The 57671-nt window shown below is 48.6% G+C and carries 48 protein-coding genes, 1 pseudogene and 1 riboswitch (1 of these 50 running past the window's edge); of the genes and pseudogenes, 25 read left to right on the top strand and 24 right to left on the bottom strand.

Annotated features, from left to right (window positions below; genetic code table 11):
• Positions 1–291: 291 nt before the first annotated feature.
• The 4 genes from L6H65_RS22075 (at position 292) to L6H65_RS22090 (ending at position 2053) form a co-directional block, all read left to right on the top strand.
• Positions 292–522, top strand: coding sequence for a spore coat associated protein CotJA (locus L6H65_RS22075; RefSeq protein ID WP_236344973.1), 231 nt, complete (start codon positions 292–294; stop codon positions 520–522).
• Positions 515–778, top strand: coding sequence for a spore coat protein CotJB (locus L6H65_RS22080; protein WP_236344974.1), 264 nt, complete (start codon positions 515–517; stop codon positions 776–778). The genes L6H65_RS22075 and L6H65_RS22080 overlap by 8 nt, the downstream gene beginning before the upstream one ends.
• Before the next feature lie 52 nt (positions 779–830).
• On the top strand, positions 831–1400 hold the full coding sequence (locus tag L6H65_RS22085; protein WP_219874323.1) for a manganese catalase family protein: 570 nt from the start codon (positions 831–833) through the stop codon (positions 1398–1400).
• A 209-nt stretch (positions 1401–1609) separates the two neighbouring features.
• Positions 1610–2053 carry an OsmC family protein gene (locus L6H65_RS22090; protein ID WP_236344975.1) on the top strand — a complete coding sequence of 148 codons (444 nt, stop codon included), beginning with the start codon at positions 1610–1612 and terminating at the stop codon, positions 2051–2053.
• Between the two features lie 97 nt (positions 2054–2150).
• On the opposite strand, the gene L6H65_RS22095 is transcribed toward L6H65_RS22090, so the two are convergent.
• The 3 genes from L6H65_RS22095 to L6H65_RS22105 form a co-directional block, all read right to left on the bottom strand.
• Positions 2151–2666 carry a hypothetical protein gene (locus L6H65_RS22095; protein WP_236344977.1) on the bottom strand — a complete coding sequence of 172 codons (516 nt, stop codon included), beginning with the start codon at positions 2664–2666 and terminating at the stop codon, positions 2151–2153.
• 26 nt (positions 2667–2692) lie between these two features.
• On the bottom strand, positions 2693–2977 hold the full coding sequence (locus L6H65_RS22100; RefSeq protein ID WP_236344979.1) for a hypothetical protein: 285 nt from the start codon (positions 2975–2977) through the stop codon (positions 2693–2695).
• 176 nt (positions 2978–3153) lie between these two features.
• A complete protein-coding gene (locus L6H65_RS22105; protein WP_236344980.1) occupies positions 3154–7428 on the bottom strand; it encodes a sulfite reductase subunit alpha in 4275 nt (1424 codons plus the stop codon).
• 322 nt (positions 7429–7750) lie between these two features.
• Here L6H65_RS22105 and L6H65_RS22110 point away from each other — a divergent pair, with 322 nt between their 5' ends.
• Positions 7751–8140, top strand: coding sequence for a MarR family winged helix-turn-helix transcriptional regulator (locus tag L6H65_RS22110; RefSeq protein WP_236344981.1), 390 nt, complete (start codon positions 7751–7753; stop codon positions 8138–8140).
• 357 nt (positions 8141–8497) lie between these two features.
• Here L6H65_RS22110 and L6H65_RS22115 read toward each other — a convergent pair whose 3' ends face one another.
• Positions 8498–9454 (bottom strand): helix-turn-helix transcriptional regulator, encoded by a 957-nt coding sequence (locus tag L6H65_RS22115; protein WP_236344982.1) that lies wholly within the window; start codon positions 9452–9454, stop codon positions 8498–8500.
• Between the two features lie 96 nt (positions 9455–9550).
• On the opposite strand from L6H65_RS22115, the gene modA reads away from it, so the two are divergent.
• Entirely contained in the window at positions 9551–10405 is an 855-nt protein-coding gene (modA, locus tag L6H65_RS22120) for a molybdate ABC transporter substrate-binding protein (protein ID WP_371877756.1), read from the top strand.
• Between the two features lie 8 nt (positions 10406–10413).
• A pseudogene (locus tag L6H65_RS22125) lies at positions 10414–10808 on the top strand (molybdate ABC transporter permease subunit).
• Between the two features lie 102 nt (positions 10809–10910).
• Here L6H65_RS22125 and L6H65_RS22130 read toward each other — a convergent pair.
• Complete coding sequence (locus L6H65_RS22130) at positions 10911–11258, bottom strand: PH domain-containing protein (protein ID WP_236344983.1); 348 nt, start codon at positions 11256–11258, stop codon at positions 10911–10913.
• Between the two features lie 344 nt (positions 11259–11602).
• Here L6H65_RS22130 and L6H65_RS26640 point away from each other — a divergent pair, with 344 nt between their 5' ends.
• The 7 genes from L6H65_RS26640 to L6H65_RS22160 all read left to right on the top strand — a co-directional run bounded on the left by L6H65_RS26640 (position 11603) and on the right by L6H65_RS22160 (position 17914).
• Positions 11603–11737, top strand: a complete 135-nt coding sequence (locus tag L6H65_RS26640) for a hypothetical protein (protein ID WP_290370464.1) — start codon at positions 11603–11605, stop codon at positions 11735–11737.
• Positions 11734–13269 carry a spore germination protein gene (locus tag L6H65_RS22135; RefSeq protein WP_236344984.1) on the top strand — a complete coding sequence of 512 codons (1536 nt, stop codon included), beginning with the start codon at positions 11734–11736 and terminating at the stop codon, positions 13267–13269. The genes L6H65_RS26640 and L6H65_RS22135 overlap by 4 nt, the downstream gene beginning before the upstream one ends.
• Before the next feature lie 14 nt (positions 13270–13283).
• The gene (locus tag L6H65_RS22140) at positions 13284–14384 is read left to right on the top strand and encodes a spore germination protein (RefSeq protein ID WP_236344985.1); all 1101 of its coding nucleotides are present in this window, start codon (positions 13284–13286) and stop codon (positions 14382–14384) included.
• Entirely contained in the window at positions 14368–15561 is a 1194-nt protein-coding gene (locus tag L6H65_RS22145) for a Ger(x)C family spore germination protein (protein ID WP_236344986.1), read from the top strand. The genes L6H65_RS22140 and L6H65_RS22145 overlap by 17 nt, the downstream gene beginning before the upstream one ends.
• An 87-nt stretch (positions 15562–15648) precedes the next feature.
• Positions 15649–15924, top strand: coding sequence for a hypothetical protein (locus L6H65_RS22150; protein ID WP_236344987.1), 276 nt, complete (start codon positions 15649–15651; stop codon positions 15922–15924).
• Positions 15911–17344 (top strand): FMN-binding glutamate synthase family protein, encoded by a 1434-nt coding sequence (locus L6H65_RS22155; RefSeq protein ID WP_236344989.1) that lies wholly within the window; start codon positions 15911–15913, stop codon positions 17342–17344. The genes L6H65_RS22150 and L6H65_RS22155 overlap by 14 nt, the downstream gene beginning before the upstream one ends.
• Positions 17345–17749: 405 nt before the next feature.
• A complete protein-coding gene (locus L6H65_RS22160) occupies positions 17750–17914 on the top strand; it encodes a hypothetical protein (protein ID WP_236344990.1) in 165 nt (54 codons plus the stop codon).
• A 109-nt stretch (positions 17915–18023) separates the two neighbouring features.
• Here L6H65_RS22160 and L6H65_RS22165 read toward each other — a convergent pair whose 3' ends face one another.
• Positions 18024–19643, bottom strand: coding sequence for a sensor domain-containing diguanylate cyclase (locus L6H65_RS22165; protein ID WP_236344991.1), 1620 nt, complete (start codon positions 19641–19643; stop codon positions 18024–18026).
• Between the two features lie 191 nt (positions 19644–19834).
• Positions 19835–19978, top strand: a riboswitch (cyclic di-AMP (ydaO/yuaA leader).
• Positions 19979–20128: 150 nt separating this feature from the next.
• On the opposite strand from L6H65_RS22165, the gene L6H65_RS22170 reads away from it, so the two are divergent.
• Entirely contained in the window at positions 20129–21325 is a 1197-nt protein-coding gene (locus L6H65_RS22170; RefSeq protein ID WP_236344992.1) for a KamA family radical SAM protein, read from the top strand.
• A 125-nt stretch (positions 21326–21450) separates the two neighbouring features.
• Here L6H65_RS22170 and L6H65_RS22175 read toward each other — a convergent pair whose 3' ends face one another.
• The 4 genes from L6H65_RS22175 to L6H65_RS22190 are packed head-to-tail and all read right to left on the bottom strand — an operon-like array spanning position 21451 to position 25597.
• Complete coding sequence (locus L6H65_RS22175) at positions 21451–21675, bottom strand: hypothetical protein (RefSeq protein WP_236344993.1); 225 nt, start codon at positions 21673–21675, stop codon at positions 21451–21453.
• Between the two features lie 22 nt (positions 21676–21697).
• Positions 21698–22915: a Ger(x)C family spore germination protein gene (locus L6H65_RS22180; protein ID WP_236344994.1), complete on the bottom strand. Its 1218-nt coding sequence runs from the start codon at positions 22913–22915 to the stop codon at positions 21698–21700.
• Complete coding sequence (locus tag L6H65_RS22185) at positions 22912–24024, bottom strand: GerAB/ArcD/ProY family transporter (protein WP_236344995.1); 1113 nt, start codon at positions 24022–24024, stop codon at positions 22912–22914. Before L6H65_RS22185 ends, L6H65_RS22180 begins: the two co-directional genes overlap by 4 nt.
• Before the next feature lie 16 nt (positions 24025–24040).
• Complete coding sequence (locus L6H65_RS22190; RefSeq protein ID WP_236344998.1) at positions 24041–25597, bottom strand: spore germination protein; 1557 nt, start codon at positions 25595–25597, stop codon at positions 24041–24043.
• Between the two features lie 251 nt (positions 25598–25848).
• On the opposite strand from L6H65_RS22190, the gene L6H65_RS22195 reads away from it, so the two are divergent.
• Positions 25849–26694, top strand: coding sequence for a hypothetical protein (locus L6H65_RS22195; protein ID WP_236345000.1), 846 nt, complete (start codon positions 25849–25851; stop codon positions 26692–26694).
• 107 nt (positions 26695–26801) lie between these two features.
• Here L6H65_RS22195 and L6H65_RS22200 read toward each other — a convergent pair whose 3' ends face one another.
• A complete protein-coding gene (locus L6H65_RS22200) occupies positions 26802–27461 on the bottom strand; it encodes a PspA/IM30 family protein (protein ID WP_236345002.1) in 660 nt (219 codons plus the stop codon).
• Position 27462: 1 nt separating this feature from the next.
• Entirely contained in the window at positions 27463–27963 is a 501-nt protein-coding gene (locus L6H65_RS22205) for a hypothetical protein (protein WP_236345003.1), read from the bottom strand.
• A 389-nt stretch (positions 27964–28352) separates the two neighbouring features.
• Here L6H65_RS22205 and L6H65_RS22210 point away from each other — a divergent pair, with 389 nt between their 5' ends.
• From L6H65_RS22210 to L6H65_RS22250, 9 genes are all read left to right on the top strand, one after another.
• Complete coding sequence (locus L6H65_RS22210; protein WP_236345004.1) at positions 28353–29795, top strand: hypothetical protein; 1443 nt, start codon at positions 28353–28355, stop codon at positions 29793–29795.
• Between the two features lie 99 nt (positions 29796–29894).
• Complete coding sequence (locus tag L6H65_RS22215; protein ID WP_236345005.1) at positions 29895–33575, top strand: hypothetical protein; 3681 nt, start codon at positions 29895–29897, stop codon at positions 33573–33575.
• 336 nt (positions 33576–33911) lie between these two features.
• Positions 33912–34751, top strand: coding sequence for an STM4015 family protein (locus L6H65_RS22220; protein ID WP_236345006.1), 840 nt, complete (start codon positions 33912–33914; stop codon positions 34749–34751).
• Position 34752: 1 nt separating this feature from the next.
• A complete protein-coding gene (locus L6H65_RS22225) occupies positions 34753–35973 on the top strand; it encodes an STM4014 family protein (RefSeq protein ID WP_236345007.1) in 1221 nt (406 codons plus the stop codon).
• Between the two features lie 15 nt (positions 35974–35988).
• Positions 35989–36771 carry an STM4013/SEN3800 family hydrolase gene (locus tag L6H65_RS22230; protein WP_236345008.1) on the top strand — a complete coding sequence of 261 codons (783 nt, stop codon included), beginning with the start codon at positions 35989–35991 and terminating at the stop codon, positions 36769–36771.
• 113 nt (positions 36772–36884) lie between these two features.
• Positions 36885–38261: an STM4012 family radical SAM protein gene (locus L6H65_RS22235; RefSeq protein WP_236345034.1), complete on the top strand. Its 1377-nt coding sequence runs from the start codon at positions 36885–36887 to the stop codon at positions 38259–38261.
• Positions 38258–39109: an STM4011 family radical SAM protein gene (locus L6H65_RS22240; protein ID WP_236345009.1), complete on the top strand. Its 852-nt coding sequence runs from the start codon at positions 38258–38260 to the stop codon at positions 39107–39109. Before L6H65_RS22235 ends, L6H65_RS22240 begins: the two co-directional genes overlap by 4 nt.
• Before the next feature lie 99 nt (positions 39110–39208).
• Complete coding sequence (locus L6H65_RS22245; RefSeq protein ID WP_371877757.1) at positions 39209–40360, top strand: phosphodiester glycosidase family protein; 1152 nt, start codon at positions 39209–39211, stop codon at positions 40358–40360.
• A gap of 64 nt (positions 40361–40424) precedes the next feature.
• On the top strand, positions 40425–41099 hold the full coding sequence (locus tag L6H65_RS22250) for an HAD family hydrolase (RefSeq protein ID WP_236345011.1): 675 nt from the start codon (positions 40425–40427) through the stop codon (positions 41097–41099).
• A gap of 92 nt (positions 41100–41191) precedes the next feature.
• Here L6H65_RS22250 and L6H65_RS22255 read toward each other — a convergent pair whose 3' ends face one another.
• The 12 genes from L6H65_RS22255 to L6H65_RS22310 all read right to left on the bottom strand — a co-directional run.
• Positions 41192–42868, bottom strand: coding sequence for an ABC transporter ATP-binding protein (locus L6H65_RS22255; RefSeq protein WP_236345013.1), 1677 nt, complete (start codon positions 42866–42868; stop codon positions 41192–41194).
• Complete coding sequence (locus tag L6H65_RS22260) at positions 42865–44628, bottom strand: ABC transporter ATP-binding protein (protein ID WP_236345015.1); 1764 nt, start codon at positions 44626–44628, stop codon at positions 42865–42867. The genes L6H65_RS22255 and L6H65_RS22260 overlap by 4 nt, the downstream gene beginning before the upstream one ends.
• A gap of 302 nt (positions 44629–44930) precedes the next feature.
• The gene (locus tag L6H65_RS22265; RefSeq protein ID WP_236345016.1) at positions 44931–46100 is read right to left on the bottom strand and encodes a YheC/YheD family endospore coat-associated protein; all 1170 of its coding nucleotides are present in this window, start codon (positions 46098–46100) and stop codon (positions 44931–44933) included.
• 105 nt (positions 46101–46205) lie between these two features.
• Positions 46206–46694 carry a GNAT family N-acetyltransferase gene (locus tag L6H65_RS22270; protein WP_236345017.1) on the bottom strand — a complete coding sequence of 163 codons (489 nt, stop codon included), beginning with the start codon at positions 46692–46694 and terminating at the stop codon, positions 46206–46208.
• A 15-nt stretch (positions 46695–46709) separates the two neighbouring features.
• A complete protein-coding gene (locus L6H65_RS22275; protein WP_236345018.1) occupies positions 46710–47849 on the bottom strand; it encodes a YheC/YheD family endospore coat-associated protein in 1140 nt (379 codons plus the stop codon).
• Positions 47850–49223 (bottom strand): YheC/YheD family endospore coat-associated protein, encoded by a 1374-nt coding sequence (locus tag L6H65_RS22280; RefSeq protein WP_236345019.1) that lies wholly within the window; start codon positions 49221–49223, stop codon positions 47850–47852. It abuts the gene before it with no gap.
• Entirely contained in the window at positions 49220–50470 is a 1251-nt protein-coding gene (locus L6H65_RS22285; protein ID WP_236345020.1) for a YheC/YheD family endospore coat-associated protein, read from the bottom strand. Before L6H65_RS22285 ends, L6H65_RS22280 begins: the two co-directional genes overlap by 4 nt.
• A gap of 64 nt (positions 50471–50534) precedes the next feature.
• Entirely contained in the window at positions 50535–51902 is a 1368-nt protein-coding gene (locus L6H65_RS22290; protein WP_236345021.1) for a YheC/YheD family endospore coat-associated protein, read from the bottom strand.
• Between the two features lie 388 nt (positions 51903–52290).
• Positions 52291–53652: a sensor histidine kinase gene (locus L6H65_RS22295; protein WP_236345023.1), complete on the bottom strand. Its 1362-nt coding sequence runs from the start codon at positions 53650–53652 to the stop codon at positions 52291–52293.
• A gap of 181 nt (positions 53653–53833) precedes the next feature.
• Positions 53834–55198 (bottom strand): sensor histidine kinase, encoded by a 1365-nt coding sequence (locus L6H65_RS22300; RefSeq protein ID WP_236345024.1) that lies wholly within the window; start codon positions 55196–55198, stop codon positions 53834–53836.
• A gap of 237 nt (positions 55199–55435) precedes the next feature.
• Positions 55436–56797, bottom strand: a complete 1362-nt coding sequence (locus tag L6H65_RS22305) for a sensor histidine kinase (RefSeq protein WP_236345025.1) — start codon at positions 56795–56797, stop codon at positions 55436–55438.
• Between the two features lie 202 nt (positions 56798–56999).
• Positions 57000–57671: the final stretch of a sensor histidine kinase gene (locus L6H65_RS22310; protein WP_236345026.1), read on the bottom strand. The gene runs 693 nt beyond the window's last position; the window shows 672 of its 1365 coding nt (coding positions 694–1365); its start codon lies beyond the right edge, outside the window; it ends in the stop codon at positions 57000–57002.

The raw sequence follows: 57671 nt of genomic DNA on the forward strand, positions 1-57671 counted from the left end.
ATAACCGGAAGCGAATCCACGGTTCATTGGGTTACCTATCTCCTGACCGATTTGAAGCTGAGTACTATAAAAGCATTTGTAAGCAACGTTAGTTGGTGTCTACTTTCTTGACAGAGGTCCAGTCCCAATGATTGACGGGGAGGGCACTTGAGGACAGCCTGATTTTTTTGAAAGCGGCCCATCAGTCTTCTACTTCCACCTTGATGAGAATACACATTATAGAACCAAAACTGGGCGATTGTCATAGGATGAGGAATTGAGAAATCCGATTGAACAAGGAGGGAACCGCAGGTGAATGTTGTTAAGCAAACTCGCGATTGGTACCCGTTTATCGGCCCGTTTGACCCATGTCCGCCTATATATGTGAAAACTTATTATGTTCCGCCAAACCAGTATATTCCGTTTCAGCCAATGGGACTGCAGCAATTTTCGCTTCAAGACGCGCTCAGGTTCGGCACGTTATGGCCGGCTCTGTTCAGCCCTTATGAATCGAAATGCGGCAAGGGGGCAGGCAATGAATAAGAAGCTGGATGCGAATTATTATAGCAAGCTCCTTGAGCTGCAGCAGCTTGATTTTGCATTGGTTGAGCTGACCCTTTATTTGGATACGCATCCCAATGATCTGCAGGCGATTCAGCAGTTTAATCAGCTGGCAAAGCAGCGGCAGCAGTGCGCACATGAATTTGAGATGCTGTATGGGCCGCTTATGCAATTTGGACATAGCTACTCCAAATATCCGTGGCAATGGATTGAGACTCCATGGCCTTGGCAGGTGTAGTGGAAGAGCGTGATGCAGAACATAGAAGTGCGTTTGGGAGGGATGGGCAAGGATGTGGATCTATGAGAAGAAGCTGCAGTATCCCGTTCGGGTAAGCAAGTGCTGTCCGCGTACGGCAAAATATTTGGTGGAGCAATACGGCGGAGCGGATGGAGAGCTGTCTGCGGCGCTGCGGTACTTGAATCAACGGTATACGATCCCGGACAAAGTGGTCGGACTGTTGACTGATATAGGCACAGAGGAATTCGCGCACCTCGAAATGATCGCCACGATGATCTATAAGCTGACGAAGGATGCGACGCCTCAGCAGCTTCAAGAGGCCGGATTGGGAGAGCATTATGCCAATCATGACAGCGCGCTTTACTATAATAATGCTGCTGGCGTCCCGTGGACTGCCGCATACATCGCATCCAAAGGCGATCCGCTGGCTGATCTCTATGAGGATATCGCCGCCGAGGAGAAGGCGCGGGCGACCTATCAATGGATTATCGATATGACGGATGATGTGGACTTGCAGGATAGCTTGAAGTTTCTACGCGAGCGGGAGATCGTTCATGCCATGCGCTTCAAGGAAGCGGTCGAGATTATTAAAGCGGATCGGGATACGAAGAAGATTTATTGATGCGCTGTCTGCGTTGCACAAAAGAAGAGTACGCTTTCTGGTCACCCCTGTAGGTGGCTGTCAATCTTATAAAGGGAATTCGCCACTTGCCGATTATAGGCAGGTGGTTTTATTAGTTGCTGTCACTAATAAAAACATATTAAAACAATCGGAATTATATGTTATTATAATTGAAGAACACAAAATTTGCATAAGGAGAGACATTCACAATGCCAATTACTACTTTTAAAGCGTCAGCACATTTGCAGGAGGGTGTAGTTGTAAAGGTACGCTCCAGAAATTTCGAATTCACAATCGATGAGCCCAGAAGCTTGGGCGGAACAGATACAGGTCCGAATCCTGTGGAGGCGCTGCTCGGCTCATTGGGCGCGTGCCAAGCCATTGTAGCGAGAGTATACGCTAAGAAGTTTGATATTCAGCTTGATGATTTCTGGGTAGAGCTTGAGGGTGACCTTGATCTGGACGGGTTCTTCAAGAGATCAGATGTCCGTCCCGGCTATTCTGATATTCGTTATACGTTCCATATTAAAACGGAATCGCCCAAGGAACGTGTTGAGCAGTTCATCGAATTTCTGGAGCAGACATGCCCCGTAGGAGACACGATTGCGAATACAGTTAAACTTCAATTAAGCGGTATTGTCATTGAATCCTGATGATTAATTCGGCTCTCACGCGATATCAACAATAAGAATTGTATGCGAAAAAACCTCAGTCCGATGGAACATCAGACTGAGGCCGCTTTGGGTTTCGTTATAGCGTTATTGTTTTTTTGCCCGACTTGCCCCACTTTACAATGGCTATGCTGTCTTTTATTAATTTTTTTGGATCAGTATTTGCATTCTGGTCGGATATCTTGACTAAAAGATGCAAACTAACCAATCCACGACTTCGGTGTTCAATGTTCCTCATTACTGGCTCATCCGAGAAAACAACGATATCGTTCTTTATCTTTTCAGATGGTTCAAAATCAAATCTAACATTATCCATTGACCAGAAATTCCGATTGTCAATTTCGAATGTAACCATGATTAATTTATACTCTCCATCTTTCTCCAGCAATTTTGGATTGACATCGTGAATTTCAAGCATCTTACTTCGATCATGAGCCGTGTTTCGAATGCTCTCGATCCAGTTATCATTGCTGCTTAACGTTTTCTCATCGATGGCAGATACATGAATCTCATGATTGAATCTGACAAAGTAAGTAACGAATATGAACGAGACCAAAAGTACTGAAACTAGACCAAAGATAAGTTTTTTAGACACGAATTCTCCTCAATCACCATAATGATTTATTCAAACCTGAAATATTTCAAGTAATTAGAATCTTTTGCAATCTCCTGATCTTCTTCCCAAGGAATATTATGAACAAATACATAATATTCCACCGAATTAATATCCGCTCTCTTAAATTTCCTATTTTCATATTTTGACTTTACGAACTTTTCAGCAGTTGGTGCTTCGTATACCTGCTCCTCCTGTACTGCAGTCTGATTACCTTGCGCAAGAGCGAATGGTGTTGCTGTTAATATACCAAAATCAGTGCAGTAACTGTAACGGTGATTCTCTTCATACATAATCTTCATATCACATATTTTTTGTCAGCTTTCAGTGAATAATAATACATCAGCACATTAAAGTTGTAAATAAAAATATAAAATGTTTACAAATGTAAAATTAGTAATGCTTGAGAGCCGCATCCACTCTAATAATGATTCCTCCAAGCTTGCTAGATTGCTGCTGCCATATCTGACTAATATACATCACGGGCATATCGTTTGGCCTGAGTCATATCTTTCACATATTGCTCCGCTTCCAGCTTGCTTTTACCGCCGTGCTGCTGGATGATTTGCTTCAGCGCGGCATCGACATCCTTGGCCATTCTGCTGGCGTCCCCGCATACATAGAAGTGAGCGCCTGCCTGTAGCCATGACCATAACTCTGCTCCATGCTCTTCCATTCGATGTTGAACATAAATTTTCTCGCCCTGATCACGTGAGAACGCCGTATCGAGGCGATGAAGAATGCCGTCCCGCTGCATATTCTCCAGCTCCTCTTGGAAATAGAAATCATCTTCCGCTCTTTGTTCACCGAAAAAAAGCCAATTTCCCCCTGTAGCACGGGTAGCTTGACGTTCCTGAAGGAAGCCGCGAAAAGGCCCGACACCAGTTCCAGGTCCAACCATAATGATTGGCGTATCTGGATTGGGAGGAAGCTTGAAATGAGAGGTCTTCTGAATAAAGATAGGCACCTCGGACGCTTTCTCAGCACGATCAGCCAGAAAGACGGAGCAAACGCCATTTCTGGCGTTGCCGTTGAACGCATAGCGCACCGTAGAGACGATAATATGCACTTCGTCAGGATTCCTTGTCGGACTGGAGGAAATCGAATACATTCGAGGCTGCATTGGTTTGAGCAATCCAACAAAATCATTTGAGCTGATGGATAAAGGAAACTCCTGCAAGAGATCGACGATCTGGCGCCCCCACAGCCATTGCTTCAGCTCTGCGCTGTTCTCGCTCTTCAGAAGAGTCCCTAGCCTATCGCTATTAATCCGTTCTTGGACAGCTTTCAGGATACCGGTCGTTATTCGAGAAATATCGCAATATCGAGCAAGAGCCTTGGCTAGCGGAAGTGTCCCTTGTTCCTTGACCGTCACAAGCTCGGAGGAATCTAGATTGACCGCACGCAGGATCTCCTCGACGAGCGTTGGACAATTTGTCGGCCAGACACCTAAAGCATCGCCAACCTCATAGTCCAGCCCACTGTTTGTCAGGTTGAAAATATAATGGCGCGTTTCTTTCTCCGAGCCCTCTTTGCTAAGACGCTGGTTGGCAATAATCGTTGCCGGGAATGGTTGCTTGCGGCTATAGCTGCGTAGTAAAGCAGACTCCTCGGCAGCAGCGGGTTGTGCGGTTTGGTTCACTGTGCTGAGGGCTATTGGGAGCGAGGCTGAAGCTTCATCGGCATGGGCGGCGCTATCAAGCTCTTTGGCAAGTGAGGCCATCCACGCGTCGGCTTGCTCCTGAAAGTCAGTATCGCAATCGATGCGCGGGATAAGGCGCTGTGCGCCCAGCTGTGCAAAACGAGCGTCAAGGCTGCGTCCAAATCCGCAAAACAGATCATAATTGGAGTCGCCGAAGGCCAGCACGGCATAACGCAGCCCGGGCATCCGTGGAGCGCTGTCAGCTTGGAGCGATTGCCAGAAGCCAGCGCCATTATCCGGCGGATCACCGGCTCCGAACGTGCTTGCCATACATATAACAAGCTTCTCGGAAGCAAGGCTCTCCATGGAACAGCTGTCCATATTCATGAGTTGGACATGATGTCCTGCTGCTTTTAATTTATTAGCGCAATTCTGGGCTGCTTCCTCGGCATTACCGGTTTGTGAAGCCCACAGCACCATTATGCGCAAGGAGTGGGATGTGTCCGTTTGAGCCGAAGGAGCTGCATCTGGTTGTAATGAAGGAGCCGGCGGAGCAAGTGTTGCTTGCATGGAATGAGTTGTCGCCAGTGGCGGGGCGTGCTCTGGTTCTGGCAAATAGGTTCGAGAGAACATGCCTGCAAGCATGCCATCGAGCCAGAATCTCTTGGACGTCTCAAGCGGCGCAGTAGGAGGCAGGACGGGAACGCCCGCCACAGGCCGCAGCTCATCGGTCCGCAAGCTTGTAATAAAACCAGTAAGATACATTTTCTCATGGCTGTCCAGTGTCATGGCGGACGCGGCTTCAATGCCAAGCATGCTGGCAAGTGTGTCAACTTTGGCCATATAAATTTCCTCCTTTTGGATGCTGCTCTCGGCGCTGGATGCCGAATAAGAGACTGCGGCTCCTGGTTGAGATGAATCGGCAAGCTTTTCTTTTGCAGGGCTGACAGCACGGACTAGCGATACTGCGCAAAATTTGAACTCCGGCTGAAAGGATATCGGATCAATGGCATCATTGGTGACAGCATTGATTGCGAGATTATTGCCGAATACATCATTCCAGTGAAACGGGGCGAAGCAATTGCCTGGACGAACTCTATCGGTAATGACAGCGGGCAATATTGCAAGTCCGCGTCTTGAGCGAATCTCGACCTGATCTTCATTATTTATGCCAAGGAGTGCTCCATCCTCAGGGTGAATTTCAATAAACGGGCGGGGGTTCAGTTTATTCAGCTTCGCAATCTTCCCTGTCTTGGTCATGGTGTGCCACTGATGCTGCAAACGGCCTGTATTCAAGATGAGTGGATAATCCATATCCGGCAGCTCGGCAGGCGGCGCATAGGGACGAGCTAGAAAGATGCCCTTGCCACTTTCAGTCGGAAATACAAGACGTGGACGGCTGCCATCCTCGCGCACCTTCAAGGTTTGACTTATGCCATCATTCAAATAGCGGATTGGGCTGCGGTCAGATTGGCTTGCCGTAGCACATGGCCATTGCAGGGGAGTTTCACGCAGCAACTCGTAGGAAGCGCCCCGAATATCATAACCAGTCTTGGGATTCCAAGCTTGTTGAATCTCACGATAGACATCTTCTGAGGACGTGTATGTGAATGCCTCGGAATAACCCATTTCACAAGCAACGCGGGCAATGATAAGCCAATCCGGCAGCGCTTCGCCCGGCGGCTGTACCGCTTGCTGCATCAATGTCAAATTTCGCTCGGAGTTGATCATAACACCCTCGGCCTCGGACCATAATGCGCCTGGAAGCATAATATCCGCATATCGATTGGTCTCTGTATCGAGAAAAGCATCCTGCGTAATAATGAGCTCAGCAGCCTCTAAGCCTGCGATAACGTTGTTGCGATTGGGAACCGTGGCTACGGGATTCGTGCATATAATCCAGCAAGCCTTGATGTCCCCAGACTTCATGCTTTCGAACATGGAGACCGTGCCTGTTCCGAACGTCGTTCTGAGCGTGCCCCGCGGCAGCTTCCACATGTCTTCCATAAAATAGCGTTCCGATTCTACCAGAACAGAACGTTGTCCCGGCAGGCCGGGGCCCATGTACCCCATCTCGCGACCGCCCATCGCATTGGGCTGACCCGTAAGCGAGAACGGACCGCTGCCGGGGCGGCAGATTTTTCCGGTTGCCAGATGCAGGTTGCAGATTGCATTCGTATGCCAGGTGCCATGCGTGCTTTGGTTCAAGCCCATCGTCCAGCAGCTCATCCACTCGGGCGACGAGCCAATCCAGGCGGCTGCTTGGCGAATATCAGCCTCTGGAATGCCGGTAATTTCAGAAACTTTATCGGGCGGGTAATCCTCTAAAAAGCCGGGCATATCCTCCCATCCAGAAGTGAACTCAGCAATAAAAGAAGGATCGATATCGTTATTCTTCACAAGCAGATGCAAGAGGCCATTAAGAAGAGCGAGGTCAGTGCCAGGTTTGATTTGCATATATAGCGAAGCTTTATCTGCTGTAGCATTTCGGCGAGGGTCAACTACAATGAGCTTGGCGCCCGCTTTAACTCGGTCCATAACACGCAAGAACAAAATCGGATGGCAATCAGCCATATTGGCTCCAATAACGAAAAATAAATCGCTGCTGTCCATGTCCTGATAAGAGCCGGGCGGGCCATCCGCTCCGAGTGACAGCTTATAGCCGCTGCCGGCGCTGGCCATGCATAGACGGGAATTCGACTCGATATGGTTCGTGCCTACATAGCCTTTCGCTAATTTATTAATCAGATATTGCGACTCCAATGACATCTGACCGGATACATAAAAGGATAGGGCGTCAGGGCCATGTTCATCGAGAATGGCGCGAAGCTGCTTGGCAGTTTTGCGGATAGCCTCGTCAATGCCGACTTTTCTCGGCTCGCCCCTGCGGACGGGACGCTCGTAGGCATATTCCATTCGGCCCGATTCTGTAATGGCTTGTGCGCAGGTATTGCCCTTGGTGCAGAGCCTTCCGAAATTGGTAGGATGCTCTTTGTCACCGGTCACTTTGACGACACGGTTGGCTTCTACTTCGAGCACGATTCCGCATCCAACGCCGCAATAGGGGCATACACTTTTTACTGATTTGGTTGTTGTCATCATGGTTCACCACCAACATGGAGCGTAATATAAGCAAAATAGAGGCCTGTGTCTCAGTGATTTAGAAACTAAACATAACTATTTATAACTAGATATGTTCAAATATATATCGCACTACGATTCAAGTCAATAAGCAAATGTTAAGTTGTCTAACATGAATTTAGAATTTTTTTTGGACATCTATCTAAATCCTTTATATTGAGTTAGATAATCTCACATAAGATTCTGCTTGCTGTGGATAGGTGACGCTTCCTTGTTTTTAATTGTCTGCGCAATTGGATTGATATAGACTGGAGGTAATCCTTCTTAATGTTAGGAGCTGGACATGACCAGGAATCGGTTGCCCAAAAATGTATATGAAGAGCTCGCATCGTTTCGATATCGGATCCGAAAGTTTATTCGTTTTAGCGAGGAAGCTGCAAGAAGCAAGGGCCTTACCCCGCAGTATCACCAGCTCATGTTGTCTATTATGGGGTTTCCCGGAAGGGAACAGGCTACACCTAAGGAATTGGCAGAGCGGCTGCAAATCACTCCGCATGCTTGTGTGGAGCTTATAAAGCGCTGTGAGGAGCTTGAGCTCGTGCAGCGATTGCCGAATCCGCAGGATGGACGCAGTATTTTTATACGTGTGACAGAATCCGGAATGGACATTTTGGAGGAGCTATCCGAAATTCATGTCGAAGAATTAAAAAGAGCGGGCTTGCTTGCGTTTTAAGTTGCAAAAAAAAGAGGGTGTCACTAGCAGCAACCTGCTGAGAGACACTCTCTTTTTGTTGTTGTGTTGCTATATCAACTCCAATGCTTGTTGATTATGTTAGGAAAACTGACATAAGGCATAAAAATTATTGCTTTATGTCGTAAAACGATATATATTGATGAAGGATGATATGGTTTAGATATATTTGATGTGGTTTAGATTTGAGTGGGGAAGGATGGGGTGGCAAGAGAAATGCAGAGACAACGCAAGAAGAACAGTTGTTCAGAAGATCGGGTCATGAGCTTCTGCTCTCTGTTCTTATTTAGAAAAGAAGTTTTGTTCGAACGAGGATGCCGCCAATAAGGATGACCGTATTTACGTTTCCAGCAATATTTCGCCAGTTCGTGTCAAGTCATAGCCTGTAATGTTCTGCAGCTCCTTCTTGAAATCATCTGATCCGAGAATGTGGAGGAGAGATTGAATCCACGATTGGTTGTTTGCGGTTTTGAGCATGACGAGATCATAACGCTCCTGAATTAACGGAATAAAGTCGATGTTCCCTACAATGGCAGCTGCTTTCTCTATTCCAACGCCAACGTCTGCTTCACCTGATGCCACTTTTGAAGCTACACCGAGATGATTGTTTTGTTCCTGTTCATAACCATGAAGCTGCTGCGGCTTGATACTATGCAGACGGAGCTGTTCATCCAGCAGTACACGGGCGCCGGAGCCCTTCTCCCGATTCGCAATTCGCAAGCCTGGAGCGGCTAGATCGGACCAGCCCTTAATCGACAGCGGATTGCCCTGCTTGACATACAGACCCGCATTTCTGGAAAGCAGATTGACGACGATATAGGAGGAGCCGACGAGCAGCTTTCTAATATAGGGAAGGTTGTATTCGCCTGTATCGCCATCGAGCAGATGAGTGCTGACGATGTCGGATTCGCCGCGATACATCGAGATCAGACTGTCAAGGCTTCCGACATAAGCGCGCAGCGGTCGAATGCCGTCTATATTTTTTTCTATATGCTTTGCTAGAATATCTAGACTAAGGTCCTGACCCGTAATAACGAGGGGCCGGAGCCCTGTATGGAAGGCTTGCGTATGCGTATATGATCGCGCGGGCTGGTCTGCTGCTGCTGGGCGCTCATTAATAGGTACGCCTTTGGCTCGCTGCTTGTAGGCTTCAAGGTCGGCGGAGTCCACACGCATCTGTTTGCCTACCCGGTACGAAGGCAGCTCGCCCTTTTTTATAAGGTCATACACGGTCAGCTTGGATATTTTCAATAGCTTGGCAAGTTCTTCGGTCGTATACGAGACATCGCTGGACATGGCGCTCCTCCTTATTCGCTTTGTTGGCTGTTCGTTATCATTATTATTGTACCATATTAAGAAGCGGACGTTTTGTCCTTAGGAGGTTATCGTGTGTTGAAAAAAACGATTAATGGTTGCCTGTTTCTCTCTATTATTGTTGCAATGGCTCTGGTAGTTGCTAGCTGCGGCACAGCACCAAATACGAATAGCAATGCGGGCAAGAACGGTTCGGCGGAAGGTGCAGTCTCGTCCAACCAGCAGCCAGCCGAAACGGTAGAGCTGACGATCTCGGCAGCAGCGAGCATGACTGATGCTTTGACGGAAATTCAGAAAGCATATGAGGCCGCTAATCAGCATATTAAGCTTAGCTTCAACTTTGGCGCATCCGGTGCGCTGCAGCAGCAAATCGAGCAGGGGGCGCCAGCCGATTTATTCCTGTCTGCGGCAGTTAAGAACATGAAGGCGCTCGTTGACAGCCAGCTGATTGATGCGAATCAACAAACGAATTTGCTGAAAAATGAGCTTGTTGTTGTAGTGCCGGCAGACAGCACAACGCCGATTGACAATGTAGCCGATCTAACGAAAGCGGAAGTGAAAACATTGGCCATTGGCATTCCGGAAAGCGTGCCTGCCGGCAACTATGCCAAGGAAGCGCTGACGAATGCAAAGCTGTGGGACGCTCTGCAATCCAAGTCCGTACAGGCGAAGGACGTCAGACAGGTGCTGCAATATGTAGAAACCGGAAATGCAGATGCTGGCTTCGTTTACAAAACAGATGCGCTAACATCCGATAAAGTAAAAGTCGCTTTCGCGGTTGATGCAGCAACTTATAAGACGATTCAATATCCGATCGGTATCGTAAAAGCGACTAAGCATGCCAAGGAAGCCGAGGATTTCTATACGTATTTGCAATCACAAGAAGCGCTTGACGTATTTGTTAAATATGGCTTTTCTGTTTCGAACCAGTAGAGGCACTTATGAATGGGCATGAATTTTGGCAGCCGATCCGGCTATCCATACAAATTGCATTGCTATCGAGCGTAGTTGTCGTTCTGATCGGTATGATCATTGCATGGTGGATGTCCCGCCGCTCGTTTAAAGGCAAGATCATAATTGAAACGCTATTCATGCTGCCGTTGGTGCTTCCGCCAACGGTAGTAGGCTTTTTGCTGCTTGTTATGCTGGGACGACGAAGCTGGAATTCGGAGCTACACTGATGATTGCGGGGAATATTCCTGGCAAGACACAGACGATTCCAACCGCTATTTACGTTGCGGTCGATTCGGGCAATACGACTATGGCATGGGCATGGACAGGCGCTATTATTGCACTATCTTTCATACTGCTATTTACTGTTCGGAGGAGCTCTTAATATGTGGCAGTAGGAGGAAGGGCTCCGACATACTCGTTTTTCAGAAAATAAATAAAACCGCTTCGAGGTATAATCGAGCGGTTTGCCGTATGATAGCAGGATTCAGCCTTCGTTCACTTCTGTTACCTCTACTGCCCGGTGCTTGATGCGTGAATTTTCCGCCGCCATGCCCAGAGCATCAGCGACCTCTGTAGATTTTCGAACATTGCGCAATATATACTCCGGTTGGCTAGTATCTGTCGAGATAACGGTAATATCACCAATGCCTAGCATACGCTCGAATAGATTCCGTTTCGTGGCAATGTCACGTACCCGATACAGACGGATTTCTTCGCGCTTCTTGGTCAGCAGCCCTTTCTCAACAATAATTCTCGTATCCGTTATTACATATTTCGTAAAGCTGGGAAACCCAAAGTTGAATGGCTTTCCTTCCCAAATAATGTTCTCCATTCGCGTTGTCCCCCCTCGTATCTATGAATCCTTAAAGTGATTTTAAGCCATTTTGCGACATAATAACAGGAGATTTTTCAGTTTTCTTCAATAATGATAATGCACCAAGTTTTGTAATTGTTTTCCTGCCGTAATTGCCACTCGTATTATCGTAGCCATCGACTAATCTGCCACCCATGATATATGAATATGAAGTAGTATGAAGAGCATTCATCGAGGGGCAAGTTTGATCTCCTGTTGTCTGGGTGAAGCTTTCTCCTGAATAAATAATGGGTATGATGGGAAAATTCTAACTGTCGCACCTATGTTTCGGGGTGGCTAAGAAATGGCTGACAGGAGGATCAATGATGATGTGGAGGACACTGGCTGCGTACCTTCCAGGCTGGGAAGTGCTTGTACAGGCTGTCATCGTATTTCTAGTTCCGTTTGTATTGTCAATTTTCTACGGCCGGATTAGTAAGCAGGAGACAGAAAGATGACAGCAGGACACTCCGGCGGATCGGAGGAATCGGAACAACGGTTGCAGGAATCGAACTTCACAGGAGATTTAGTGAGTGATCTTAAGCTGCTTCAAAAATGTTGCGAGCGCCATTCTGATACACGCATTCGCGAGCTTCATATCGGTCATACAGATGTTCGTGCAGCGATTGTCTTCATAGAAGGTCTGTCGAACAATAGCGAGATTCAGAACAATATCATCCGGCCATTGATGTCCAATTTTGCCGAAAGATATGAAGGGGACGCCTCCTATGCGGAGGGGACGGTATCGGGCTCATTCCTCATCAATAACGTTCTGTCGGTCAGTGAATGGGCGGCACAGTCGCGTGTTCAGGAGGTTATGACCGCAGTATTGGCAGGCAGCACCGCACTTCTAATCGCCGGATCAAAGGAAGCCCTCATTCTCGGTACAACCAAAGGAAAGGCCAGATCGCTGGAAGAGCCGGTATCCGAAGCGGTTGTAAGAGGGGCTAGAATCGGATTCACCGAATTATTGAGCGATAATATCGCTATTTTGCGGCAGCAGGGCAAATGTGATGAGCTATGCATCGAGCGGTTCGTGGTCGGCAAGCGAGTGAAGAAGGACCTTGTCATTGCTTATATGGAGGAGATCGCTAACCCGCAATTGGTTGAGGAGGTTAAGCGGAGAATAGCCGGAATCGACATGGATATGGTTCATGAATCCGGTTATGTGGAACAACTGATCGAGGATAGTTATCTTAGCCCCTTTCCACAGCTTCAAAGCACAGAGAGACCGGATCGAGTCATGGCGGCATTGGTGGAAGGCAGGGTTGGCATTCTGCTTGATGGAACACCCTTCGCGCTTATTGCTCCCGTCACGTTCAGCATGCTTCTGCAATCCCCGGAGGATTACGCTGAACGCTGGATTTCGGGCACGCTCTTTCGTCTTCTCCGGCTGCTGGCTGCATTGAATTCACTGCTTGTACCTGCGCTGTATATTTCGTTCATCTCGTTTCATCCGGGATTAATTCCGACGAAGCTGGCAATGTCGATTCTTGGAACGAGAGAAGGAGTCCCCTTCTCCTCACTGGTGGAAGCGTTGATTATGGAGGTTTCCATTGAAATATTGAGGGAAGCGGGACTGCGTTTGCCTAAGCCGATCGGGCCTGCTATGGGAATTGTTGGAGGACTGGTCATCGGTGAAGCCGCTGTACAAGCGGGCATCGTCAGTCCGATTCTGGTCATCGTGGTGGCAGTGACGGCTATTTCCTCCTTTGCGATACCTCAATACAATGCCGGCATCACGCTGCGGATGCTTCGCTTCATCGCTATGTTCTGTTCGGCTGTGCTTGGATTATATGGCGTTGTGCTGTTTTTCCTGTTGCTTTGCAGCCATATGGTCAAGCTCAAGAGCTTCGGCGTTCCTTATGCCAGTCCTGCTTCATCCATTCGGATAAGCGATTGGAAGGATTTCTTCATTCGTGCTCCCATTCCGTTTATGAAAAGCAGGCCTAAGCTGCTCCATACCAAGAACACGAAACGGAAGGGCTAGGGGGTTGCTGTCTCATGGATGAGAATGATTATATAACGCCGGCCCAAGTTGCAGTCGTCATTATCAATGCGATGCTCGGAGCAGGGATTCTCACCCTTCCCCGTACTACTGTGAACGCGGCGCACACGCCCGATGTATGGCTCAGTATTATGGTAGGTGGATTCGTCATCATTCTGTTTGGAATGGTGTTGGTGAGATTAGGGCTGAGATACAGAGGCCAGACATTCTATCAATACGTCAGCAGAATTACCGGGAGATGGATTGGAGCATTTCTGAGTTTGGTTGTTATTGTTTATTTTATGCTGGTGGCCTCCTTCGAGGTTAGAGCTTTGTCTGAGGTGACAGGGCTCTATCTGTTAGAGGGGACCCCGTCATGGGCCATCATCATGCCCTTTCTGTGGGTGGGAGGCTATTTGATTCGCGGGGGAGTGAGTGCATTAGCCCGTCTGTGCGAGGTCATACTTCCGATCACGGGCATTATTTTTTTTCTGACGATGTTTCTTAGCTTCGGCATCTTCGATATTCACAATATGCGTCCGGTGCTGGGATTAGGCATGACACCGGTGCTTAAAGGAATTGAACCGGCCCTGCTCTCTTTTATCGGCTTCGAGACCATTATCGTTCTGCAGGCATTTATGAAAAAGCCCGAGAAAGCTGCCAAATCTGTCATCGCGGGGATATTGATTCCGACTGCGTTCTATGTCACGACTGTCGTTATGGTTATTGGAGCACTGACTGTAGATGGTGTTGTAACGAAAACATGGCCGACAATGGATTTGATACGAAGCTTCGAATTGTCGGGACTCATCTTCGAGCGCTTCGAATCCTTCCTGCTGGTCATCTGGATTATGCAGATATATTCTACTTTCACCATAACCTGTTATGCCTCAGCTCTGGGTATTGCACAGCTGACCGGAAGGAATCTGAAATCCGTCATTACCGTGCTGCTGCCTGTTATCTATATTTTATCAATGGCACCGCACAGTCTCAAAGATTTAAACAAGCTCGGAGATATGTTGGGCCTTACTGCTCTCTGCTTGTTTGGTCTGCTTCCGCTGCTGCTGCTCATTCTGTCCAAATGGAAGGCGGGAAAGAAGGATGGGACTGTATCCTAATCTCAAACGGGCTTTTGTCATGCTGTGGCTGTTGTTATTAACCGGCTGCTGGAGCAGCAATGAGATCGAGGATTTAAGCGTATATGTGGGAATCGCGCTGGATAAAGGCGAGGTGACCGCTGAAGAGCAGCAATTGAGGGAGCAAGGCTCGGCAGAAAAAAATATCGACAAGGTCACCGCAACGCTCCAAATCATTTCATCGAAATCTTCCAGCAGTAGCGACCAGTCCACGAAAACTGACCAGAAGCCGTTTATTAATACGGCAGGAACGGGTGATTCTGTATTCGAGATTTTTCGCGAGTTCGCCTCAAGAAGGGATCAGCCTGTTATCGGTCATCATATGAAGATCGTTGTCATTAGCGGAGGACTGGCGCGGGCTAATCGGCTCGACGATATGCTGGATTTCTTTTATCGGGATAATGATATCAGACCAAGCTGTTTTGTGGTGGTGAGCAGAGGGGAGGCGAGGAAGACGCTTGAAACAAAGGTCCCCGGCGGTATCCCTGCTTTCCGGTTGGTTGGCATGTTGGATAATCGGAATCGGACACTTGAGGTCATCCCCTCGGTATCGCTTTCCAAGCTGCAGGGTTATTTGCAATCCGGGACAAGCTTTATTCTGCAAAATGTTTTGTCCGCCCAGGGAGAAATTAAATTCTCAGGCGCTGCTGTAATAAAAGGGGAAACGAAGAAGCTTATCGGCTATCTCAGTGAAGAGGAGCTAAAGGGACTCGTCTGGCTGACAGGCAGCGGCAAGGGCGGACTGGTCAAAGCCTATGATCACAACGATTCCGGCAGATCAATGGCCTATGAGATGAAGTCGATGAAAAGCACAATCAAATCTCGTGCAGACGGCAAGAAGTTATCGTTTGATGTGAATATTGAGTCCGAGGGCCGGCTAATCGAATTATGGAACCATGCTTCTATTTTTAACCGGCCTGCGACGAAGGAGCTTGAAGCTATTTTTGAACAGAAGGTCCGTAGGCTGATCGATCAAGCGATTAAGAAGATGCAGCAGCAGTATCGGGTGGATGTCGCTGGCTTTGGCAGCCATGTTCGAATCGAGCATCCCCGATTGTGGCAGTCAGTGAAGAAGGACTGGGATTCGGTATTCAGCCAATCTCTGATCCATTACAAGGTAAAGCTGAAAATAACGGAGTTTGGAAGTTTGATCGATTAGGGTCACAGGGCAGGCAGGCTCCCAATGAATGGCCTTCAAGGAAACAGGCCACATTATAAGGGAACAAAACCGAAGGGGGACCATGAAATGCTTGAAACGAATGATATGAAGCAGGTGCTTCATTATTTGCATGCGGAGATAGTCCGGATCGAAACGATTAGCGGTACGTTAGCAAGCGTCGAACACGAGCATTACCAGAAGCTGACCAACTTTGATCAGAAGGAGCTGGTTGATATTGCGGTAGAGGAGCAAAGCGCCGCCCGGCAGCTTGGTGCTGTAAAGCAGATGTGCCTGAACATGTCCCAGCAAATCGATGGGATGATACGCAATATGGATCGGGGAGCCGGAGATGAAATTCATTAAGAATATGGTTCGCAATGTCATGAATGAGGCTATGGATGAAGCGTTATCCCGCTTAATCAAGGATCAATATACGGAGAATATGGCGGCAATGATTCCGGTTGGGCGAAAAGTCGGATTTCCGAATTTCACGGAAATTCTTATGCGCTCCTCGCAAGGAACGCCGATTCCCCGGCCGCTCGGAAGCTATATCCACTTCTCCCCTTGGGAGAGCCTGCTGTTCAGTCCTGTTCATTTGTTCCGCATGCCGACACCGGAGCAGGTGCGTATTGAAACCTCTGTCACAATTGGACCGCTCGCCAGAAAGCCGCTGACGATCGCGATTCCGATTATGATCGCTGCGATGTCGTTCGGAGGCGCTCTGAGCAAGAGCGCCAAGCTCGCTCTTGCCAAAGCAGCGACTGCGGCCGGAACGGCCACGAACTCCGGCGAAGCGGGACTGATGAGGGAAGAGCGGGAAGCGGCTCAATTGTTTATTGGTCAATATAACCGGGGCGGATGGATGAATACGCCCGATAAATATAAACAGCTGGATGCGATTGAAATTCAGCTCGGCCAAGGAGCGCAGGGCTCTGCCTCGCAACGTACCTCGGTCAAGAACATTGGGGAGGATTACCGGGAAGTATTCGAGCTGAAGGAAGGGGAGCCAGCCATTATTCATTCCAGGCTTCCCGGTGTGAATACGGCAGATGATTTCATCCAGCTTGTAAGGCGGCTCAGACATGAAACCGGTGTGCCTGTTGGGTTGAAAATCGCTGCTACACATCATTTGGAGAAGGAATTGCAGATCGCGCTTGAAGCGGGAGTCGATTTCTTGACGCTGGATGGAGCAGAGGGCGGAACGCATGGAGGCGCTCCAACGCTGCAGGACGATGTCGGTCTGCCAACGCTGTTTGCGATTACCCGCGCTTCGCATTATTTGGCGCGCAAAGGAGCAACCGGCAAGGTTAGCCTGATCGCGACAGGCGGGCTGGTTACCCCTGGCAGCATGCTGAAAGCGATGGCGCTAGGGGCTGATGCCGTTTACATTGGAACAGCCGCGATTCTGGCTCTAATCGGGGAACAGCTCGTTAAAACCGCGCCATTCGAAGCAGCGACAAGCCTTGTCGTCTACACGGGGAAGATGACATCTGAGCTGGACGTCGACGCTGGGGCCCGCAGCTTGCTGCGTTACTTGAACGCCAGTGTCATGGAAATGGAGCAGGTTGCCCAGTCGCTCGGCAGAACCTCGCTTTCCGACATCTCGAAGAGCGACTTGTGCACACTCGATGCCGACGTCGCCCGTACGACCGGTATACAATGGGGATGGACAGCGGCGGATCAGCAGGCGGAAGCGTTAAGCGCGATCCCATTCACTATGCCGCATCCCGATCATATTGGCGCCAAGGACTCCAGCGAGCAATTTGACTCCAGCCTCCACTAGAAATATCCTCACGAGTTGAATTTGGGGCAGGATTCGCCGAGTTTTCTGATTTGCAACTGTACTCTCAGGCTTGACACGTAGCATCTGTAAGAGGATTATTCCGTCTTACGGCGCCGGGCGCGCCGTTATTCCGTACTGTAACACGGAAATTCCTGCTTACAGCAATAGCGGAAGTAGTAACTGCGCCTCGTTGCGATCTATAAGAGGATTATTCCGTCTTACAGCGCACGGCGCACCATTTTTCCATGCTGTAACACGGAAATACCCGCTTATAGCGAAAGCGGTGGAATTTTTCGCCTGCTAGCGTTTGGTCAATGGTCAGTACAAGGAGCCGGATAGGACGGCCTTCCGCTCGAAGTGCTGAAGGGCGCTCCGGAGGGATTTCCGATTGAGGAAGCGCCTTCGATGGAGGAAGAGTTTGCGCCGGGAATTTCGGCGGACGAGTTCAAGCAGATAGCCAAACGGCTGAAGCAGGCAGGCAATATCAACGACCAGCAGCATCCTTTAAAGAGAAGCGGCCTCCAAACCCGTTTAATACAGGATAGGAGGCTGCTTTTGCACATAAAATAGGGTCCGAAACAGAGCAGAGGGAATGATTTTGGGGAAGCGTAAGCGCTCGCGATCGGAAGAACATCCCCCTTGCCAGGTGACTCTGTTCGTTAGCCCGGCATCCTGTTCGCTATCGATTCAGCGAATGCTGCTTCATCGCAGCCCCCGCGACGACGGTCTTGTTTCTTCCCGATTCCTTGGCTTGATAGAGCGCCTGATCCGCCAGATGGAACAGTTCATCCGGGGAATCGGCATGCGCCGGATATTGGGCGATGCCGAGCGAGATTGTAATCGGCTTGCCAATAGGGCTTCGTGTTTTTTCAAGCGATTGGCGAATTTTTTCGGCTGCCTCATAGGCGTCGTTGTCTGTCATATGTTGAAGCAGCATGACAAATTCCTCACCGCCATATCGACAGCACACATCAGTGGAGCGGGCAGCTGCTGTCATTGCAGCCGCTAGAAACTTCAATACCTCATCTCCGGCTTGGTGTCCGTAGGTGTCATTCACCAATTTGAATCTGTCGATGTCCAATACGACGATTGCGAACGGCGTTTGCTCTAATGTCCATTGATTCATGATGGCATCTAGCGTTCTGCGGTTCATTAAGCCTGTCAACGGATCAGTGATGGCATCATGTGTCAGCTGATCCCTTTCTTTTTTATAATCAGCCAATGCCAGAATGATCGCTTCCGTCAACAGGTCAGCCTCTCGGTTCCAATGCCGTTTTCTCTCTGGGAGGTTGAATTTCTCAGTGCCTACTGTGCTGATGAGATTGGCGAGAGCAACGAAGGGCTTGGCCAATCTGCGTGCGAGCAGGACAACTGCCAGCATCAAGATAGCGAATGGCGGCAATGTATAAAGCACAATCGTTGTAATATGCCGCATTAACTGTTCATAGATCATACTGGTCGGTGAGACTACTACAACACCCCAGCCGTTAGCCGGAACATTGGAATATCCCGCGAGCAGGTTCACTCCTTTCAAATTAACTACCTGTTCATGTCCGCTGTGGCCCTGCATCAGCTTGTGAACGACCTTATTGGCGCTGACATCCTCACCTAACCGCTCCTTGTCAGGATGATACAGCAAATGGCCGTCAGACCCGACGATGTAGAAATAGGAGCCCGTATCGTCTCTGCTGGTGCTTCCGAAGATCATATTCAATATGTTGTTTTCCTGAAGATAGAGCGTCCCGCCGATAAACCCGCGATAAACGCCCTCGTGGTCATACAAGGGCTCGCTCATAAATACGATAAGTCGGCCTGTAGTGGTCGTCGTGTATGGCTTGGAGACATAAGGCTTTCTTGAAGCCAATGCATCCTTTGCTGCGGCTCCGGCAATCATTTTACCGCGAGAACCGATTGATTGGGGGGAGACACTTTGAACAAGCCCCGTCTCATCCACAATAATAATGGAATTGAAATAGTTGCTGCTGTGCCGCATTAGCTCAAGATGGCGGTTGATATCCTTATCGTCCATAGCGGTAATATCAGCAAAAATGCCAGCGTTATATTGCAAGCTGCCCCTCATCGAAATAAACAAAGAGTCCACGGTCTGACTCATCTTCTCCGCGTTGGACAGATTCAAGTTAAGTGTCGTTTCAAACAAGGACTGCTTTTTGGACTGATAGGAAGAAATAAGCAGGATCGTCAAGGTCATAATAACGGATAGAGAAACCAACCCGGTTAGAAGCGTGGTCAAACTAACACGATTTCGTTTCATAAATTTGTTCTGGTAAAGCTGCTGCATGTCTGGAATCCCCTCGTTAGTTGCAGTTTCATTCGTATTTCATGCTCTCTTACTAATTCGACATCATGCGCCAAAAACCTGTCAAAGCCGGAACTGACGCCGCCTCATGTAACTTTACATGGTTTTCGAAATAGATGAAAGCAGGTTTAGAATGATGAAAATATATTGACAATTCATTATATTGCCTTTACCATAGACACACGCTTAGTTTCCGGGTGTCATTCCGGAAAGCGGGGGAACCAGTTCTTTTGGGGCGAATCACTTTTTTTATGAGTGTAGGGTACCATCTTACCCGAGTCCGTCAGCTAACCTCGTCAGCAGTGGATGGGTCTGTTTCATATTTTAATTGAGACGCTAAGGCCCTTGTTAAGGGTCTTTTTCTGTTTATTTCTAGACCCCTGCTGGCGGAGCTGTGCCAAGACCCCGGACTGGAGGTCTTTTTGCTGTTCCATTCGTTGCACAAATCGCGTAGAGGGGGAAAAATATTGGCCAAAGCAAAATATATAATGAATGTTGACAAGTTGACCATGCTGTCCGAAGCCGAGAGAGAGCGACTCAAGCCAATAACTGAAAAGTTTGTTTTTCGCGTCAATGATTACTATTTGAACCTCATTGATTGGAATGATCCGCAGGACCCGATTCGCAAGCTTATCATCCCCGGCGAAGGAGAGCTGCTGGAATACGGGCGCTGGGACGCGTCGGATGAGGATACGAATTATGTCGTGCCCGGCTGTCAGCACAAATATGGGAGCACCGCGCTTCTTATCGTGTCCGAGGTTTGCGGCGCTTACTGCCGGTATTGTTTCCGCAAGCGGCTGTTCCGCAACGATGTCAAGGAAGCGATGTCCGATGTCCAGCAAGGCATCGACTATATTAAGGAGCATCCCGAGATTAGCAATGTGCTGCTTACCGGAGGCGACAGTCTTATTCTGGATACGGGGAAAATAGAAATGATTCTCCGCCAGCTGCGCGAGATTGAGCATGTCAAAATTATTAGATTCGGCTCCAAAATCCCTGTATTCAACCCCATGCGGATCTATGAGGATCCGAGATTGCTGGAAGTGATTCGCACTTACTCCACACCCGAGAAGCGAATCTACGTCATGGCGCATATCAATCATCCCCGTGAAATTACATCCGAAGCCAAACAAGGCTTTCAGGCACTGCATGATGCCGGTGCTATCGTAGTCAACCAGACGCCTGTGCTGAAAGGCATTAATGATGATCCCGCAGTTCTGGGCGAGCTGCTGGACAAACTATCGTGGGCTGGCGTTACTCCCTATTATTTCTTCGTCAACCGGCCTGTAGCAGGCAACCGTGAATTCGTCCTTTCCCTGGAACAGGTCTATCGACTCGTTGAGGAAGCGAAGGGCCGCACTTCCGGCTTGGGCAAGCGTGTTCGACTTGTCATGAGCCATACATCAGGAAAGATTGAAATATTGGCAATCGAGAATGGCAAAGCTTATTTGAAGTATCATCAATCCCGCGAGGGGCAATATGGAAATTTCATGATACTGGATTGCCCGCAGGAGGCCTCCTGGTTTGACGATCTGCCGGGAAATGAGGCTTACTGGAGCAAGCCCGAGAAGAAAACGGAGCAGATTGTTTCTGTCAACCAGCTTCCGGATTTTCCCGAGAAGAGAGGCAAAATAAAGAAACAGCTGATCGATCAAGTGCCTTGACAGACGAATCCAAACAACACGGACCGAATACATAATGAAGCGGTTCGTCGCATCATCTGAGAGCACTATTATAGAGAGCTGCCGCATGCTGGATTGAATTGTACTGCGGGCAGCTCTTTTTTGCGTTATTGGAGTCCGAACCGCTTGGATAGCCCGTCAAACATAAGGTTCATAAATTCAGTAGGTCCCGGCAGCTCGGGATTGATGAGCAGAGTGACAGCCAGCACGAATGCGCTCGCTGTAATGACAAGAATGGCGAGCCTGGATCTCTGTTCCTTTGCGGCCTTGTACTCTCCCCATATAATCAAGCCCGCGATCAGGCAAAGACCAGCAGCAGCCATCCATTTCATATAAAATCGCTCCTATCGCCCGTTATTTGTGAATGATGGTTTCGTCCGGCACGCCCTGCGGGCTTTCAGATTTTCCCGACCGCATAATGAGCACGTCCACCTGTAGTCCAGTCTCGATATTGGGATAGATGCTCTCCCATTTGGAGAGATTGGCATTCCATTGCTTGGGGTAATGGCGGCGGAATTCAGCAGCATAGCCGAAAAAATCAGTCTTGAGCTCCTTCTGTGCAAGATTGATGGCCGATTGAACGATACCGGTCATTTTTTCCTTCCAAAGCTTCTCAATGTCTTTCACTTGATTAGGAGCAGCGAGCGACAGATCAGTCGTATTCAGCACAATATCGCCTCTTGCCTTCACATGAGCTTGTATGCTCCATACTCCGTTACGGATGCGCGGAGTCAATGTTGTGTTGATGGTGGACGGCTTAATGGCAACAACGCCCTTGCTATTATTATCGGGCTGTACGCTGAAGACAATATCCTCCAGCTGATTCAACATGATTAACATGCCTATACTTAAGGGCTCCGTGATCGTGCGGATGTAAGCAGCTTTCTTGAAGAGCGCGAGACCTCGAATATAGGGGATGGAAGCAAGCTTGTCCTTTCCCTCCTCCGGGGGAGGTATCTTCAAACGGGAGAGGACGGCTGATTGCCCGGGGCCCTCTATCGACTTGGCCAGGTCGAGAATGGTGACCCTTGCACCGAGCTTCATAATGCCCATCTCACGCATCGCTTCGGCCGAGCTGCGCTCCAGCGAAGGCAGCTGCGCCAGTATTTCTTTAGCTGGCTGCTGACTGACATAAACGTATGCATGCTCACGGAATTGGGAATAGCGCAGCAGGAAATCGAGATATTCGCGCAGACCGCGTTTGGCAGCGCTCTGTCCGATGACGACAGCCTCGGAGTGTCCCCAGAACACATGGCGGGATAACTTTCTCTGCAGCCGGCTCATAGCCTCGGCCAGATTGCTGCCATTCGCGCTTTTTACGATTGTAGTTCCGCTGGCAGTGCCTTCACTGCTGCCGCTCGGACTACCTCCGCCGCTTTGGCGAGGGCTGTAGATTTGTGCGGACAAGAGAATTCCCTTGCCCTCCGGGCTGTCGATGCCTAAGGCGAGTACGATGGCCAGATCATTGATTTCGGTCCGATCCCAACAGCCAGTCAGCGTTACAGCGATCATGGAGAGGGAAAGTGTCAGTGCAGCAATTCGCGATAGACAAGCAGTCACTCTCGCCGTCATGGGGATGTCTGTCCTTTTCTTTGTTTCTGGATTTTTTTTCTAATTGCCCCGATTCCAAGCAGCAGAGCTGGCAGTATAAGCAGCATGACAAGCGTATAAATATTGGCAGAAGCGCTGATCATGCTGCTTATATCCGACTTGCCGCGAGCAATCCAGTAGGCAAATACTGTACATAGGAATGCTGTCGGAATCACGACCGGACGGTAGTCCTTCATGCCAAGCCACTGGGCGATGGATAGCGAATAGATGTACAGAAAGGTAGAGATTTTGACGTAAATACCGGATATCCAGAGGGCAATTACAAGTGCTTCGAGATGCTGCATGAAGTCGGCAATTGTAATGTAACGGGCAGCAATCATAACAGGATAGACGAAGCTTGCTGTCATATCGCCCATCAGGAGCAGACATACGACATTGGTGACAACCATGGAGAGTGTGACATATAGAACGGACAGCATGCTTTTGCGGACAACCTTGCTACGATTGTGCACGAACGGGAGCAGAAAGGCGATGAGAATAAACTCACTGAACCAGGCTGCGGGCGCAAGCGCTCCGACAATCGACGGCCGCAGTCCCTTTTCCCCAATGGGCAGCAGGTCTGCGGGGTGAAGCTCTCCAATTAACAGCACGAACAGGAATGCAGCCAGAAAAATAAACAGCACGACGAAAATTTGAGCGCTTCTTCCAATAACCTCAATGCCTGAACGGACATTGATGGCACAGACCAGCACCATAGTACCCATAATGACGTACATCGGGGTTTGGGGCAGCGCATTGCTAATAATGAATTCACCATAGGTGCGAATGATCAGCCCCGTAATATGGGGGAGGTATAACATATAGATCAGACCGAACAGCTTGCCCGGAACAGCTCCCAAAATAGATACGCTTGCTTCGATCATCGTACGGTCGGGATAGAGCTTGTTCAGACCCAGAGCGACGAATACGGTAAGCAAGCCGACCAGTGAGCCCCAGAAGGGGGAGAGCCACATATCATGACCGGCATGAGCCATCGTAATACTGGGAACGGACAGAATGGAGGTAGCCAATATAGCGGGATAAATCATAATGTTCATCTGCGCCAGCGATATTTCCCCCTGTTTCATCATTGCCCGAGCACCCCCGTTATTTCTTGCTGGATTGTCTGGCGATGATCGGTGTGCCAGATTTGATTCCATTATGCCTCCCTCGCAAGCGGTTTCGGTTGGCCCATATAGGTGACCGCCAGAACACATCTCTCCATAGCCCCGAGGAGGTTGGCGTCATTGGAGAGAGATAGGGAACGCCGAAGGATCTCAGTCCGCATAGATGAATGACGATTACAATCATTCCGAGCATCATCCCGATCAGGCCAAGAGTACCTGCCAGCAGCATGATTGGAAACCGCAGCAGACGAGAGGCAAGACCAGCGGAATAGCGGGGGATCATAAAGGAAGCGATGCCTGTCGTAGCTACAATGATGACCATGGGCGCAGATACAATGCCTGCCGATGTGGCAGCTTGTCCGATAATGAGCGCGCCTACGATGCTGACGGCAGCGCCGACCTGCTTGGGCAGCCGTACTCCAGCCTCTCGCAGCGCCTCGAAAGCGATCTCCATAATGAGTGCTTCAATTAATGCGGGAAAAGGAATTTCCTCTCTCGCCTTGGCCACGCTCAGAAGCAACACGGTCGGAATCATTTCCTGATGATAGGTAGTAATGGCAACATAAGCGGAGGGCAGCAGCAGCGACAAAATATAGAACAAATAACGCAGCCAGCGGACGAAAACACTCATTATAAAATGCTGATAGTAATCTTCAGCCGATTGCAGCATGGAGAACAGCGTGACGGGAGCGACGAGCGCAAAGGGCGTTCCGTCAATAAGCAGAGCAAACCGTCCTTCCAGCAGATTAGCGCAGACTACATCAGGACGCTCGGTTGACAGCATTTGCGGAAAGGGGGATTTGGGCTGGTCGGTAATCCATTCCTCAATGTATTCACTCTCCAGAATGCCGTCAGTTTCAATGGCAGACAGTCGGCGCATGACTTCCTTAACGATGGAAGGCTCAATCACTCCCTCCAGGTACGCGAGCCTGACGGTGGTACGGGTATATTCTCCGATGGAGATGCTCACCATCTTGAGATTGGGGTTTTTCAAACGTTTGCGCAGCAGCGAGATATTGACGGCCAAGCTTTCTGTGAAGCCCTCGCGGGGGCCTCTAAGCGTTGCCTCTGCTGTGGGCTCTTCAACATTGCGATGCTCGGATTTTGAAAGACCAAAAGTTAGCGCGCATGAGCTGCCCTCCAGAAGGAGGAGCGGATGTCCGCCGCTGATGCTCAGGCTGGCCTCCTCAAGTGTGGCTACTATTGTAGATGAGGATATTGGCAATATACCTGCTATAGCGGCGGCGTCTATCAGCAGACTGTCCGGGTTCCATGCAATAAGCGGTCCAAGAATCTGGCGGTCAAGCAGCTCGGTGTCGCATAATGTGGAATGAAAAATGAGGACAGCTTCAACGGCTTGATGGATGTGAAAGGTATGAAATGTGACATCTGAGCCCTCCGAATAAATGGCGCGCAGCGCTGTCACATTGTCCTTCAGATGAGGCGACAAGATAGGGCTGGGAGCGGAGCCTCTCTGCATATGCGCTTGGCGGTGGAACGGCATTCGTTTCATAGGCCCACGGAACGATTTTGTCATGATTGCACCTCATCACATGAAGTATAGAATGGTTTCGTGAGGTTTATCTTTTCCAAAAAGCCCCTTGCATATGTGCCCGTTCTGCCGCATCGGCTCTATTTGTCCAGACTTATAGTTATTTTGCTTTACAAACTTAAATGGATGATGTCTAATTAAAGAATTAATTCAAATATATGTTTAGAATAAAAGGATAGATTTAATTCCTAATTAATATATAGATAGGATGCGAACATGAAAAAGAAGAGGGTGCAATGATGTCGAAACGCAGGAGAATCTTGTTAATTGCAGGTTATTTTTTATTAGCTATATGGTTATTATTGTTTTTCGCATCGTATGAATCTGGTTTTATACTGCTGTTGATGTTTCCGTTTTTATTTATTTTCAAGGATACGTTTGTAGTATTTTCTGTGCTATTTTCTGTTTACTTGTTTTTCAAGAGTAAAAAGTGGTTGTCCGAAGAACGGCTGGCAGGCGTTGCTTTCTTAATCCCAGCAGTATTAATAGCAATCGTTATTGTTGTACCGATCCTGCAAAGAGAGATTGATTTGAAAACGAAGGAGCCCAATGATGAGCTAATTAGATCATATATCGAGAGTAATAATATTAGCAGCTCCAATTTAATTAATATGTCAGAGCCTTTGTTGAACTATCATGCTGAAGAGAAGCATTTGGAATTATATTTAAGAATCGATAGAGAGAAATTTTTCGATTTTATGAAAACGGCATCTAATGGAGAATCACGAATCATGGACGAAGATACCGCGAGATATATGATGAATCGATTTTATCTTGATTTAATCAATCTTCCAAGCAATATTGCTGAGGCAACAAGGGCGCCAGAAAAAATAACGGTGTACGGATACTGGGGGGATGAGCTTATTTGTACGACGTACTTTGAAATGGGCAACGGCGTGCATTATAGAATTAAAGAGCCGTATCCTAAAGTAGTTTTGAGTGGAATTGGTGATGAATGGTATCTGCAATACACGCTGAATGGAGAAAGCAAAGACTTATTGTTTAGGGAAGAGGTTGTTCCTTCAGAGTTTTCTTATGAAATATTAGATGATAGTTTGATTGCATCTCTGAAAAAAAAGTGATGATATAAGGAATGCCCGTTCTGCCGCATCAGAACGCAGGGAGCCGACAACGTCAATCGCGATGACGTCATCGGCTCTCTGATTTGTATTACTGGGCACTCCTGTTGTTAAAGGGCTTGTCGTTCTTCCTTCAGCTTCTGAAGTTCGGCTTGAACCTCCTCCTGCATGTCCAGGGAATAAGGGACGGCGTATGGCGAATGCTGCGCATCCCGCACGGCGTTCGCTCTGGCTTCCATCAGCCCTACCTTTTCTTCCATACGGGAAAATCCGCGCATTATTTTTTCCTTTTGAAAGGACGGCATCGCTGTGGCAGCCGCTTGAATCGCTTGCGCTGCGTGGACTCTTGCAATGAGGAATGAGAGCTTGCTCTGCAACTCCCTGTAGGCATCAGCAAGCCTGATCTGCTCCTCCTTCAGGATTGCAATCTGCTGCCGGACAATGACCTGCTGCTCGACATAGGCATTCAGCATTTGCCCATGATAGAGCTTCTCCTGCAAAGCGATCTCTGCGATGCTGTCCTCCCCCCTGTCAACGGCAAGCTGGGCTTGACGGGCGCGCTTGCCCACAACCTGTTCGGTCCTTGCTATAAGCGCTTTGTTCTGCTGTTCGGCCGCGTATTGCTCGGCAAGCGCGTTATGAATGTTCGCGATTTGCTCCTCCAGCTGGCGAATGTAATGCTTTCCCATACTGATCGGGTCCTCAAAGCGGTCCAGCATGTGGTGGATATCTGCTGCAGCAATTTCTTTCATTCGTCCGAAAATTTTCATATTAGTGCTCCTCCTTAGTGGTGTTCTTCTCCCATTCGTCCAGTAATTGAGCGCGGTCGTATTCCGGCTGCAAGCAAGGTTTCGATATCGGTTCATGAAGCAGCACGGTCTGACCGTGCTTGTTCAATCTTCTGTGGAGCAAATAGACCAACGCTACGATTACTGCGCACACAAGAGGGTTTAACAAGGACAGCATTGCAATAATGGCCAGTATGCCACCGGCCCATCTCGCCATCCCTTTGCCTTTGGCCCAAATCAGCCCGCCCAGCAGCAGTACGCCAACCTTTAATAGCAGCGACGCCCAATGGATGGAGTGATGAATCGGTTCTCCGCGGAATCCGCCTCGCATGAAAGGAGCATGACCGTTCATAGAGCGATATTTTTCCTGGACAAAGTGGCCGGGGGCTCCTTGAAACCAAGGCATGTGGTAGAGGAGATAACCCAGTACAGCCAACAATCCTCCTGCAAGAAACCATGTGATAGCGCTATATTGTCTCTTCAATGCTGATCACCTCCTTCTATGAATAAATGTTGATGACTTCATGTATGGGGCCGTTGCAGATGTCTGAATTTCCTTGCTTATTGCTGGGGTTGTCCATTTGCAGTACCTCCTTCCTGTCGTATGCTGTGCTACAAAACCGAGTATAAAGGCGCTACCTGAATGCAGGATTAGGCCTGACTAAAGAGCAGCTTAGCGTAAGCTTAACGTTTGTTGAAAGACGGGGGAGCTAAAGGTACTAGATGAGAGAGTCTTTAGTCCTGCAAATGACTTTTCAACATAGGAGCCATATGGTAGCATAAACCTATTATGGGCGATTCGTATTTAGTAGAGCCTCATAATTTGTCGTTTGTAAACGATTTCAAAATGAGTGCTTAGAAAGGAGGGATTTGATGAAAGCAGGTTCTTCGAAGGACCTTGCGGGCTATGATGCTGTCATAGCGATATCGGAGGATACGTTGAATTCACAGCTTCTCGGCTTGTACCGGGCAGGGTGGATTAGCGATGAAATGAAGCAGCAGGGAGATAGCGGCGATGTCCTTGAATCCTCTCTTGGCGCTCCAACGTTAACGCTCAAAAAAACCGCCAAATCGGACGACGTTATTCTGAACCTCAGCTTTGACAAAGGGACATTGACGTACAGCTCGGGGGATACGGTCGATTTTGAAGGTATGGTGCTGAGCTTCAAAGCATTGATCGGTCAGCAATCCTTGCCGATGCATAGCCTTCTAGGCAGCCCGATCGTTCCCGATTCAGTGAAGAAGCGGCTGGAGGGACTGCCGGAGGAGGATTTCGACGTTGAACAGCTTTTTCTCGATATTGTCCATACGATCGATCAGAGCCGGCTTACCCGTATCGATAATTTCGCTGATTTCGATGCGCTGAAGGTGATGCTTCCGCTTATTGTGCAGTTTTATCGCGAAGGAATTCAAGACGTGCAGCCTTTCGGCCTTGGTTATGTGCCTTCAAGCTCCTCTGGAGCTAATCAGGCCGGAGATCCGCTAAGACCGACTTCTATCGCCTACACCATTACCCATCATGCAAGGCAAGGATGGAGCACATTCAATTATGTAATCATGACGGAGCATCGGGAGATGCCTCCGGGCAAGCCGGCTATTTCTATACCACTTGTAGATTCCGGTGATGTGCAGGGCAGGTATTGGATTGCCGCGCATCTCATGCAGCGATTGTTCCTGGATCCGATCAGAGATGCGATGGAGACGGACAAGCCATTCCAATGGCATGCGGACAAGCAATGCTGGACGTTGCAGAGCGAGATCGCGATAGATGAGCTTGATGAGACGCTGACAGAGCCTTCGGTTCGGTTATCCGCGAAGGGCAGGGTGTGTCCAGTATGCACAGTTAAGATGCAAGCACGGACATTTCCGAACGTATTCGACATTACCTTTGAAACATTGAGCGAGGTGGTCTACAGCGTGGATGGGCAGCCAGGCAGCCTTAGTCCGCTTCAGGTTCAGGAGGATAGATTCGGCGGGGTATGGAACTTGACCCTCACGGACGACTGCCGGATTACGGTGAACGGTGAAGTTACGCGATCCGCCGATTACACGGCCAATGCCAACCATAATATGTTGTATCGGGAGGATTACGCGAACGCATCCAACGTGCACAAGAGGATTCGGGACCGATTCGCCAACCTGATGAGCGGTGTGTGGGGGACGTTTCATTTTTTTAGTCTGCTATCGGTCAATACCTATTATCCTGTTCTGCAGCCGCTTATTTTACCTCTCGGAGACCGGTTTTTCTTCGCGAGCCCTGCGTTTGACGGTGTTCAGGAGTGCAATTTACGCTTCAATATTACCTATAAAGAATAATGCTGACTACAGTCTCGAATTGATGGTCGTGAGTGGCCGGAAATCGTTGCATAGAACCTGTGTATATGTTCAATCTTAAATTTCTTGAGGAGGAGAAAAATGAGGAATATTGTTGATCAACAGTTTGAGGTTACACTGTCTAAGCCGGGAGCGAATGAGGAGACGAAACTTGATGTCTCTGTTTCGTCTGAGCTGATGGAATATACGCTGCAGGGAGCGCTGCTTAGTGCGGATGAGAGCTTCCCGCTGAATGTTGTTGAGGACGCCAACGGGAACTCGATGGTGTTCGCCGTTATGAAGGATCGTCAGCTGCATCTGGTGCTGAATATAAACGGCTCCGAAACAGGATGGAAGGCTGTTAATCTATCGGGCAAGGTCGCCAGTGGCCCCGTTGTAACGTATGCCGTATCGCAGAACAGAAGCGGCGGCATTACAGTTGCGCTTGCTGCAGTAGAAGGGAGCAACCACAGCCTGTGGGTATCGAGAACGTTGCCGAACACGGCAGGCGATGTCGAGCGGTGGGAGCGGATGGAATGGGCGGAGCGCCCTGATGTCAAGCCGCACCGAATCGGCAGCCTTCATCTTGGAACGGATGACGACAAGGCGGGATTTCCGATATTGATAGCAGCAACGCAGGATGATGAAGCGCATGATAAGGCGCAGCATTATATCGTGCAAACGGCTCCTGGCGCGCAAGCCGGACTGTGGGAGCAGTTCCCGATGCCGGAGAACGCCCAGGAAATCATTGCGCTGACACCGGGCAGCCATGCGCTCGGTCGGGGAGTCTACACACTGTATCGCAAGGAGGCTGCGCTTCGGCTTGTATTCACCTCTGTCAAGGATACCTACGGCAAGACGCATAATGTGGAGCTTCCTGTACCGCAAGGGGCCCGCTCGCTCGATGCTCTGTCAGCCGGATCGAAGGGATTCACCGATCTGTATATTGGCGGAGACGGCATTCATCGCATACCAGCGCGCAATCAATCCTCTGTGAAAAGCAGACAGTATGTCGCAGAGCTCGCGAATGCAGCGACAACAGCTGGCATTAAGCAAATTATTGTGCGTGATGACGAAGACAAGGTTTCGGTATGGGGTCTTTCGAAGGAAAACCGGCTGCATTATATTAGCGGCATCAAAAATGCGATGGTTGCAGCGGCATTGGCGACAGAGGCGGAGGATGAAACAGAAGGAGGTCCACTGCTTGGCGCGGAAGACACGGCATGGGAGAAGGCCATCGTTATCCGCAGCGGCGTGACCAGCCTTGCTCCGATTCGGAACAGCAAGCTGCAGGCGGACACTGTTCTAATGAAGGAAGGAGAGAACAAACTGCTCGTTATGGCGCAAGCGCCGGAGACAAGGCTGTGGAGCTCGACGAGTATTTCCTTGCCGGATGATGGACAGGTACGGAAGCTTAAAGCCTATGCCACAAAGCTGCATATGAAGAAAGCGGATGGATCGCCATTCTTCCCTGAGCTGGAGCAGAAGCTGGCCGAGAGTGACGGCAGCGGGAAGAATGAAGGAGAAGCCTCGCTCCAATTCCGTCTGTCAGCCTCCGATTATGTTCAGCTTGAGGCTAACAGCATCAGCTATACATTGAGCAAGGGCGACTCCGTTATGATAACACCGGATGCATACGGCGACATCTCGATTATTACGCTTGCAGACGATATAAGCACGCCTGTGCTGTATCTGGAGCATCCGTCCTTTGCAAGCCGAATTGTCATAAATCCTGCAGCCAAAGTACATGACGGATTGAATGCAATCAAGAGCGCGGATGACCTGGGCAAGGTGAAGCTGCAGGATGGCCGCGAGCTTGTTGATGCGGACCGCAAAGGAAATCTGGATTCTGCTGTGAAGGGAGTTTGCAGTCTTCAGAAGGTTGCCGGCGATCTTCCTAAGGACGGGACAGCTGCAAGCGTCCATTCACCTCTTGAGGCTGCCAATGACAGGGAGCAATGGTCTGGAGCATTCGGCATGTCTTTCAGCCGAGAGGCTGGATTGAACTATTATCAAGAGGAAGAGGCATTTATGATGATGTCCTCGGCAGTGGCTCTCGATTTGCCCGGTGCAGCCAACGGGGACTGGTTCGAGGAGGCCATCAGACGATTCACCGGCGATGTGCTGGCTTGGGCGAAGAACGCTTTGCACGATGCCTATGAGTTCATCGTCGTGAAGACGGGGCCGATCTGGCAATTCGCGCTCAAGATTGGCCGGGAAATATACAAATTTACAATGAATTGCTTGAGTCATGTATACAGCACGCTCAGCTGGCTGCTTGAGAATACGCTGGGCATAGATCTTGATAAAATTGTCGGCTGGCTCGGATTTTTGTTCAATTGGGATGACGTTCTGGCGACGAAGCAGGTTCTCGTGCAAGCCGTCAACAACAATCTGGCGTTCGGGCGCAGTGAAATTCGCAAGGCGGAGAAGAAAGTCGACAAGTTCTTCGAGGATATCGTTCATTCACTTAAGAACAGGCGCGGAGAGCTGAAGGATATGAAAGGCTTGAACGCAACGCTTCAATCAGCTGATAAAGGGAAGAAGGATGACGCGGCGCCGGACAGCAAGAAGGCGCTTCATTTCATGGAGCAGAGCCCGGCAGGCCATTATTCCAGCTACCTGATGCGCGGTGGGGTGATGCATGAAAAGGTGCTGGCATCGCTTCAGGCTCCCAATGTGATGAACGACGGCTATCTCGACAGGCTCCGCAAGCTGTTCAATGATACGATAGTGCCGACGCTTCATGATGTCGAAGAGGATGTGAAGCGATTCGGCGAGGATTTCCAGAAGCTGTTCAAGGACAAGGAGCTTTCTGTGGCTTCATCGCTGGAAATTCTGGCTGGTGATGCAGCGATCGGCCTGCTTAATGTCGGCAAGAATATGATCGTCAGCCTCCTCAAGGTGATCGAGGAGATTATGCATACCGTCGAGGATCTGATCAATAAGGATGTCAATTTGCCGATCATCTCGGCCTTCTACAAGGAGTTCGCCAAGTCGGACAAAATGTCGGTGCTCGATATTATTTCGCTGCTTCTGGCGATTCCATCAACCTATGCGTACAAGCTGTTGAAGGGTAAAGCGCCGTTCCCGAAAGACGGGGGAGAGCTTGCAGCAATGGATAGCGAGACGTTCTTCCGCAAAATAAAAGAAGAAGGTCCTATGCAGGGCATTGCGGATGAAGCGTCAGCCAATGACACTGCCAGCGTGCTGAAGATCTATTCTTACATCGGCGGCTTGGCAAGCGCGAGCATGTATCATATTTGGCGCAAGGCGGAGGTAGTGGCAACCTGCGCGGAGTCGAAGATTCCGGCTGCTGTGGAGTCGCCGTTCTGTCTGCTGCAGGTGGCGCTGACGGTACCGTTTGGCAAATGGACGGATCCGGGCAATATCGCCGCATGGGCGATCAAGTGGGGTTTCCTGATCAAAAATCTATACGATATTTGCTTCCCGGGGGAATCCAAGGCGGGGCATATCATTAAGATCATCATCTCCATCGTTGCGGAGATCGCCAATGTGGCCAAGCTGATCTATGCGATCTATACCGATCGGGACAAGGCGGGACGGATCGTACTGGCATCGTGGAAGGGAATCGAGGACGTCATTACCTTCATCGGCAATATTGTAGGCGGAGTAGCTGGCCTGCTTCCGCCGTCTACACCTTACGGCGGCAAATACATTGCAGCGCTGGTCAGTTGCGGCGCGCTTGAGCTGAGCACAGGCTCTGCCGTGGTGCGTACGGGAACAACGATTCTAGCAGATGAGCTTATGTACAACAGCTGACCCAAGCTTGCATGAAATCCCCGCATACGATGGCTGGATGAATCGTATGCGGGGATTTCTGATTCATGAACGATACAAAAAAATGGCTCTGTGCGAATACAGCGAAGGGTCGGAAGAATCCTCCGAACCCGCAGCGGCTTGTTCTTCGATACGTCAACCGCTGATTTTGGTTTTAAGCCAAAAACAAAAAAGTTTACGTTCATTTTATATAGACTGCTAATGATAAATATTGGTAGTATATTACCGAAAGCTTGGCAATCTGTTTTCAACCTTTATAAGGATCTTCATGCGAGAAAATGAAAGAATTTGATACACATCTAGTAGGAGGAACTGACAATGACTGAAGTGAAGCTATCCATTGGCTACGATGAGTATGAAGAGGGCAAGAAAATGCAGGATATGCTGGAGGAGCTGGCTAATGGTCCAGCGGCCAAGGAGCTGACCAGCCTCATTATCGGGGATTGGGGAGGCGCATATGAGAATGATTCCAGTGAAATTGTGGAGACGCTTGTACGGCTGAACGGACAATTCCCTGGTCTGCGCAAGCTGTTTATCGGGGATATGGACTTTGAAGAATGTGAAGTTTCTTGGATTCTGCAATCGAATTTGGCGCCGTTATTGACCGCTTATCCCGAACTGGTGTCATTAACGATTAAGGGCAGCAGCCAGCTTGAGCTTGACCCTGCGCGCCATGAGAAGCTGGAAGAGCTAGTCATCATTTGCGGCGGGCTGGGTGAGGATGTTATAGCCAGTATTCATGGTGGACAATTTCCGCGTTTGAAGAAGCTGGAATTGTATATGGGTGTAGATGATTACGGCTTCGACGGTGATCTGGACACGATTCTTCCGCTTATCGAACCCGACAAATTCCCGGCATTAACGTATCTAGGATTGAAGAATAGCGAGATTCAGGATGAAATCGCTATTGCGCTGGCCCAGGCTCCAATTCTCGATCAATTACATACGCTGGACCTGTCAATGGGCACGCTGTCGGACAAAGGGGCGGAAGCGCTGCTGGGCAGCGAGAGAGTGAAGAAGCTGCAGTTTCTGAATTTAAGCCATCATTACATGTCCGATGTAATGATAAGCCGTTTGCAGCAATCGGGACTTCATGTGGATGTGAGCGAGCAGCAGGAATCGGATGATGACTATCGTTACCCTGCCTTGACTGAATAGGATGGAACGCATGATCGTTATTGGCAATGCTGAGAATCGGCGTACAGCGGGTCTGCAGGAAGCACGCAAGCTGCTGGGCTTAGCGCCAGCCGTAGTCGTACCGTATCTAGATCTGCTAAGGGGATCGAAATCTCTCTCAGAGGCAGCGGAGCGGGGCGGAATGCTGGGGCGAAGCGGCGGGCGGCCCTTGCTGCGGCTTGATGCGCCGGGAGAGCACTTCGAGGTGGAGCGTGAGTTGATCATGCTTGGAGCGCCTGATGCTGCAAGGGAAAGGGATGCCGATCGTCTGCATCCGGCCGGAGACAGAAGTGATCCACAGCCGATGTCCGTACGTGCAGCGGCAGCACTTGTGGAGCAGAGGGGCCGGTTGTATCATCCCTCACAGTGGTTTCGGGGATATAGCCGTTTGCTCGCTCGGCTAGAACGCGAGGCGGAAGCGTTATGGCCCGCCCCAAGGTGGATGAATGCTCCAGCGGATATAGCAGACATGTTCGATAAGCGTCGAACCCATGAAGTGCTTACGACGGCCGGTGTACCCGTACCCCGGCTGTTGGCATCTCCTGATGAGATACCGGATTACGAGACATTGCACGAGACGATGATCAAGAAGCGGCTGCATCGTATCTTTCTCAAGCTGGCCACAGGATCAGGCGCTTGCGGGGTTGTTGCTTACCAGATCAATCCCAGGACGGGCGCAGAGCTGGCGGTCACAACCGTCGGCTTCGACAGCTTTATTGCCAAGCCGCCGCAATATTACAACGCGTTGAAGCTGCGCCGCTATACCGAGCAAGCGGCAATCCGTCCCATAATGAATTGGCTCCTGAAGCATGGCGCTCATGCCGAGCAGTGGGTGGCTAAGGCTGGATACGGTGATCGAACGTTCGATATTCGGCAGCTTGTCATCGGCGGTGAAGCCTGCCATAGCGTTGCGCGTGTCAGTCGAACCCCCATTACGAACCTCCATTTGCGCAGCGAGCGAATGAGTCTGGATGAACTTCAGCTATCCCAAGGTGTGCAGGATCAAGTTAAGAGTTGTGCAGAGGGAGCGCTTGCAGCCTTCCCTGGCTCATCTGTAGCGGGCATTGATGTTCTGATCGGAAGAGGATCGCAACAGCCCTACGTGGTGGACGTCAATCCGTTTGGTGATTTGCTGTACAACGTAACCTATCACGGTATGGACGCCTATGCATGGCAAATGAAGCGGCTTGGCTTCGAGAGGTAGGGAGAGATTGTAGTCATGAATATGAATGAAATTGTTGGCAGCCACGATATTGTGATGATTACATTGGATACATTGCGTTACGATGCAGCCGTTCTGGAGGAGGAGAACTGTCCGAATCTATGCGGCGGCGGACATTGGGAGAAGCGGCACACGCCGGGGAGCTTTACTTATGCGGCGCATCATGCTTTTTTCGGGGGCTTCCTGCCTACGCCGGCGACAACGGACAAATCCGAGCATATTCGGCTGTTTCATTCCCGCAATACGGGCATGAGGACGCATCCTCATACCTGGCTTTTCGACACGCCGGATATTGTATCTGGACTTCAAGCGGAGGGGTACAGAACGATTTGTATCGGAGGCGTCATTTTTTTTACGAAAAAGGTGGCGCTAGCCAAGGTGCTTCCTAGCTACTTCCAGCAAAGCTTCTGGCGCATGACCTTCGGCGTGACGAACCCCCGCTCCACAGAGCATCAGGTTAACCATGCGCTTCGGCTGCTGGAACAGGTGGAACGGAATGAGCGTCTGTTCCTGTTTCTGAACGTATCGGCCATACACGGCCCCAATCATTATTATGTGCCCGGAGCCAGGCGAGACTCCGTTGAGACGCAGCGCGCCGCTCTGCGATATGTGGACGGGGAGCTTGGACGATTGTTTGCGGCTATGCGGAAGCGTGAGCGTCCGGTGCTATGCCTTGTATTCTCGGATCATGGCACCGCTTATGGCGAGGACGGCTATGAAGGACATCGGCTCGCACATGAGGTGGTCTGGAATGTGCCTTATCGTGAATTTATTTTATAGATATATGAGGGATTAAAATGAAATTGGCTCCCAATGGCAAGTCAAAGGAAGCACGATAGCTGCCACCTATAATAAGATAGCTTTTTAATTGAAAAGGATGTGGCCTGAAGATGATGGAAGCTCATCCTCTCTATATGAATAAAGGGGAGAAAGACGCAGAGTTTCTCCGCGATTGGAAGGAAAGCTTGCTTGCCGAGCCATACCGCTCCTACTTGTACTCCTATCCGCATAAGACAGCGTATGGCGAGCTGGGGAGCGGGATAGAGCTGTCAAAACTGTGGAGCGCCGAGCCGGCAGAGACCTTCTTCCTGTATATGCATATTCCCTTTTGCGGGGCGCGCTGCGGATTCTGCAATCTATTCACTCTGCCGGACAAGCGGCATAGTGTCCATGAGCAGTATGTGAATGCCCTGGAACGTCAAGCGAGACAATGGACTCCTTATGTGGGACATAAGGCATTCGCCCGATTCGCCATTGGCGGCGGAACGCCTACTTTGCTGGAACCGGCGCTGCTGGAGCGGTTGTTCCATATTGCCAGTGGAATAATGGGACTGGACTCGCAGAAGGCATCAATTTCTGTTGAGGCATCGCCGGAGACGGTAACGGAAGAGCGGCTTCGCATACTCAAGGCACATCATGTGGATCGGGTCAGCATGGGCATTCAAAGCTTTGTGGAGACAGAAGCGGCGGCCATTTACCGTCCACAGCATCCGCTTGAAGTAGAACGAGCGCTGGAGCTGTTGAAATTACAGCGGTTTCCGATCCTAAATCTTGATTTGATCTATGGCCTGCCAGGACAGACGATAGAATCATGGATGTATTCTCTCGGTCGTGCGCTGTCCTATGAGCCCGAAGAAATCTTCCTCTATCCGCTGTATACGCGCGAGCATACTATTGTAAAGCCTAAGGATATTAAGGAGAGCAGTGAGACGGACAACCGTATGGCCCATTATATTGCCGCACGCGAGGAGCTGCTGTCACGGGGCTATACGCAGTATTCCATGCGCAGATTCGCCAAGGCGGATGCGAGCTCTGTCAAATCCCTTCTGCCTTATGGCTGTCAGGAAGAAGGCATGGTGGGACTGGGCTGCGGTGCACGTTCTTATACTCGCAGCGTCCACTACGCATCTCGCTATGGCGTCAGCCGCAGCGCAACGGCCAGCATTATCGCCGATTACGTTGCAGCGGAGCGGTATGATACGGCAGATTACGGCATCATTCTGAGCATACCCGAGCAGCAGCGTCGCTTCATTCTGAAAGCGATCCTGCATCGGGAAGGGCTGGAGCTAGCTGCCTATGAGGAACGATTTGGGAGCCGCGTGCTTGATGATTTTCCAGAGCTGTTGCTGCTGACCGAAACAGGGCTTGCTGAGCTAGATGCGATGCTGCTTCGCCTTACGGATGAGGGTATTGCCTATTCGGATGCCATCGGGGACTGGTTCATCTCGCCTGAGGTTCGGAAGCAGATGGAAGGATATGTGTTGGCATGAAGGCTGCACTCTATTATCGCGGCAGCTTGTCCTCCTGCAATTATGACTGTCCATATTGTCCGTTCAGCAAGAACAAGGACAGCGCAGCGACGCTTGCAAAGGACCGGGAGGGGCTGGAGGCATTCGTCGATTGGGTGCGCGAGCAGGCTGGAATGGGCCATGTGCTGTCGATATTTTTTAATCCCTATGGCGAAGGTCTCACCCATCGTTGGTACCGCAATGCTATAACGGAGCTGTCGCATATGGCGCATGTCGAGAAGGTGGCAATACAGACCAATCTCTCGGCAAGACTGGATTGGACCGATGCGCTGAACCCGGCCAAAGCCGCCTTCTGGGTCACCTATCATCCAGGGCAGACAGGGGAGAGCCAGTTTGCTGCGCAGTGCAGGGAGCTGTATCGCCGCGGCATTCCTTTCAGTGTTGGTTCGGTTGGAGTGAAGAGCGCATTCCAGGCAATCTCATCGCTTCGCCGTGCCCTGCCGGATGATGTCTACATGTGGGTCAACGCCTTCAAGGACAAGCCGGACTATTATTCCGAGGCGGATGTCGATTATTTGCGTGCCATTGATCCGCTGTTTGACCGTAATTTAACGGATTATGAGAGTACGGGCAGAGACTGCGATACTGGCTATAATGTGTTCTATGTACAGGGACCCGGTATAGTAAAGCGCTGTTACAAGGACCGCCAAGTGATAGGGAGTCTTTATCGTGACGGCTTGGAGGGTCTGTCGAAGCGCCGCCCATGCAGGATGAAGTGCTGCGATTGCTATATTGGGTATATCCATATGCCGGAATTGCAGCTTGCCAGCTTGTATGGCGACCGAATGCTGGAGCGGATTTATCGCTGATGCTGCTGTTTCTTTGCTGAAACCTTTTTCATCCACACTTCGTCAACTGATTTGATGGGATGAGATTGGAGGAGGCGAAGTGCGTGTATGGAAACAAAAATGAGGTCGATTGATCCCACGGGCCAGCCGGTCCTCAATCGGTTAGGGACGATTCGGAGAAAGCGCGTCAAGCAGCGAAGGGGTCGGTTCCTTAGGTGGATGCTGTATGCCATGACCTTTATGATGCTGTCGGGCACGCTGGCGCTAGGATGGCTCTTCCTAACTCCATCGGGCAATGAATTCCGTTATCTTATGGCAGATACGGTGATAACTACAAAGCATCGCAATTGGGCGAAATATATAATCGGTCAAGAAGCGCTGGATCAGCGTGTTGCCGAGTATCAGCGCAACTTTGACGCGATGGGGGTAGAGCGGGACACGCATGTCATCCATCTTCCGGTGACCGATCCTTCGAATGCGTCGGAGCCTGATGAGGAGCAGGACAAGCCGCTTGTGGAGATTAAACCGATTTCCGGAATTGGATACAAGGGGTATCTGATGATCGTTAGCGATCCGACCAAAATTCGTCTGGGCGTACCCTCCAAGCTGGGCAGAGGTGAAAAGGTTGACAGTATGGTAAAACGGACAGGCGCTATTGCCGGCGTGAACGGAGGAGGCTTTGCAGATCCGAATTGGCAGGGAAATGGATTTCAGCCTATCGGCGTTGTTATCTCGCAAGGGAAGGTCTATTACGATGACATCGGGAAGAGCAAATCGACACAGGTCGTTGGAATCGATGAGTCCGGCACGATGATCGCTGGACGCTATTCGATGAAGGAAATGCAAGAGCTGGGCATTCGTGAAGCAGTTACCTTTCAGCCGCGAATTATCGTCAATGGCAAGGGCTTGATCAAGAACGCCAAGGACGGCTGGGGCATTGCCCCTCGCACGGCAATGGGCCAGCGGGAGGACGGCGCAATTCTATTCGTCGTCATCGACGGCAGGCAGCCAGGCCATAGCATTGGAGCGAATCTGTATGATGTGCAGCAGATTATGCTTGAGAATGGGGCGGTAATCGCTGCAAATCTGGATGGCGGCTCATCGTCGGTGCTGGTCAAGGACGGCGAGATACTGAATAAGCCATCGGATAAAAGCGGCAACGGACGGTATTTGCCAACTGCTTTCCTTGTATTCGAGCATCCTGAGGAGGTCGACATTCCGAACATCTGGGAGGGACTTCGACCACAAGATATCAATGCGGCCCAGTGGTAGACGCTCCTTGCTCCTGAACGGTCTTTTCAGTATTATTAGGGCAGACTGGGAAGGGGATGGGCCAATGAACATCGGAAGCAAGTCTGCAGCGCCTCAAGCATTTATATTTGACATGGACGGCACGTTATTCGAGACGGAGACAATTCTTGTTAGCGTACACGAGCGGATTTTTCGAACGCTTCGAGAAGAGGGCTTATACACGGAGCCAGCGCCGCCGATCGATAAGCTGCTGGGCTGTCTCGGCATGCTGTTGGAGGACATCTGGCATATCCTTATACCCGGAAGCACAGAAGCGGCCCGCAAGCGTGCGGATACGCTCATGCTTCAATATGAGATTGAAGCGCTGGAGGCTGGCGAGGGCCGCTTGTATGACCATGTGGAATCAACGCTGGCGGAGCTGAAGGCTCGCGGGTGCAAGCTGTTCGTAGCCAGCAACGGCTTGGAGCGATATGTCAAGGAAATTGCCCGTTACAAAGGCATCAGCGACCTGTTCGACGGCTTGTACAGCGCAGGTGAATATAAGACGGCCTCCAAGAATGATTTGGTAGCCCGATTATTGAAGGATCATTCAATCGAGAGCGGATGGATGGTCGGAGATCGTTCTTCCGACGTCGAAGCGGGCAAAAGCAATGGACTGGCCGTTGTCGGCTGCGCATATGCCGCATATGGGCGCAAGGAAGAATTGAACGGCGCGGACAAGCTCATTACTGATTTCAGAGAGCTGCTGGAGCTTGTATAATCGGAAAGGTCTTCATTTAGTGTGACACTTAGAATTATTGCTACTCTGCTAACTGGCTTCTGTGAGTACCATACAGAAGCCAGTTAGCTTGCTTAGCTTTCTGGGATTGTTTCAACTAGCCGTTTTTCTGATAATTTAAGAATACGATTCATGTTTTTAAGTGTCATATGTCTGTGTGTAATAAAGATCATAGTTTTATCCGTTAACAAACATAATTTCTCCAGGATACGTTGTTCACTTTGATTATCAAGTGCTGACGTGGACTCATCGAATATTATTATTGGTGTATTCCGCAATAAAGCACATGCGATTGCCAGCTTCTGCTTCTGTCCGCCGGAAAGTGAATGGCCGCGTTCCTTTATTAAGGTATCGTATTTATTTGGCAATAGCGAAATGAAATCGTGAGCGTCAGCCATTTTGGCAGCGTTTATAACAGCTTCCTGACTATAAGATTTCTGGAAGCAAGTAAGAATATCTTTTACAGAACCTGAAAATAACTTGGCGTCTTGTGCAACATAGGTTATTGCTGAAGACAATTCATTAGGATAGTCCAGTATATTTTCCCCATAACACGCAATGCTCCCTGAATAGTCTCTGTGCAGACCACATAATATTTTTGCTAATGTAGATTTCCCTGAGCCACTTGGACCAATGATGGCAATCTTTTCACCATGATTAATTTTAATATTTACATGATCAATAATCGTATGATTATGATGATTAAAACTTAGATTCATAAGATGTAGCGCTGGTTTATTTGGATGAAAAGAGGGCAAGGAAGATTTGTTCTGTGGTGGTTGATGACGTAAAATATCCATTAAGCGTTTAAGTGAAACAAAACTTTTTTGAGAGTTGCCGATTTCGTTAGCGATCTCTTTTATAGGTTCTTGCAGAGCACTGATTAAAGAGATAAAGAGGACGAGGGCTCCTAGTGATATTTTATCGGTCATGACCTGATGGGCTAAAAGCACGAATGCGGCGAGACGAATAATGTTAGCTGTCAATTGTATCGATTGTTCTAAGAGACTATGGTATTGAGTCACTTTTAATGTGTTCTTATTCCATTCAGTTTGATTCATGCGAAACTGCTTCAGAAAGAAGGATTCTAATCTAAATGTTTTTACCGATATCATATTCTGAGTCATCTCTTGTAATTTTGAACGGTTGGATGATTTGATCATTTGTAGAGTAGAGAAACCTTTGCGAATCCGACTGGTGAAAAATTTACCTACTAATAAATAGATTGGAGTAGTGGCAATTACGAGAATTGTAATTGATAAATTAATTTTCGCTAAGTAATAAAAACTTGTTAAGAAAAAAGCTAACCAAAAGATGATGCTAAAAAGAATGGAACCTACGATCTGAGAGCCTTGAGGAACATCTACAGTTAAACGTGTAATCCTATCACCCGTATGCTTGCGTTCAAAGTCGCCGTCATTTATCCGATTGGATTTATGGTAAAAGCGATTCATTAAGTCCTTCTGAATATATTCGTTTAAAAGGCTGTTAATATAAAAGAAAAGTAGAAAACAAACAATTAAGGCAAATGCAATAGAAGAGTATATGATGAGTATTTCTTTATGGGCTGTAATGTTTGAAAGCTTTAAGTTATTAATGAGCATCTCTTGAACTGCAGCAAATGAGACATAATGAAAGACTTCAAGTAGCGGTAATATACATGCTATTACTAGTAAAGGTTTATAGAGCAATAAATAGTCTAGCATGTATTTAAATAATTTCATGTCTTCTTTAATAAGTTTTAGGTTCAAGTGCCGTTCTCCTTTCTGTTCATAATCTCAAGTCTATAAAGACTAGAATAGGCCCCTCCTAGTTTAAGTAAATCCTCATGTGACCCTTGCTCAATAATTAATCCATTATCAATATAAATGATATGATCGACATGCTTCAGGTTGCTGATGTTATGGCTTATTATAATTGAAGTTTTCTTCTGTGACAGATGTAATATTGTTCTCCAAATATGTTCGTCATTGGAGGGATCGAGAGACGATGTCGGTTCATCATATAAAAGAACAGCTGAGTTAGAAAGTATAGCTCTTGCAATACAAATTCGCTGCTTTTGGCCGCCTGAGAGAGTAGATCCCTCTTCTGCAACATGGGAATCATAACCACCTGTCAAAGTCTCTATAAAGTCATGTATATTGGCCAGCTTTGCAGCCTCTACGATCTCATCGTCCGATGCTTTTAAATTACCGTATCGAATGTTATCTTTTATCGTACCGGAAAAAAGTTCAGGATTCTGAGGAATATATGCGGCTTTTTTGCGGATCTCTTGGGTTGACATTTTACTAAGAGGCTTACCATTCATGTGGATTTCTCCATTTGACGGTTCATATAGGCGTAATAACAGTTTTAAGATGGTACTTTTTCCACTACCGCTTGGACCTACTAATGCTACGAAGGAGCCAGAGTCAATGATGAGGTTCAAACCGGAGAGAATCGGTATATCATGGTGCTGAAAAGAAACGTTATGAAATTCAATTCGATCGAGAGCCTCATCATCACTATTTGCCAGAATAGCTTCCTCATCATCCTCTTTGATAGAAGTATTAAGTATGCTTTCCAATCTAACTAGATCAGATATAGCTTTCTGAAGATCAAACCAGATGGAGGATAAATTAGCAAGGGGTAGTATCGTGTTCAAGAAAGCGATTGAAAATACGATTAGAGAGCCTATATCTATTGATTGATTGTATGCGAGCAAGCCGCCGTAACCAAATATAAACAATAATCCTATAATTTTTACAATCGTAGAAATACGCGCATTGATACTTTGAAATATTAGAATCCGTTTTGTAATTTTTAATCTGTTTTCCAAAATTTTATTGAATTTATTTTCCAGAACTGTATTCATTGCATGCGTTTGAATGATTTCGGTATTTTCAAATGATTCTTGTGAAAAACTGACTAAACGTGAATCATACTCTTGTTTTTTATCGTAGGAAAGTCGTACCTGCTTAGAAACAATCAATTTAGCGAATAATGGAAAAACAAACCCTATTACAATACTACCTAAGGTTAATTCCATATTAATGAAAGATAAATAAATTGCTATAAATAATACAGACAAAATATTGTTGAAAAATTCGAATGATTTGTTGTTAAATGTAGTCTGTGCGGATTCAGTAAGATCAAGAGTTCGATATGCAACATCACCAGTTTGCAGGTCTTGAGGGGAATGGATTTTTGAATGAAGTATGTGATTTACTACTATTTCTTGAAGATTCAGTACGGTCAAATTATTTAGCTTCTGTTTTACGAAAATAAAAAAATACTGAATAACGAACTGAAGAATAAAGACAGAGAACAGGATGAAAGCCCCTCTTATTAAAAGTTGTTCCCTTTTTATATTGGCCCCGTTTACTAATTGTTTAAGACCTTCTGAATAACAGACTCCCAGAATAGAAGATATAATGACCATTAAAATTAAAATAAAGTACAGATACTTAAACTTGCTATTCCACTTAAAAAGCATGGCTATATATTTAAAAGAAGTTGCTTTATCTTTCATGAAATCTCCTTTCATTAGGCCTCAGGATGAAGCTAGCTTTCTCATTATTTCACATCTCGAACTTAATGTAACATTGATCATAACATATATGGAAGATTTTATTCATATAAAAGAATTAATTTAACTTATGTACCTTCATTTGATCGGTATGAATGTGAGAAGTATCGGAGGGTCACTCAGCGATATGCAGTTGGGAACAGGGGTATTAAACATTTTCAAACAAGGGGAGCTGGAAAAGAAAAGAGAGGGCGTTCGCCCTCTGAAATTCAGTTATTTATTCTAGACGATAAGGAGGCACTTCATTACATTCCGGGATTCTCTTCGTTTTGCGGCTCTGTAGAAGGCGCGGATACAGACACGGTCTTATCCTTGCGCTGCTTCTTCTCGTTGTAAAGCCAGACAGCATACTCCAGCGGTTTAACAATTGCGCGTTTGTAGGTTTCCCGTTCGCCGGCTTTCATGAACACCTCGCGAGCCGGCTTTGGGTTAACCTCAAGAAGCCAGATGTGTCCCCTGCGATCTATGGCGAGATCCAGTGCCAGCTCACACAGCCGTCCATAGGATTGCTCCAGAAAAGCTGCCATTTCGATACTGACTTCTTCAGCTTCCGTCCTGACGGCCTGCACGATTTCGTCATCCTTAATCCACTTCTCAAGAAGCGAATGCATCGTTACCGCTTGACCGCCGCCATGAAGATTGGACGTAATACTCCCGGATGAGCCGATTCGGCCTGCGCAGCCGGTCACTTCCCAGACGCCCTCGCCATTCTTCTGTACGAGCATGCGATAGTCATGCACGCGGCCATTGGGCAGCTTGAGCTGTATGCCCTGCTGGACCAAATAACGGTTGCCCTTCAAGTCCCATTCCGCCAATCGTCCATGAAGAGCGGATAGTTGAACCCGCTGGGGGCTAATAATACGGCGGGACTGGTCGCGGCCTTGAATGAGATAGCTGCCGTCGCGCTGCTTCTCGATACGCAGAATACCCCGACCGCCAGTACCATTAATGGGCTTCAGGTAGACAAGAGGGTACTTGCGGATCATCTCTGTCAGATCATTCTGACCCTCATACATCCTTGTCTGGGGCAGGTGGGCTCGAAATCGCATATCCTTGCTCATCGTGCGGTAGACGATCCACTTATTGCGCAGAACCCGGTTAAGAAAGGTCAGATGGCCGTATTGCTTGCGGAATTTCCCTAGCTGCTCGAATCTGTGACTGCGCTGAATTCGGCATCGATCGAAGATCATATGGGGAAAGGAGCGCCATTTGCGGGTCCAGGTATGTGAGCTTGGATTGTAGATGAGCGCATTGATTTTATTTTGTTTATAATTAACATCCTGCGGGGTGAAAACAAAAACATCCAATCCAAGCTTTCGCCCGGCAGTCGTCATCTTCTGATAGATTGGCTTCTCTTCAAGCAATCCATTGTCATTGAGATAGAGCGTTAGAATGCCGAGCACGGGCTGGCCCATGCGAATACCTCCTCAAAATATTCTGCGCCTCATCTGAGAAGCGAAGCGTCAGCAGGAGCAGAGGGCTGCATCGCAAGCCTGCCATGCTGTTCCATGCGAGACTTTCTATAGCAGCGGGCAGCTTTCCTCTCCGCTTTGAAACCGCAGCGTAGGCTTTCCTGTGGGACCTTGCTCCAGGCTGACTGCTTTCATGCCTGCGCGAAAGCACATTCCCATGCTTGCCGGATTATCGGTGGCGACGCTGCAGGTGAGCATATTGCAGCGGCTTTGCAGCTTCCGCAGAAGCTCGCTTCCGATGCCAAGACCGCGGGAATGCGGGCGGACGACAACCAGACAGGCATGCTCCCCCGCGCTTAACGAGAAGGCGAATCCAGCCAGCTTCCCTTCAAGGAGCGCAATTGCAACCACGGCAGGGGCAGCATCTTTGGCTGCGGTTGAATCAAATGCAGCCTCATGTAAATGGAAGGGCTCCAGCTCATTCAATGCACGGAGGCCCGCGGCAGTCAGGCGGGAGTCACCGTAACGTCTGGCGAATGCAAGGAGCTTCTTCTTGACGGCGGGCCATTGCGCTGCATTAAGAAGCATCACTTCCATCCTTGAATCCTCCTCTTATTTGCTCTTCATTTTCACCACGAATCTGCCATATTGAAAAATACGCTCCAAGGATCGCTTCCGAATATCGGGCTCGTCGAATTTCATCGGTTTGGCGTTTGCTTCGAAAAACCAGATGTTCCCATCCGAATCGACGCCGAGATCCATGGACATCTCTACTAAGCTTTGACCTGATCCCCGTTCGATTTGCTTAGCGATGAGAAGGGAGGTGCTGCGCGCTTTTACTAGAAGCTTACGCGCCTCTTCTTGACCAAATGCACTGACAAGCAGCCGTTCCGGATCATCAATGCTCCCGCCCCGAGGCACATGAGTCGTAATGCTGAGCGTACCGGCTAACCTGGCTCCAATGCCGGATATGTCCCATTGACCTCGTTGATTCTTCTGTACAAGAGCCCGAAGATCGAAGCATCTCTCATTGAATGAAGCGAGCTGAATGCCCTGTTGCGCAATATATCTTTCTCCGGTGCTTTCCTTCTTAATCCGATTCCAGAGCTTCGTAATCGATCCGCAGTTGTAGGTAATGCTCTTCTTATCCGCTTGAATCTTAAGCTTGTAGGGAAACTGCTTCTCCGGCTGCAGCCGAAGGGTCATGATGCCTTTTCCGGCTTTGCCGCTTATCGGCTTCAAGTATAGGAAATTATGTTTAATCATCATTTTTCCTAGTCCTTGTCTGGATACCATGCGCCTCGTTGTTGGGATGAATGGCCTCGTTACTCTGGATTGCCGAAGCCATTTGAACAGACTCCATTTGTTGAAGAAAGAGGGATTGAACAGCGTTACCCGGGGATTATGGAGGCAGGCGCGAATCTTGCGCCTTACCCCGGGAAGCAGTTCATCCTCACGCAGCGGTATACGGTTGTAAATGAGGTCTGGAAAAGGGAACTTCTGCAGCTGCCAGCTTTCGGTTGCGTGGTCATAGTTGAAGCCGTTCAATTGATTTCCCGACAGCTTCAGATGTTTCACTGTCAGCACATAGACGATAAAGCCATGCTCGCGGCCGGTAAGAATCAGATCGGAGAAATTGGTGCGGTTGCCGCGGAATAGTTGAGCATCATCCTCAATGGTCAGGATGGCCAGAACTGGCTTCTTGCTCTGGATTTCACCAATTGCCGTTTCATCCTGGACTTCACATTCCATCTAACTGTCCCCCCCGTGGAACCTGCTCAGATACATGCAGTGATCCAGGATGTGGGAGAGTGAATCACGGCCTTGTGATCGCAGGGCAGGATGACTGAATATAGAGCGTCCGGGCTTGGCGTTCGCTTCGAACATCCAAACCTCGCCGTCCTTATCGATACCGATGTCAAGCCCAAGCTCGCCAAGCGTATGGGGGAAGTTGCGCTCAATGGCTTCCGAGAGCTTAATTGAAACCTCCTTCGCTTTAATAAGCATCTCGTCAGCGCGGTCGCCGAACGTTCTGCCAAGCGCCTGATCGGGCGTAAGCAGCGATCCGCCGTTCTTGATGTGGGTTGTGACGCTGCCTCTGCCAGCTTTTTTGGCGCCGATCCCTACAGGGACCCATTCATTGCTTCCGTTCTTATGCATATGAAATCGGAAGTCGATCGGACATCCGTCAATTTCGATGAGACGTACTCCTTGCTGGCTGACATAGCGGCCAAGAGTGCTGCCGTGTCTGGCTTGAAGCATGCGCATGAGACTGTTGAAGTTGGTGAAGCGGAGCAGCACGTTCGTATTGCCGCGACGATAACGGGCAAAGTATCCCCGCTTGGGGTGATAGGTTAGCCGGTAAATACCGATGCCAAGGCTGCCGGCAGACGGCTTGTAATAAATAAACTGATGCTTCTCCAGCATTTCTTTAATCTTCTCAGGCTTAGGATTGTTCACGGATTCGGGTAGAAATTGCAGTGCCTCAACGTCCTGATCCAGCAATTTGTACACATCTGATTTATTGAAGAAGCTCCAGTTGAAAAAAGGAATTTGCTTGCGGATAAACCGCTCGCGAAGAGACATGATCGTTGCCGTTGTCTCCGCTCTCCTGCTCGGAAGCCGGTTGTAGACAACATCTGGCAGCGGCACGACCTTGCGATACCACCCGCTCTGACCGTTCAGGAAATAGCCGTTGATCGTTTCCTGCTGCCAGTTAATATCGCGCGGAGTAAATGCAAACAGGTAAGCTTTGCGCTCGCCTGTGCGTAGCAGCTGCCGGATATATCCCGTTCTGTTGCCGAACGGCTGACCGGAGGAACGGTCGCCAGAATCTGTCAGTACACCGATCAGCGGACCGATCTGCACTTCGTTGTCCTCTGCTTTCAGCAGCGAGATGCTGCCCGTCTTGGGCACTCTTATAGACTGTCTGATGCCAGCGGATAGATAGAGGTGGTTTCCTTGGCGCTGGATGGGTTTCACATTGGCGATGATGGTTTCCTTGCCTAGCTTCAAATGAACCGTTTTTTTGCCGGACAGCTTGAGCGACTTGAGGAGCGAACCCGACAAGTAGACGATCTTTTCGCTGGCTGGTGAGAAATGTATATGGCATGATGTCAAACTCATGGATGAACCTCCTGGACGTATTTCCTTTGGAATCGGTCAACAGCAGCATCGTCGTGGTGATGGACAAGGTTCTGAACTTGAACGAAGGGATACCTGCGAGTAATAATCAGCTTGGCGTAACGCAGCGGCCGCTCAACAGCAAGTTTTGCAAGGTCCCGGTCGGCTGCGAAGGATGATCGCCCAGGTTTAGCATTAGCCTCAAGCAGCCATAAGCGTCCGTCAGGCTCAATGCCAAAGTCGAGCCCCAGCTCAGCGAAACGGCCGAATCGGCTTTCCAGGCAAAGGGCTGCATGCTCGCTTATCCGACGTATGCGTCGGAGCAGACTAGCTGCTTTATCCGGGCCGAAGCGCTCTTCCAGTGCATCCTCCGCATGTCGTGCAGCCCCGCCGCCGTGCAGGTTGGCGGTTATGCCACCGGCAATGCCTTCACGCAGGGCGGAGCCTGTCAGCGACCAGCGGCCGTGTTCATCCTTCTGAATGAGCGCTCGAATATCATAAGGCTTCCCATCCTGATCGACCAGACGCAGATAAGGCTGGACAATATAAGAGGAGGAGCCGATAAACCGCTTGAGGACGAGAAGTGCTTGGGCGCTTGCAGAATCATCGGTATCGGTAGGGGCGGAATTGCGTAGGAGCTTGCAAGAAATGGGCTTATTGCGGCGATTCCGCCCATCGAGCTCCCATCCCTTCGGCGTCTGCAGCAGCCGGATTGCGCCTCTGCCTTGCATGCCGGCGGATGGCTTGAGAAACAACCCTTGCAGGTAATCGGACATGAAATGAGCGAGTGTATGAATCCCTTCAAAGCGGTACGTCGGGGGCAAATATGGCCGCAGCTTATCATCCTGTCGCATTGCGGAATAGACCTCCCATTTGCCAGGGAGCTCTCCGTTCAACAGGATATACGGTTTGCGGCGCTGAAGTTGGGCCAGTATCAGGTTGTGTCGCTGCCTCTGCTCGGTGTTGCTGCACAATGATCGATCATAGACGCAATGGGGATAGGGAATGCAGGTGGCCTTCCACTGGCCATTCTCTAACAGATAGCCCGTCATGCCTCTTGTGCTGGAGCCGAAGCATGAGGTGTCGAATACACAGACCAACAGTCCGAGCTTCTTCCCCGATTGGCAAAGATTTCGGCAGTAGGCATCCTCGGGCAGCATGATGGGGCCATTCGCTGCTTCTTCCATACGGCCTGCCCGCTCGCTAACCATAACGCCAACAGTCGGAACGACCCCCATTAATCGTGTCATGCTTCAACCTCCCTCTAGAATTACCTTTCATTACATGACGATGGCAGAACGATCTTGCAAAGGTTCAAAAATCAGCCAAATGTCTGGCATAACGGATCATATTGCGGACAGACGGCCGAATCTTCTGATCCTGCAGAGGCGTATTGTCGTTCTTGGAGGGCTTGGAGTTCACTTCCAGCAGCCATACCCGGCCATTGGTGTCTAGCGCGAGATCGATTCCAAGCTCACCGAAATGAGCGGGGATATTCGTATCGATCCCTTTGGCAATTTCAAGAGCAGCGCGCTGCAATCGAGCAGAAGCATCCTGCCCCTGAGCGGCAGTTAAGCAAGACTTCGCAACAGCCTCTCGAACCGTGCTGAGTGTCCCGCCGCGCGCAAGGTTGGATACGAAGTGATGACTGCCTGCTGTTCGGGCAACGATGGAGGTTATCGTCCATTTGCCAGTTTCATTCTTTTGAACGAGGGCTCTGAAGTCAACCGGTCTGCCGTGAATATCGATCAGATGCAAGCCCTGTTGAATCTGATAACGGACCGTCTTCATCTTGCCGGAGATGGAAGAGAACAGCTTGAGCAAGCTGGAGAATTGCTGCCTTCGCGTACCGCCGACTGTCGCATACATGGCTTGAAACGTCTCGCGATCAAGTCTGGAAATACGGATAATTCCTTTGCCGAGACTTCCGCGAACCGGCTTGAGGAAGACGACAGGATACCTGGAGCACATCGCCTTGAGCATCGTGTAATTCCGAAGCACATGAGATTCCGGCAAATATTTCACGATCGTCGAATCTTTATGAAGCGCCTCAAAAACCTCGGGTTTATCCAGAAACTTTTCATTGAATACAGCTGTGTTATGGCGGATTTTGACTTCTTTCATAAAATGCTGTACGTCGGGTTTGTTCTCTAATTTGCGTGTTGTAAGCCGATTATTGACCACGTCGGGGGCAGGCACAGCCGTTTTGCGCCAGCCGTCCGAGTAGATCCAGCCTTCGATGCTGTTGTAATTGCCGACAATCTGGTTCGGTGTGAAGAAATATACATGAGCGCCTTGTGCGGCACATGCATCGACGAGCTCCTTGCAGAACAATGTAATGGAGCCGAATGGCCGATTGGGCACGCTTGGATCGTCGCGGCTTACAAGCACCCCGATGAGAGGACCTAGCGCAAGCGTGGAGGTCGTGCTGCGATATTGAATACGCAACGACGTACTGACATAGATGCCCATTTTCCTAGCTAGACTTTGCCCGATGCGCAATCCGTCGAAGCGCTCCACCGGTATCACTTTGACGGGGTGTCTGAATGCGCCGAATTTAATCGTTATCGGCTGTCCATGAGGGATCATCCATTGTTTCAGATAAGCTTCGCCGAGCATGATCGCATCATCCGGCAAGACGCCGGAGCTGATCACCTGTACGGCGACTTTCGATTTCAGCATCGCGGATCTCCTTCCAAGCTGGAGGATGACGACGTAAAGCGAGCGGTCTGTAAGTTTTACACGAATTAATTCATCATATGAGGACATCTATACCTTGGTGATTGGCCTTCCTTGCAGAATTCACAAAAGGAATGGGGGAATAGGCTGGAAAATCCGAGGTTTAGCAAAGGAATTCGAAAGGGGCTAAATAGCCGCAGACGTTGACGGCGCTGCATTTGTGGAAGGGCTGCCCAGCATTGCTCCTCCTTAGCGGCGAGCGAGCATAAGGAGACAATATTTGGGCAGGAATCCAATCGTGCGGCATGCTATTGCGTTATGCGCATTGATTGTCCGCTATCATAGGAGAAGCTGTCCGGTCATCAGTGATGAAGAACGGACAGCCTCCAGGTTAAGCGAGCTTCGATTTCGCTAGCTTGGAATTCGGTATTCTGATCGTAAACACGACACCGCGATCGATATCTGAATCGACAGATACGTGACCATTGTAGCTATGGACGCGCTCAAGGACATTGGCTAAGCCGAGTCCTGTATGGCCATCGGCTTTGGTGGTGTAGCCGGGATTGAACATCTGTTCAATCTCTTCATCCGTCAGCTGTTTACCTGTATTCGCTACAGTTATGTAGAGATCACTGTTATGGATATACATCTCCAGATGAACCTCCCGCTCGGATTCGGGCAGCTTGCTCACCTCATCGAAGGCGTTATCGACAAGATTGCCAATGATTCGTACCAGATCAATGCTTGTGACAGCGCTGAAGGTTAAGGATGCCGTATGAACAAGATAGTCGAAGCGGATCTTCTTCTCCATCGCAATCGCGGCCTTGGCCTGCACAAGCGCAGCCAGGGCGGGAGAGGGGAGCTCGACGACGGCTACATTCATGGACTGAATTTCCTTTACGACTTCCTCCATGTACGTTCGAAGCTGGTCGTACTTTTTGAGTGCGAGCATAGAATACATAACTTGAACATGGTTGGCAAAATCATGCCGCTGTCCGCGTATAGACGCGAACATGCGTGTCAAATCGTTAATGTACGTGTCCTGAGATTGATAGATACCTTCAATACGTGCGGAAGCAATGATACGCATAATCTTAATCGTCATATAGATGAAGAGCATGATCGAGAGTATAACTATAACTTGCATTGTAATAAGTTGAAGCGGTTTAATGAATATATGTGAAGATATAGTCATAAATAGAAAAATCTGAACGGCAACAAGCAGAAGAAGCATAAAGTACGGCATAGACCGAACATGAATTATAAACCGGCGAATTTGTTGTGCAATATGGATTTTTTTCCAATGCATGATACCGGTTGCGAGCGCAATAATGGCGAACCCGGGCCAAAAGAGAAGCAGTTTGAAGGCGACAATTTGATTCAGAACAGTATCATAACCACCGAAAAATTGGGCGATGAGACCGTAAATCATTTCAAAAACCGTCGAAAGGAGCATAAGAAAAAGAATAACTAATAATTTTATTTTTGGTTTCAATTCTGGAAAAATAAGCGAAATCAATACGTATATCGAAAGAAGGACATTAAATATATGAATCCAAGGCGGTATTAGAAAATAAGGGATATCAATATAGACGGCGTGCAGGATGCCGCAAATTACGATGCGCCTTGCGAAGCGTTCGGGGAAAAAGCCTAAACATACGAAGCTAAACCACAGGCCAATGATTGCCTGCGGAATGGACACAATAAAAATTAATTGCAGCGTGTTCGAAAGATAGTCTGGTGGTAAAGTCATACAGTGAAGCCCCTTTTAACCAACAGTTCTCCTGCAGCATTACTGGAAAGAGATGTTGTTTTATATATGATCAAATGTTTATCTCTAACTTTACTAGTTTTGCATCAAAATAGAAATGACCATCGAAGAACAAATTTAAGGCTGTCCTGTCATCAGTAATGAAGAAAGGACAGCTTCCAGGTTAGGCGAGCTTCGATTTCGCTAGCTCGGAATTCGGTATTTTGATCGTAAACACGACACGGCGATCAATGTCTGAATCGACAGATACGTGACCATTGTAGCTATGGACGCGCTCAAGCACATTGGCCAAGCCCAGTCCTGTATGGCCTTCGGCTTTGGTGGTGTAGCCGGGATTGAACATCTGTTCAATCTCTTCATCCTTCAGCTGTTTTCCTGTATTCGCTACAGTTATGTAGAGATCACTGTTGTGGATATACATCTCCAGATGAACCTCCCGCTCGGATTCGGGCAGCTTGGTCACCTCATCGAAGGCGTTATCGACAAGATTGCCAATAATTCGCACAAGATCGATACTTGTGACAGCGCTGAAGGTTAAGGATGCCGTATGAACAAGATAGTCGAAACGGATTTTCTTCTCCATGGCAATCGCGGCCTTCGCCTGCACAAGAGCAGCCAACGCAGGAGAGGGGAGCTCAACAACGGCTACATTCATGGACTGAATTTCCTTTACAACTTCCTCCATGTACGTTCGAAGCTGGTCGTACTTTTTGAGTGCGAGCATAGAATACATAACTTGAACATGGTTGGCAAAATCATGCCGCTGTCCGCGTATAGACGCAAACATTTTATTTAAATCACCAAGATATGCTTCTTGGGATTGATAGATGCCTTCGACGCGAGCATGAGCGATGATCTGGATGATTTTAATCGTCATGAAGATAAAGAGCATAATGGATAGGACGAAAGTAATTTGTATCGTTAGAATAGCATGCGTTCTAAAGAAAACATTAGAGAAAAAGATCATGAATAGAGATAACTGCAAGATAACGAGTAGAAGGAGCATAAAGTACGGCTTAGACCGAACGTGAATAATAAATTGGCGCAGCTGCTGCGCGAGATGGATTTTTTTCCAATGCATGAATCCTATTATGAGCGCCATCAAGCCGAATATCGGTGCAAATAATACAATCTGCCACAAAACCGAAACAGTAGTAAGCGTATCATTACCGCCGGAAAACTGGACAATAAGACCATAAATCATTTCGAAAATAATGGCAAAGATCAAATAAAAGAAGATTAACAAAATTTTTATTTTGGATTTCAACTCTGGGAAAATAAGTGAAATCAACAGATACATCGAAAGAACGGCATTAATAAAATTCGCCCATATATGTATAAGAAAATAAAAGATGTCGACATAAACGGAATGCGCTATAGCGAGGATCAGGATGCGTTTAGCCAACCGTTCAGGGAGAACCCCCATGCAAACGAAGCCAAGCCATAGTCCAAGTACAGCCTGCGGTATAGATAATATGAAAATTAATCGCAGCGTGTTCGAAAGATAGTCTGGCGGTAAAGTCATCATTCCAAGCCCCCGTTGATTAATGATTCTTCTGCAGTACTTCTGAGTAGAGATTCAGCTTTATCTATAATTACTTGGCTATCTATAATTACAAGGCTATCTTTAATATCGTTATAATATAAGTTGAACGTTTGAAATGAACAGACGTGTGCAGCGCAAGGAAAGTTCTTGCGAGCGCTGACGCTTCACCAGAATCATTTCCCCTGCTAAGCACTGTTGTTCTTTATCTCGTTCTATTCGTTAAGCGAACTTCGTTCTCGAATGCTTGGAATTCGGTATCTTGATCGTAAATATAATCCCGTGATCAATGTCAGAATCGACGGAAATTTGACCATTGTAGCTGTGGACGCGCTCAAGCACATTGGCCAAGCCAAGTCCGGTGTGTCCATCGGCTTTGGTGGTGTAGCCGGGATTGAAAATCTGCTCTATCTCTTCATCCGTCAGCTGTTTGCCCGTATTCATTACGGTTATATAGAGATCATTGTTATGGACATACATCTCCAGATGAACCTCCCGCTCGGATTCGGGCAGCTTGACCACTTCATCGAAGGCGTTATCGACAAGATTGCCAATGATTCGCACGAGATCGATGCTTGTAACAGAGCTGAAGGTTAAGGATGTTGTATGAACAAGATAGTCGAAACGGATTTTCTTCTCCGTCGCGATCGCGACCTTCGCCTGAACGAGCGCAGCCAAAGCGGGAGAGGGAAGCTCGACGGCGGCTACATTCATGGACTGAATCTCCTTGACGACTTCTTCCATGTACGTTCGAAGCTGATCGTGCTTCTTGAGCGTGAGCATCGAATACATGACCTGAACATGGTTGGCAAAATCATGCCGCTGTCCACGTATAGACGCGAACATGCGTGTCAAGTCATTGATATATGTATCCTGAGATTGATAGATGCCCTCGACACGAGCTGAAGCGATGATCTGCATGATCTTGATCGTCATATAGATGAAGAGCACGATTGAGAGGATGAACGTAACCTGCAACGTTAGAATATGAAGTGGTCTAACGAATATGTGGGAAGAAAAAATAATAAATAGAAAAACCTGCACAATAACGAGTAGAAAGAGCATGAAGTATGGCATGGATCGAACATGAATAATAAAATGGCGAAGCTGTTGTGCGATATGGAGTTTTTTCCATTGCATGAACCCTGTTATGAGCGCGAAAACCCCAATTCCCGGCCAAAAAAGCAGCAGCTTGAAGGCAACAAATTGATCGATAACGGCATCATGACCACCGAAAAATTGGGCAACAAGACCGTAGAATAGCTCGAATATGATCGCTAGGATAATAACAAAGACAATAACTAATATTTTTATTTTCGGCCTTAGTTCCGGGAAAATAAGTGAAACCAACAAGTATAACGAAAGAATGAAATTAATTATATGTGCCCATGTAGGGATGAGAAAAAAAGGAATGTCGACATAAATGGAGTGGACAATACCGCAAATTACGATACGCCTTGCTAGGCGCTCGGGGAAAAATCCTAGACAAACGAAGCTGAACCAAAGACCTATTAATGTCTGTGGAATCGTTACTATAAAAATTAATTGCAGCAAGTTCGAAAGGTAGTCTGGCGGTAAAGTCATGCTTTTAAAGCCCCTTTTGGCCAACAATTCCCTTGCGAAATGACTGGCAAGAGCTGCTGTTTTATGTATATATGTATGTCTATTCACTAACTTTACTAGTTTTATGGCGTAATAGAAATATATAATGCAGCTAAAAATAGACATTCGAAGAGCAAATAAAAGGCTGTCCGTCATCGATTATGATGAGCGGACAGCCTTATTGTTAAGCAAATTTAGCTTGAGCGCTGCTTGTTTCCGGAATTTTAATTGTGAAGACGACACCGCGCTCCATATCCGATTCAACGGACACTTTGCCGTTGTAGCTGCGGACGCGTTCAAGCACGTTGGCAAGTCCAAGGCCCAAATGCCCATTTGACTTTGTTGTATAGCCGGGCTGAAAAATTTGAGCGATCATATGGGTGGAGAGCTGATTCCCTCGATTAATGACGGTTATATACAGCTCGTTGTTGTGTACGAACATTTCCAGATGCACGCCGCGTTCGGCTTCTGGCAGCTTGACTACTTCATCGAAGGCATTATCGACAAGATTGCCGATTATTCGCACGAGATCGATGCAGGTGACGGAGTTGAAGGTCAAGGATGTCGTATGAATCAGATAGTCGAACTGGATATTCTTCTCTGCAGCAATGGCGGCCTTTGCTTGAACGAGCGCAGCCAGCGCTGGAGATGGAAGATCGACGATAGCCACGTTCGTCGATTGAATTTCATTGACGACTTCTTCCATATAGGTTTGAAGCTGTTCATATTTCTTGAGCGCGAGCATGGAATACATGACCTGAACATGATTGGCAAAGTCGTGCCGCTGGCCGCGGATGGAAGCGAACATATGCGTCAAATCTCTGATATAGGTATCCTGAGACTGGTACATGCCCTC

This window comes from Paenibacillus plantiphilus (assembly GCF_927798095.1).
Taxonomy (GTDB): domain Bacteria; phylum Bacillota; class Bacilli; order Paenibacillales; family Paenibacillaceae; genus Paenibacillus_Z; species Paenibacillus_Z plantiphilus.

Excerpts from the sequence above, each read along its gene's own strand:
- L6H65_RS22080 (WP_236344974.1), top strand. The coding sequence starts at position 515 with ATGAATAAGAAGCTGGATGCGAATTATTATAGCAAGCTCCTTGAGCTG.
- L6H65_RS22085 (WP_219874323.1), top strand. The coding sequence starts at position 831 with ATGTGGATCTATGAGAAGAAGCTGCAGTATCCCGTTCGGGTAAGCAAG.
- L6H65_RS22090 (WP_236344975.1), top strand. The coding sequence starts at position 1,610 with ATGCCAATTACTACTTTTAAAGCGTCAGCACATTTGCAGGAGGGTGTA.
- L6H65_RS22100 (WP_236344979.1), bottom strand. The coding sequence starts at position 2,977 with ATGTATGAAGAGAATCACCGTTACAGTTACTGCACTGATTTTGGTATA.
- L6H65_RS22105 (WP_236344980.1), bottom strand. The coding sequence starts at position 7,428 with ATGATGACAACAACCAAATCAGTAAAAAGTGTATGCCCCTATTGCGGC.
- L6H65_RS22110 (WP_236344981.1), top strand. The coding sequence starts at position 7,751 with ATGACCAGGAATCGGTTGCCCAAAAATGTATATGAAGAGCTCGCATCG.
- L6H65_RS22115 (WP_236344982.1), bottom strand. The coding sequence starts at position 9,454 with ATGTCCAGCGATGTCTCGTATACGACCGAAGAACTTGCCAAGCTATTG.
- L6H65_RS22130 (WP_236344983.1), bottom strand. The coding sequence starts at position 11,258 with ATGGAGAACATTATTTGGGAAGGAAAGCCATTCAACTTTGGGTTTCCC.
- L6H65_RS26640 (WP_290370464.1), top strand. The coding sequence starts at position 11,603 with ATGATGATGTGGAGGACACTGGCTGCGTACCTTCCAGGCTGGGAAGTG.
- L6H65_RS22135 (WP_236344984.1), top strand. The coding sequence starts at position 11,734 with ATGACAGCAGGACACTCCGGCGGATCGGAGGAATCGGAACAACGGTTG.
- L6H65_RS22140 (WP_236344985.1), top strand. The coding sequence starts at position 13,284 with ATGGATGAGAATGATTATATAACGCCGGCCCAAGTTGCAGTCGTCATT.
- L6H65_RS22145 (WP_236344986.1), top strand. The coding sequence starts at position 14,368 with ATGGGACTGTATCCTAATCTCAAACGGGCTTTTGTCATGCTGTGGCTG.
- L6H65_RS22150 (WP_236344987.1), top strand. The coding sequence starts at position 15,649 with ATGCTTGAAACGAATGATATGAAGCAGGTGCTTCATTATTTGCATGCG.
- L6H65_RS22155 (WP_236344989.1), top strand. The coding sequence starts at position 15,911 with ATGAAATTCATTAAGAATATGGTTCGCAATGTCATGAATGAGGCTATG.
- L6H65_RS22160 (WP_236344990.1), top strand. The coding sequence starts at position 17,750 with ATGGAGGAAGAGTTTGCGCCGGGAATTTCGGCGGACGAGTTCAAGCAG.
- L6H65_RS22165 (WP_236344991.1), bottom strand. The coding sequence starts at position 19,643 with ATGCAGCAGCTTTACCAGAACAAATTTATGAAACGAAATCGTGTTAGT.
- L6H65_RS22175 (WP_236344993.1), bottom strand. The coding sequence starts at position 21,675 with ATGAAATGGATGGCTGCTGCTGGTCTTTGCCTGATCGCGGGCTTGATT.
- L6H65_RS22180 (WP_236344994.1), bottom strand. The coding sequence starts at position 22,915 with ATGACGGCGAGAGTGACTGCTTGTCTATCGCGAATTGCTGCACTGACA.
- L6H65_RS22185 (WP_236344995.1), bottom strand. The coding sequence starts at position 24,024 with ATGATGAAACAGGGGGAAATATCGCTGGCGCAGATGAACATTATGATT.
- L6H65_RS22190 (WP_236344998.1), bottom strand. The coding sequence starts at position 25,597 with ATGACAAAATCGTTCCGTGGGCCTATGAAACGAATGCCGTTCCACCGC.
- L6H65_RS22195 (WP_236345000.1), top strand. The coding sequence starts at position 25,849 with ATGATGTCGAAACGCAGGAGAATCTTGTTAATTGCAGGTTATTTTTTA.
- L6H65_RS22200 (WP_236345002.1), bottom strand. The coding sequence starts at position 27,461 with ATGAAAATTTTCGGACGAATGAAAGAAATTGCTGCAGCAGATATCCAC.
- L6H65_RS22210 (WP_236345004.1), top strand. The coding sequence starts at position 28,353 with ATGAAAGCAGGTTCTTCGAAGGACCTTGCGGGCTATGATGCTGTCATA.
- L6H65_RS22215 (WP_236345005.1), top strand. The coding sequence starts at position 29,895 with ATGAGGAATATTGTTGATCAACAGTTTGAGGTTACACTGTCTAAGCCG.
- L6H65_RS22220 (WP_236345006.1), top strand. The coding sequence starts at position 33,912 with ATGACTGAAGTGAAGCTATCCATTGGCTACGATGAGTATGAAGAGGGC.
- L6H65_RS22225 (WP_236345007.1), top strand. The coding sequence starts at position 34,753 with ATGGAACGCATGATCGTTATTGGCAATGCTGAGAATCGGCGTACAGCG.
- L6H65_RS22230 (WP_236345008.1), top strand. The coding sequence starts at position 35,989 with ATGAATATGAATGAAATTGTTGGCAGCCACGATATTGTGATGATTACA.
- L6H65_RS22235 (WP_236345034.1), top strand. The coding sequence starts at position 36,885 with ATGGAAGCTCATCCTCTCTATATGAATAAAGGGGAGAAAGACGCAGAG.
- L6H65_RS22240 (WP_236345009.1), top strand. The coding sequence starts at position 38,258 with ATGAAGGCTGCACTCTATTATCGCGGCAGCTTGTCCTCCTGCAATTAT.
- L6H65_RS22245 (WP_371877757.1), top strand. The coding sequence starts at position 39,209 with ATGAGGTCGATTGATCCCACGGGCCAGCCGGTCCTCAATCGGTTAGGG.
- L6H65_RS22250 (WP_236345011.1), top strand. The coding sequence starts at position 40,425 with ATGAACATCGGAAGCAAGTCTGCAGCGCCTCAAGCATTTATATTTGAC.
- L6H65_RS22260 (WP_236345015.1), bottom strand. The coding sequence starts at position 44,628 with ATGAAAGATAAAGCAACTTCTTTTAAATATATAGCCATGCTTTTTAAG.
- L6H65_RS22265 (WP_236345016.1), bottom strand. The coding sequence starts at position 46,100 with ATGGGCCAGCCCGTGCTCGGCATTCTAACGCTCTATCTCAATGACAAT.
- L6H65_RS22270 (WP_236345017.1), bottom strand. The coding sequence starts at position 46,694 with ATGGAAGTGATGCTTCTTAATGCAGCGCAATGGCCCGCCGTCAAGAAG.
- L6H65_RS22275 (WP_236345018.1), bottom strand. The coding sequence starts at position 47,849 with ATGGAATGTGAAGTCCAGGATGAAACGGCAATTGGTGAAATCCAGAGC.
- L6H65_RS22280 (WP_236345019.1), bottom strand. The coding sequence starts at position 49,223 with ATGAGTTTGACATCATGCCATATACATTTCTCACCAGCCAGCGAAAAG.
- L6H65_RS22285 (WP_236345020.1), bottom strand. The coding sequence starts at position 50,470 with ATGACACGATTAATGGGGGTCGTTCCGACTGTTGGCGTTATGGTTAGC.
- L6H65_RS22290 (WP_236345021.1), bottom strand. The coding sequence starts at position 51,902 with ATGCTGAAATCGAAAGTCGCCGTACAGGTGATCAGCTCCGGCGTCTTG.
- L6H65_RS22295 (WP_236345023.1), bottom strand. The coding sequence starts at position 53,652 with ATGACTTTACCACCAGACTATCTTTCGAACACGCTGCAATTAATTTTT.
- L6H65_RS22300 (WP_236345024.1), bottom strand. The coding sequence starts at position 55,198 with ATGATGACTTTACCGCCAGACTATCTTTCGAACACGCTGCGATTAATT.
- L6H65_RS22305 (WP_236345025.1), bottom strand. The coding sequence starts at position 56,797 with ATGACTTTACCGCCAGACTACCTTTCGAACTTGCTGCAATTAATTTTT.